The sequence below is a fragment of the Burkholderia guangdongensis genome, from assembly GCF_013403875.1.
GTDB classification, from domain to species: Bacteria; Pseudomonadota; Gammaproteobacteria; order Burkholderiales; family Burkholderiaceae; genus Burkholderia; species Burkholderia guangdongensis.
In genome coordinates this window covers 1-56,075 of sequence record NZ_JACBNX010000008.1, presented here as the reverse complement: position 1 = coordinate 56,075, position 56,075 = coordinate 1, and the positions used below count along the sequence as shown (strand labels likewise).

The 56,075-nt window shown below is 66.9% G+C and carries 53 protein-coding genes, 1 tRNA gene and 1 pseudogene (1 of these 55 running past the window's edge); 39 read left to right on the top strand and 16 right to left on the bottom strand.

Annotated elements, in window-relative coordinates; genetic code table 11:
• Positions 1–1,668 carry the 5' portion of a single-stranded-DNA-specific exonuclease RecJ gene (recJ, locus tag HZI36_RS09575; RefSeq protein ID WP_179402414.1) on the bottom strand. 33 nt of this gene lie to the left of the window's left edge, so only the first 1,668 of its 1,701 coding nucleotides appear in the window; its start codon is at positions 1,666–1,668; its stop codon lies beyond the left edge, outside the window.
• Positions 1,669–1,678: 10 nt separating this feature from the next.
• Complete coding sequence (locus tag HZI36_RS09570; protein WP_179402413.1) at positions 1,679–2,758, bottom strand: regulator; 1,080 nt, start codon at positions 2,756–2,758, stop codon at positions 1,679–1,681.
• Positions 2,759–2,919: 161 nt separating this feature from the next.
• On the opposite strand from HZI36_RS09570, the gene HZI36_RS09565 reads away from it, so the two are divergent.
• The 9 genes from HZI36_RS09565 to ftsB all read left to right on the top strand — a co-directional run bounded on the left by HZI36_RS09565 (position 2,920) and on the right by ftsB (position 13,765).
• Positions 2,920–4,173, top strand: coding sequence for a lipoprotein-releasing ABC transporter permease subunit (locus HZI36_RS09565; protein WP_179402412.1), 1,254 nt, complete (start codon positions 2,920–2,922; stop codon positions 4,171–4,173).
• Positions 4,166–4,927 carry a lipoprotein-releasing ABC transporter ATP-binding protein LolD gene (gene lolD / locus HZI36_RS09560; RefSeq protein ID WP_425485214.1) on the top strand — a complete coding sequence of 254 codons (762 nt, stop codon included), beginning with the start codon at positions 4,166–4,168 and terminating at the stop codon, positions 4,925–4,927. The genes HZI36_RS09565 and lolD overlap by 8 nt, the downstream gene beginning before the upstream one ends.
• 29 nt (positions 4,928–4,956) lie before the next feature.
• On the top strand, positions 4,957–5,745 hold the full coding sequence (locus HZI36_RS09555; RefSeq protein WP_179402410.1) for a TatD family hydrolase: 789 nt from the start codon (positions 4,957–4,959) through the stop codon (positions 5,743–5,745).
• Between the two features lie 57 nt (positions 5,746–5,802).
• Positions 5,803–8,355: a DNA internalization-related competence protein ComEC/Rec2 gene (locus HZI36_RS09550; protein WP_179402409.1), complete on the top strand. Its 2,553-nt coding sequence runs from the start codon at positions 5,803–5,805 to the stop codon at positions 8,353–8,355.
• A gap of 32 nt (positions 8,356–8,387) precedes the next feature.
• Positions 8,388–9,185 (top strand): alpha/beta fold hydrolase, encoded by a 798-nt coding sequence (locus HZI36_RS09545; RefSeq protein WP_179402408.1) that lies wholly within the window; start codon positions 8,388–8,390, stop codon positions 9,183–9,185.
• Positions 9,186–9,380: 195 nt separating this feature from the next.
• Positions 9,381–11,042 carry a CTP synthase gene (pyrG, locus tag HZI36_RS09540; RefSeq protein ID WP_179402407.1) on the top strand — a complete coding sequence of 554 codons (1,662 nt, stop codon included), beginning with the start codon at positions 9,381–9,383 and terminating at the stop codon, positions 11,040–11,042.
• Positions 11,039–11,893, top strand: coding sequence for a 3-deoxy-8-phosphooctulonate synthase (kdsA, locus tag HZI36_RS09535; RefSeq protein WP_179402406.1), 855 nt, complete (start codon positions 11,039–11,041; stop codon positions 11,891–11,893). Before pyrG ends, kdsA begins: the two co-directional genes overlap by 4 nt.
• Before the next feature lie 100 nt (positions 11,894–11,993).
• Positions 11,994–13,277, top strand: coding sequence for a phosphopyruvate hydratase (gene eno / locus HZI36_RS09530; protein ID WP_179402405.1), 1,284 nt, complete (start codon positions 11,994–11,996; stop codon positions 13,275–13,277).
• 80 nt (positions 13,278–13,357) lie between these two features.
• Positions 13,358–13,765, top strand: a complete 408-nt coding sequence (gene ftsB, locus HZI36_RS09525) for a cell division protein FtsB (RefSeq protein WP_179402404.1) — start codon at positions 13,358–13,360, stop codon at positions 13,763–13,765.
• Between the two features lie 96 nt (positions 13,766–13,861).
• On the opposite strand, the gene HZI36_RS09520 is transcribed toward ftsB, so the two are convergent.
• The 3 genes from HZI36_RS09520 to HZI36_RS09510 all read right to left on the bottom strand — a co-directional run bounded on the left by HZI36_RS09520 (position 13,862) and on the right by HZI36_RS09510 (position 15,841).
• Entirely contained in the window at positions 13,862–14,236 is a 375-nt protein-coding gene (locus HZI36_RS09520) for a hypothetical protein (RefSeq protein ID WP_179402403.1), read from the bottom strand.
• A gap of 101 nt (positions 14,237–14,337) precedes the next feature.
• Positions 14,338–15,288, bottom strand: a complete 951-nt coding sequence (gene hslO / locus HZI36_RS09515) for an Hsp33 family molecular chaperone HslO (protein WP_179402402.1) — start codon at positions 15,286–15,288, stop codon at positions 14,338–14,340.
• Between the two features lie 28 nt (positions 15,289–15,316).
• Positions 15,317–15,841: a gamma carbonic anhydrase family protein gene (locus tag HZI36_RS09510; RefSeq protein ID WP_179402401.1), complete on the bottom strand. Its 525-nt coding sequence runs from the start codon at positions 15,839–15,841 to the stop codon at positions 15,317–15,319.
• A gap of 177 nt (positions 15,842–16,018) precedes the next feature.
• Between HZI36_RS09510 and HZI36_RS09505 the strand changes: the two genes are divergently transcribed.
• The 11 genes from HZI36_RS09505 (at position 16,019) to HZI36_RS27215 (ending at position 25,381) form a co-directional block, all read left to right on the top strand.
• Complete coding sequence (locus HZI36_RS09505) at positions 16,019–16,873, top strand: ferritin-like domain-containing protein (protein WP_179402400.1); 855 nt, start codon at positions 16,019–16,021, stop codon at positions 16,871–16,873.
• Positions 16,874–16,945: 72 nt separating this feature from the next.
• A complete protein-coding gene (locus HZI36_RS09500; RefSeq protein WP_179402399.1) occupies positions 16,946–17,833 on the top strand; it encodes an alpha/beta fold hydrolase in 888 nt (295 codons plus the stop codon).
• A gap of 83 nt (positions 17,834–17,916) precedes the next feature.
• Complete coding sequence (locus HZI36_RS09495) at positions 17,917–18,747, top strand: 3',5'-nucleoside bisphosphate phosphatase (RefSeq protein WP_179402398.1); 831 nt, start codon at positions 17,917–17,919, stop codon at positions 18,745–18,747.
• 69 nt (positions 18,748–18,816) lie between these two features.
• The gene (locus tag HZI36_RS09490; RefSeq protein ID WP_179402397.1) at positions 18,817–19,449 is read left to right on the top strand and encodes an L-threonylcarbamoyladenylate synthase; all 633 of its coding nucleotides are present in this window, start codon (positions 18,817–18,819) and stop codon (positions 19,447–19,449) included.
• Positions 19,450–19,521: 72 nt separating this feature from the next.
• Positions 19,522–20,184, top strand: a complete 663-nt coding sequence (locus HZI36_RS09485; RefSeq protein WP_179402396.1) for a site-2 protease family protein — start codon at positions 19,522–19,524, stop codon at positions 20,182–20,184.
• A gap of 8 nt (positions 20,185–20,192) precedes the next feature.
• A complete protein-coding gene (locus HZI36_RS09480) occupies positions 20,193–21,395 on the top strand; it encodes a tryptophan--tRNA ligase (protein ID WP_179402395.1) in 1,203 nt (400 codons plus the stop codon).
• Between the two features lie 66 nt (positions 21,396–21,461).
• Positions 21,462–22,097, top strand: coding sequence for a class I SAM-dependent methyltransferase (locus tag HZI36_RS09475; protein ID WP_179402394.1), 636 nt, complete (start codon positions 21,462–21,464; stop codon positions 22,095–22,097).
• A 44-nt stretch (positions 22,098–22,141) separates the two neighbouring features.
• Positions 22,142–23,044: a 4-hydroxy-tetrahydrodipicolinate synthase gene (gene dapA / locus HZI36_RS09470; protein ID WP_179402393.1), complete on the top strand. Its 903-nt coding sequence runs from the start codon at positions 22,142–22,144 to the stop codon at positions 23,042–23,044.
• A 119-nt stretch (positions 23,045–23,163) separates the two neighbouring features.
• On the top strand, positions 23,164–24,309 hold the full coding sequence (gene bamC, locus HZI36_RS09465) for an outer membrane protein assembly factor BamC (RefSeq protein ID WP_179402392.1): 1,146 nt from the start codon (positions 23,164–23,166) through the stop codon (positions 24,307–24,309).
• A 4-nt stretch (positions 24,310–24,313) separates the two neighbouring features.
• Positions 24,314–25,090, top strand: coding sequence for an MBL fold metallo-hydrolase (locus HZI36_RS09460; RefSeq protein WP_179402391.1), 777 nt, complete (start codon positions 24,314–24,316; stop codon positions 25,088–25,090).
• Positions 25,091–25,249: 159 nt separating this feature from the next.
• Positions 25,250–25,381, top strand: a complete 132-nt coding sequence (locus HZI36_RS27215; RefSeq protein ID WP_281376262.1) for a hypothetical protein — start codon at positions 25,250–25,252, stop codon at positions 25,379–25,381.
• Between the two features lie 322 nt (positions 25,382–25,703).
• Here HZI36_RS27215 and HZI36_RS09455 read toward each other — a convergent pair whose 3' ends face one another.
• Positions 25,704–26,924 carry a cupin domain-containing protein gene (locus HZI36_RS09455; protein WP_179402390.1) on the bottom strand — a complete coding sequence of 407 codons (1,221 nt, stop codon included), beginning with the start codon at positions 26,922–26,924 and terminating at the stop codon, positions 25,704–25,706.
• Between the two features lie 34 nt (positions 26,925–26,958).
• On the opposite strand from HZI36_RS09455, the gene HZI36_RS09450 reads away from it, so the two are divergent.
• Positions 26,959–27,504 carry an FKBP-type peptidyl-prolyl cis-trans isomerase gene (locus HZI36_RS09450; protein ID WP_179402389.1) on the top strand — a complete coding sequence of 182 codons (546 nt, stop codon included), beginning with the start codon at positions 26,959–26,961 and terminating at the stop codon, positions 27,502–27,504.
• Here HZI36_RS09450 and HZI36_RS09445 read toward each other — a convergent pair.
• Together HZI36_RS09445 and mutS are read right to left on the bottom strand one after the other, a co-directional pair.
• Positions 27,484–28,761 (bottom strand): hypothetical protein, encoded by a 1,278-nt coding sequence (locus HZI36_RS09445; RefSeq protein WP_179402388.1) that lies wholly within the window; start codon positions 28,759–28,761, stop codon positions 27,484–27,486. The two genes, HZI36_RS09450 and HZI36_RS09445, sit on opposite strands and share 21 nt — an antisense overlap.
• Complete coding sequence (gene mutS, locus HZI36_RS09440; protein ID WP_425485213.1) at positions 28,742–31,429, bottom strand: DNA mismatch repair protein MutS; 2,688 nt, start codon at positions 31,427–31,429, stop codon at positions 28,742–28,744. Before mutS ends, HZI36_RS09445 begins: the two co-directional genes overlap by 20 nt.
• Before the next feature lie 207 nt (positions 31,430–31,636).
• On the opposite strand from mutS, the gene HZI36_RS09435 reads away from it, so the two are divergent.
• The 5 genes from HZI36_RS09435 to HZI36_RS09415 all read left to right on the top strand — a co-directional run bounded on the left by HZI36_RS09435 (position 31,637) and on the right by HZI36_RS09415 (position 36,710).
• On the top strand, positions 31,637–32,011 hold the full coding sequence (locus tag HZI36_RS09435) for an integrase arm-type DNA-binding domain-containing protein (RefSeq protein ID WP_246327029.1): 375 nt from the start codon (positions 31,637–31,639) through the stop codon (positions 32,009–32,011).
• 307 nt (positions 32,012–32,318) lie between these two features.
• Positions 32,319–33,122: a M91 family zinc metallopeptidase gene (locus HZI36_RS09430; RefSeq protein WP_179402386.1), complete on the top strand. Its 804-nt coding sequence runs from the start codon at positions 32,319–32,321 to the stop codon at positions 33,120–33,122.
• 307 nt (positions 33,123–33,429) lie between these two features.
• Positions 33,430–34,263: a vWA domain-containing protein gene (locus tag HZI36_RS09425; RefSeq protein WP_179402385.1), complete on the top strand. Its 834-nt coding sequence runs from the start codon at positions 33,430–33,432 to the stop codon at positions 34,261–34,263.
• 7 nt (positions 34,264–34,270) lie between these two features.
• The gene (locus tag HZI36_RS09420; RefSeq protein WP_179402384.1) at positions 34,271–35,032 is read left to right on the top strand and encodes a hypothetical protein; all 762 of its coding nucleotides are present in this window, start codon (positions 34,271–34,273) and stop codon (positions 35,030–35,032) included.
• Positions 35,004–36,710, top strand: a complete 1,707-nt coding sequence (locus tag HZI36_RS09415; protein ID WP_179402383.1) for a protein kinase family protein — start codon at positions 35,004–35,006, stop codon at positions 36,708–36,710. The genes HZI36_RS09420 and HZI36_RS09415 overlap by 29 nt, the downstream gene beginning before the upstream one ends.
• Before the next feature lie 154 nt (positions 36,711–36,864).
• Here HZI36_RS09415 and aguB read toward each other — a convergent pair whose 3' ends face one another.
• Positions 36,865–37,746, bottom strand: coding sequence for an N-carbamoylputrescine amidase (gene aguB, locus HZI36_RS09410; RefSeq protein WP_179402382.1), 882 nt, complete (start codon positions 37,744–37,746; stop codon positions 36,865–36,867).
• Between the two features lie 145 nt (positions 37,747–37,891).
• Here aguB and HZI36_RS09405 point away from each other — a divergent pair, with 145 nt between their 5' ends.
• Positions 37,892–38,842 (top strand): LysR family transcriptional regulator, encoded by a 951-nt coding sequence (locus HZI36_RS09405; protein WP_179402381.1) that lies wholly within the window; start codon positions 37,892–37,894, stop codon positions 38,840–38,842.
• 93 nt (positions 38,843–38,935) lie between these two features.
• On the opposite strand, the gene HZI36_RS09400 is transcribed toward HZI36_RS09405, so the two are convergent.
• Positions 38,936–39,739, bottom strand: a complete 804-nt coding sequence (locus tag HZI36_RS09400) for an inositol monophosphatase family protein (RefSeq protein ID WP_179402380.1) — start codon at positions 39,737–39,739, stop codon at positions 38,936–38,938.
• Positions 39,740–39,999: 260 nt separating this feature from the next.
• Between HZI36_RS09400 and HZI36_RS09395 the strand changes: the two genes are divergently transcribed.
• The gene (locus tag HZI36_RS09395; protein ID WP_179402379.1) at positions 40,000–40,833 is read left to right on the top strand and encodes an RNA methyltransferase; all 834 of its coding nucleotides are present in this window, start codon (positions 40,000–40,002) and stop codon (positions 40,831–40,833) included.
• Positions 40,834–41,013: 180 nt separating this feature from the next.
• Entirely contained in the window at positions 41,014–41,787 is a 774-nt protein-coding gene (cysE, locus tag HZI36_RS09390) for a serine O-acetyltransferase (protein ID WP_179402378.1), read from the top strand.
• Positions 41,788–41,820: 33 nt separating this feature from the next.
• Here cysE and HZI36_RS09385 read toward each other — a convergent pair whose 3' ends face one another.
• The 4 genes from HZI36_RS09385 to HZI36_RS09370 all read right to left on the bottom strand — a co-directional run bounded on the left by HZI36_RS09385 (position 41,821) and on the right by HZI36_RS09370 (position 44,583).
• Positions 41,821–42,633, bottom strand: coding sequence for a UDP-2,3-diacylglucosamine diphosphatase (locus HZI36_RS09385; RefSeq protein WP_179402377.1), 813 nt, complete (start codon positions 42,631–42,633; stop codon positions 41,821–41,823).
• Between the two features lie 23 nt (positions 42,634–42,656).
• Entirely contained in the window at positions 42,657–43,148 is a 492-nt protein-coding gene (locus HZI36_RS09380) for a peptidylprolyl isomerase (RefSeq protein ID WP_179402376.1), read from the bottom strand.
• Positions 43,149–43,237: 89 nt separating this feature from the next.
• Positions 43,238–43,813, bottom strand: coding sequence for a peptidylprolyl isomerase (locus HZI36_RS09375; RefSeq protein ID WP_179402375.1), 576 nt, complete (start codon positions 43,811–43,813; stop codon positions 43,238–43,240).
• Between the two features lie 41 nt (positions 43,814–43,854).
• The gene (locus HZI36_RS09370; RefSeq protein WP_179402374.1) at positions 43,855–44,583 is read right to left on the bottom strand and encodes a tetratricopeptide repeat protein; all 729 of its coding nucleotides are present in this window, start codon (positions 44,581–44,583) and stop codon (positions 43,855–43,857) included.
• 239 nt (positions 44,584–44,822) lie between these two features.
• Between HZI36_RS09370 and cysS the strand changes: the two genes are divergently transcribed.
• The 4 genes from cysS to tilS all read left to right on the top strand — a co-directional run bounded on the left by cysS (position 44,823) and on the right by tilS (position 49,712).
• Positions 44,823–46,220, top strand: coding sequence for a cysteine--tRNA ligase (gene cysS, locus HZI36_RS09365; protein ID WP_179402373.1), 1,398 nt, complete (start codon positions 44,823–44,825; stop codon positions 46,218–46,220).
• A gap of 47 nt (positions 46,221–46,267) precedes the next feature.
• Complete coding sequence (locus HZI36_RS09360; protein ID WP_179402372.1) at positions 46,268–47,170, top strand: DNA-3-methyladenine glycosylase family protein; 903 nt, start codon at positions 46,268–46,270, stop codon at positions 47,168–47,170.
• A 102-nt stretch (positions 47,171–47,272) separates the two neighbouring features.
• Positions 47,273–48,244, top strand: coding sequence for an acetyl-CoA carboxylase carboxyltransferase subunit alpha (locus HZI36_RS09355; RefSeq protein ID WP_179402371.1), 972 nt, complete (start codon positions 47,273–47,275; stop codon positions 48,242–48,244).
• 46 nt (positions 48,245–48,290) lie between these two features.
• On the top strand, positions 48,291–49,712 hold the full coding sequence (gene tilS / locus HZI36_RS09350) for a tRNA lysidine(34) synthetase TilS (protein ID WP_179402370.1): 1,422 nt from the start codon (positions 48,291–48,293) through the stop codon (positions 49,710–49,712).
• A gap of 200 nt (positions 49,713–49,912) precedes the next feature.
• Here the strand turns inward: tilS and HZI36_RS27345 are convergent.
• Positions 49,913–50,149 (bottom strand): annotated as a pseudogene (locus HZI36_RS27345) (hypothetical protein); the annotation flags it as partial.
• On the opposite strand from HZI36_RS27345, the gene HZI36_RS09345 reads away from it, so the two are divergent.
• From HZI36_RS09345 to HZI36_RS09330, 4 genes are all read left to right on the top strand, one after another.
• A complete protein-coding gene (locus HZI36_RS09345) occupies positions 50,132–51,385 on the top strand; it encodes an aspartate kinase (protein WP_179402369.1) in 1,254 nt (417 codons plus the stop codon). The pseudogene HZI36_RS27345 and the gene HZI36_RS09345 sit on opposite strands and share 18 nt — an antisense overlap.
• 111 nt (positions 51,386–51,496) lie before the next feature.
• Positions 51,497–51,590, top strand: a tRNA-Ser gene (locus HZI36_RS09340).
• 281 nt (positions 51,591–51,871) lie between these two features.
• Complete coding sequence (locus HZI36_RS09335) at positions 51,872–52,339, top strand: helix-turn-helix domain-containing protein (protein ID WP_179402368.1); 468 nt, start codon at positions 51,872–51,874, stop codon at positions 52,337–52,339.
• Complete coding sequence (locus HZI36_RS09330; protein WP_179402367.1) at positions 52,336–52,941, top strand: VapC50 family PIN domain-containing toxin; 606 nt, start codon at positions 52,336–52,338, stop codon at positions 52,939–52,941. The genes HZI36_RS09335 and HZI36_RS09330 overlap by 4 nt, the downstream gene beginning before the upstream one ends.
• 51 nt (positions 52,942–52,992) lie before the next feature.
• Here HZI36_RS09330 and HZI36_RS09325 read toward each other — a convergent pair whose 3' ends face one another.
• Positions 52,993–54,000 (bottom strand): zinc-dependent alcohol dehydrogenase family protein, encoded by a 1,008-nt coding sequence (locus HZI36_RS09325; protein ID WP_179402366.1) that lies wholly within the window; start codon positions 53,998–54,000, stop codon positions 52,993–52,995.
• 224 nt (positions 54,001–54,224) lie between these two features.
• On the opposite strand from HZI36_RS09325, the gene HZI36_RS09320 reads away from it, so the two are divergent.
• Positions 54,225–55,283, top strand: coding sequence for a beta-keto acid cleavage family enzyme (locus HZI36_RS09320; protein ID WP_179402365.1), 1,059 nt, complete (start codon positions 54,225–54,227; stop codon positions 55,281–55,283).
• Between the two features lie 183 nt (positions 55,284–55,466).
• A partial coding sequence (locus tag HZI36_RS09315) for a porin (RefSeq protein ID WP_179402364.1) occupies positions 55,467–56,075 on the top strand: 609 nt, incomplete at its 3' end.

The window sequence follows — 56,075 nt, the reverse complement described above, 5'->3', positions numbered from 1 at the left end:
CACGCGCGCGACGCCGTTCCACGTATCGCTGACGAGCCGGTACGCGAGCGTCGTGCGCGGCGGCAGCGGCTCGGTGTGGTTGAACCAGATCGCGTTGTAGCGCTGGCGGCCGCGCGTGAGCTGCAGCTTCAGGTGCTTGTCCTTCACGAGCGCTTGCGACGCGACGTCGAATTCGCCTCGGAAAAGCGGGGCCGGAAAGCCTTGGCCCCAGACCGCCGCGTCGAGCAGCTCGACGAACTGCGGCGTGAAGTACGCGTCCTCGAGTTCGCCGTCGGTCTCGATCACGCGTGCGAGCGCATCGTCGGACAGCCATTCGCGCGCGACCGCCTCGAACGCGGCCGCGAAGCGCGGCACGTTCGCGGTGTCGAGCGTGACGCCGGCCGCCATCGCGTGGCCGCCGAACGCGACGAGCAGATCCGGCTCGCGCTTCGACACGAGATCGAGCGCGTCGCGCAGATGAAAACCGGGGATCGACCGCCCGGAGCCCTTCACGCGCGTGCCTTGCTCGTTCGCGTGCGCAAGCGTGAACGACGGCCGGTGGAATTTCTCCTTCAGCCGCCCGGCGACGATCCCGATCACGCCCTGATGCCACGCCGGATTGAACAGCGTGATCGAGCACGCGTCGGCCGGATCGACGTCGGCGAGATCGGCGAGCGCCTGCTGCTGCATCCCGGCCTCGATCTCGCGGCGCTCGCGGTTCATCGCGTCGAGCTGCTGCGCGAGCTCCCATGCGCGGCCGACGTCGTCGGTGATCAGGCACTCGATGCCGAGCGACATGTCCGACAGCCGCCCGGCCGCGTTCAGGCGCGGGCCGAGCCCGAAGCCGAGGTCGAAGCCCGACGCGGCGCGCGCGTCGCGGCCGGCCGCGCGAAACAGCGCGGCGACGCCCGGCTGCATCCGGCCGTTGCGGATCCGCTGCAGCCCCTGCGCGACCAGCACGCGGTTGTTGCCGTCGAGCCGTACGACGTCCGCGACGGTGCCGAGCGCGACGAGATCGAGCAGCCCGTCGAGGCGCGGCTCCGCGTCCTTGCTCGCGAACGCGCCGCGTTTGCGCAACTCCGCGCGCAGCGCGAGCAGCACGTAGAACATCACGCCGACGCCCGCGACGTGCTTGCTCGGGAACGCGCAGCCGGGCTGGTTCGGGTTCACGATCGCGCGCGCGGCGGGCAGCGCGTCGCCGGGCAGGTGATGGTCGGTCACGAGCACGTCGATGCCGCAGGCGTTCGCGGCGGCGACGCCGTCGACGCTCGCGATCCCGTTGTCGACGGTGATCAGCAGGTCCGGCTTGCGCGTGGCCGCGAGCGCGACGATCTCGGGCGTGAGGCCGTAGCCGTACTCGAAACGGTTCGGCACCAGATAGTCGATCTGCGCGCCGAACATCCGCAAGCCGCGCACCGCGACCGCGCAGGCCGTCGCGCCGTCGCAGTCGTAGTCGGCGACGACGAGCAGGCGGCGCTTTTCGGCGATCGCGTCGGCGAGCAGGGCGGCCGCGTCCGCGCAGCCTTTCAGGTCGGTCGGCGGAATCAGGCGCGCGAGCGCGGTCTCGACGTCGGCGGGCGACTGGACGCCGCGCGCCGCATAAAGGCGCGCGAGCACCGGATGCAGGCCGTGGCGCGCGAGCACCTCGGCATCGGCGGGTGCGACGGGGCGGGTAACGATACGGGTCATTCGGAGATGTTTATTCGAACAGGGACGCGAGCGCGCGGCGGCGCCAGAACTTGCGCAGGTCGCCGCGCGTCGCGCGCAGCGTCGCCGAGCTGGTGTCGCCGCACAGTGTGAGCTCGAGGCTCGCGAGCTCACCGCGCGACAGCGCCGCGAGCGCCGGCGCGAACCAGTCGCGCTCGAGCGTGCCGAGCGTCGCGTGCCAGCGCGTCCAGTCCTGCTCGATGAACGGTGCCGTCAGCGCGGGCAGTTCGACGAGCGTCGGGTTGCCGGAGTCCGCGGGCAGCGCGTCGAACGACGCGGGTGGCGCGCCGGCGTGCGCGCCGGCCGCGCGCGCGAGGCCGAGCGCCGCGGGCGAATCCGACAGCACGTGGTCGAACGCGCGCTCGACGGGCTTCAGCACGCCCTGCGCATGGAACCAGATCGAGTTCACGGCCGGCAGCCCGCGCGCCTCGCGCGCTTCGTTGACCGGATGCTGGAACCACGCCATCTGCACTTCGTTCTGCAGCTTCATCCAGACCCGCGAGCGCTCGCCGGTGTGCGCTTCGTGCGGCAGCCAGATCTCGATGTTGCGGCCGCTCGCGCGCAGCGGCGCGGCGCCCGCGAGCGAGCGGAACTGCTCGCTCGACAGATACCAGCGCGCCGGATTCGGCGCCTCGAGCCGCACGCCGAGCTCTTCGATCAGCGGCCGCGCGACCGCGAGCAGCGCGGCGGCGTCGCCGCCATCGAGCGCGAGCGCGGCCGGATCGACGAGCACCAGATGGTCGTGCGCGATCCGCACGTGCACCGGCTCGACGCACGCCCACGCGAGGTCGCCGGGGGTGCCGCCGTCGGCGAGCAGCATGTAGGGCGCGAGCGGCGCCTCGTCGGCCGCGTTGCCCGGCGCCGCGCCGAACCGGCGGGCGAGCCAGCGCTCGTGCGGCAGCGTGCGCTGGAAGTCCTCGCCGGCCACGCGCTCGACGACGCTCGCCCGCGCAAGCAACTTTTCGAGCGCGGGCGTGTCCAGCGTGTGCAGGGACGAGGCCGCGTCGCGCGCGGCGGGCAGCGCGAACGGGACGAGGAAATGGAGGCGTCGGTCATGCATGATGGTGCGCATTGTATGGCAAACTGCGCGCGTGATCGGGCCGGCGCGCGGGTTTGCCCCGGGGTTTGCCCCGGAGTTCGCCGGATCCGCGCGCGTCCGGCGGCCATTTTCCGGCCCGTCCGCGACGCATGGCGGGGCCTCGTGCCCGCCGCAACCAGCAAGAAAGGATTCGCTTGAAACTTCCGTACGAATGGCAGATCGGCTGGCGCTACACGCGCGCCGGCAAACGCACGACCGGCAACGGCTTCATTTCCTTCATCGCGCTCGTGTCGACGCTCGGGATCGCGCTCGGCGTCGCTGCGCTGATCGTCGTGCTGTCGGTGATGAACGGCTTCCAGAAAGAGGTGCGCGACCGGATGCTGTCGGTGCTCGCGCACGTCGAAATATTCTCGCCGACCGGCTCGATGCCCGACTGGCAGCTGACCGCGCGCGAGGCGCGGCAGAACCCGGCCGTGACCGGCGCGGCGCCGTACGTCGAGGCGCAGGCGCTGCTGACGCGCCAGGACGCGGTCAGCGGCGTGATGCTGCGCGGCGTCGATCCGGCGCTCGAGCCGCAGGTCTCCGACGTCGGCAAGGACATGAAGTCGGGCTCGCTCGCCGCGCTGCAGCCGGGCCAGTTCGGGATCGTGCTCGGCGATGCGCTCGCGGGCAATCTCGGCGTGTCGGTCGGCGATAAGGTCACGCTGGTCGCGCCCGAGGGCACGATCACGCCGGCCGGCATGATGCCGCGCCTGAAGCAGTTCACGGTCGTCGGCACGTTCGAGTCCGGCCATTACGAATACGACAGCAGCCTCGCGATGATCGACATCGCCGATGCGCAGACGCTGTTCCGTCTCACCGCGCCGACCGGCGTGCGGCTGCGGGTGAAGGACATGCAGCGCGCGCCGGAGATCGCGGTGCAGCTGTCGCATACGCTGTCCGGCCAGCTTTACATTCGCGACTGGACGCAGCAGAACAAGACCTGGTTCTCCGCGGTGAAGATCGAGAAGCGGATGATGTTCATCATCCTGACGCTGATCATCGCGGTCGCGGCGTTCAACCTCGTGTCGTCGCTCGTGATGACGGTCACGAACAAGCAGGCCGACATCGCGATCCTGCGCACGCTCGGCGCGCAGCCAAGCTCGATCATGAAGATCTTCGTCGTGCAGGGCGTGACGATCGGCTTCGTCGGCACCGCGGCCGGCGTCGGGCTCGGCTGCCTGATCGCGTGGAGCATCCCGTGGCTCGTGCCGATGATCGAGCATGCGTTCGGCGTGCAGTTCCTGCCGCCGTCGGTCTACTTCATCAGCGAGCTGCCGTCGGAACTCGTCGCGAGCGACGTGATCCGGATCGGCACGATCGCGTTCGTGCTGTCGGCGCTCGCGACGCTCTATCCGAGCTGGCGTGGCGCGAAGGTGCGGCCGGCGGAGGCGCTGCGCTATGAATGACCGCGTCGCCGCATTGGCCATTTCAGATCGACAACAACAGAACGAGGGTTCAGCCGGTATGCAGCCATACGTGCTCGAGGCGCGCGGCATCACGAAGGCGTTCGTCCAGGGCGGCTTCAACGTGCAGGTGCTCAACAACACCGAGCTTTCGGTGCGGCGCGGCGAGAAGCTCGCGGTCGTCGGCGCGTCGGGCTCCGGCAAGAGCACGCTGCTGCACGTGCTCGGCGGCCTCGACGAGCCGAGCGCCGGGCAGGTGTCGCTGCTTGGCAAGCCGTTCACGCAGCTCGGCGAGCGCGAGCGTAACGAGCTGCGCAATCGCGCGCTCGGCTTCGTGTATCAGTTCCACCATCTGCTGCCCGAGTTCAGCGCGCTCGACAATGTCGCGATGCCGTTGCGGATCCGCCGGATGACGACCGAGGACGCGCGCGGCGAAGCGCACGCGATGCTCGAGCGCGTCGGACTGGGCGCGCGCGCGAAGCATCGTCCGGGCGAGCTGTCGGGCGGCGAGCGGCAGCGCGTCGCGGTCGCCCGCGCGCTTGTCACGAAGCCCGCGTGCGTGCTCGCCGACGAGCCGACCGGCAACCTCGACGGCACGACCGCCGACAACGTGTTCAATCTGATGCTCGAGCTGTCCGAGACGATGAACACGAGCTTCGTGATCGTCACGCACGATCCGGATCTCGCCGCGCGCTGCGACCGCATCATGCGGCTGCGCGACGGCGTGCTGCACGAGGAGCCGGCGGTGCCGGTCTGAACGTTCGACGCGGCCCGGCGGGAACCGACATGTGGATCGACACGCACTGCCATCTCGACGCGGCCGAGTTCGACGACGACCGCGACGCGGTCGTGCTGGCCGCGCGCGACGCCGGCGTATCGCGGATCGTGATTCCGAGCATCGGGCGCGCGAATTTCTCGACGGTGCGCGAACTCGCGCATCGCACGCCGGGCGCGGTCTACGCGCTGGGCATCCATCCGATGTACACGCCGCATGCGCGCGAGGCCGATCTCGATCTGCTGCGGATGGAGATCGAAGCGAGCGTCGACGATCCGCGCTTCGTCGGCGTGGGCGAGATCGGGCTCGACTACTTCGTGCCGGGGCTCGACGAGGACCGGCAGCAGTTCTTCTATCAGGGGCAGCTGAAGCTCGCGCGCGAATTCGATCTGCCGGTGCTGTGCCACGTCCGCAAGTCGCAGGACCGCGTGCTCGCGGGGCTGCGCCGCTTCGGCGTGAAGCGCGGGATCGCGCACGCATTCAACGGCAGCTTCCAGCAGGCCGATGCGTATCTGGCTCAAGGGCTGCGCCTCGGTTTCGGCGGCAACGTCACGTTCTCGCGCGCGCTGCAGATCCGCCGGCTCGCCGCGCAGCTGCCGGTCGACGCGCTCGTGATCGAGACGGACGCGCCCGACATCGCGCCCGAATGGCGCTACAAGTCCCGCAACACGCCCGACCAGGTGCCGCGCATCGGCGACGTGCTCGCCGAGCTGCGTGGCGTCGACGCGCGCACGCTCGCGCTATCCACTTCGGCTAACGCGCTCGCCGCGCTGCCGCGCCTCGCGCTTTCGTCCGCATAATCGTCCGGGACGCCCGCTTCATACGCGAGCGCGGCGTCGTTCGGACGAGGAGGCGGGATGCGCGTGTGGTGGACGGCGTTTGCGCTCGGCGTGGTCGTGCTGCAGCGGCAGGCGGCGTTGCCGGGCGTCGCGGGGTGGCTGGGCGGCGCGTTCATGTGCGGTGTGCTGGCGGGTGCGTGGGCGTGGTGCATGCGGTGCATGCGGCGCGCTTCGAACGCCCGCGCGGCGATCGTGTGCGGCTGGGTGCTGTGCGCGGCGGTGGCCGGGCTCGCCGGGTTCGGCTATGCGGCCGCGCGCGCCGAATGGCGGCTGCGCGATGCGTTGCCCGTCGAGTGGGAAGGGCGCGACCTCGTCGTGACCGGCGCGATCGACGGGCTGCCAGCCGTCGACGCGGACGGCGCGCGGTTCCTGTTTCGCGTCGAGTCCAACGATGCCGGCCTCACGCGTTTTCCTCCGCTGATCCGGCTCGGGTGGATCGTTCGCGGTGCGCGCGACCGACCGCCGCCAGCATTGCATGCGGGCGAGCGCTGGCGCCTGACGGTGCGGTTGAAGCGGCCGCACGCGGAGGCGAACCCGGGCGTGCGCGACAGCGAAGCGGCGTGGCTCGCGGCCGGCGTGCGCGCGCTCGGCTACGTGACGAAGCCGCGGCGCGCCGAGCGGCTCGCCGCGCCCGCGCGCGGCCTGAGCGCGTCGGTCGACCGGTGCCGCGACGCGCTGCGTGCGCGCGTTGCCGAGGCGCTCGCGGGCGACGCGCGGCATCGCGGGATCGTGACCGCGCTCGCGATCGGCGAGCAGTCGGGCATCGGCGACGACGACCGGCGCGTGCTGCGCGACACCGGCACGAGCCATCTCGTTGCGATCTCGGGGCTGCACATCGGTCTGGTCGGCGGCCTCGCGGGCTGGCTCGCGGCGGCGTTCTGGCGGCGCGTGCGCTGGCGCGGCGGGGCCGCGGCGCTCGTCTTGCCGGCGCCGCAGGTAGCCGCGCTCGCGGCGCTGGCGGCGGCCGGCGGCTATGCGGCGCTCGCGGGCTTCAACGTGCCCGCGCAGCGCGCGTGGTGGATGATTGCGGTGGCGAGCGTCGCGTATCTGGCCGGGCGCAGCGTGCCGACGTCGGCGACGCTGTGCGTCGCGCTCGGCGGCGTGCTGCTCGCCGATCCGTGGGCGGTGCTGTCGGCCGGGTTCTGGCTGTCGTTCTGCGCGGTCGGCGCGATCCTGCTCGCGGCGTCGGGCGCACACGCCGCGTGGCGGCGCGATGCCGAAGCGGGCACTTTCGCGTCGGGCTTCACCGGCGTGGGCCAAGCAGGCCGCGACGCGCCGGATATCGAAGCGGATCACGCGCGCGACACCGGCCCGGTCGGGCGACTGCTTGCGTGGATCGTTCGCGCGGGGCACCGGGTCGCGGACGCCGCGCGCGTCCAGTACGCGGTCACGATCGGCCTTGCGCCGCTGACCGCCGCGTGGTTCGCGCAGATCTCGGTGAGCGGGCCGCTCGCGAACGCGTTCGCGATTCCATGGATCAGCTTCGTCGTGACGCCTATCGTGCTGGCCGGCGTCGTGCTGCCGGCGCCGGTCGACGCGGCCGCGTTCCGCCTTGCGCATGCGCTGCTCGGGCCGCTGATGGCGACGCTCGCGCGGTGCGCGGACTGGCCGCACGGCGTGCACTGGCTGCCGATGCCGGGCTGGCCGGTGCTCGTGCTCGCGTGCGTCGGCGTGGTCTGGGCGCTGATGCCGCGCGGCTGGCCGTTGCGCTGGGCGGCGCCGCTCACGTGGCTGCCGCTCGTCGCACCTGCGTCCGATGCGCCGCCGGCCGGCGGCCTCCGGCTGACCGCGCTCGACATCGGGCAGGGCTCGGCCGTGCTGGTCGAAACCGCGCGGCACGTGCTGCTGTTCGACGCCGGGCCCGGGCCGGAATCGACGCGCGCCGGCGAGCGGGTCGTCGTGCCGTTCCTGCGTGCACGCGGGATTCGCGCGCTCGATATGTTCGTGCTGAGCCATGCGGACGCGGATCACACGGGCGGCGCGGGCGCCGTTTATGCGGGCGTCGACGTGCGTCAGCTCGTCGCCGGGTTGCCGGCCGCGAGCCCGCTGTGGCGCGTGGCGCGCGACGCCGGCGTGACGGATCGCGTGCCGTGCGCGGCCGGGCAGCGCTGGACCTGGGACGGCGTCGCATTCACGATGCTGTGGCCGGCGGGCGGCCCGCGTGCCGGGCCGACGAACGCGCAGTCGTGCGTGCTGCGTGTCGATGCCGGCGCGACGTCCGCGCTGCTGACGGGCGACATCGACGCGCGCTCGGAACGGCAGCTCGTCGACACGAACCGCGCCGCGCTGGCCGCGCAGATCCTCGTCGTCCCGCATCACGGCAGCCGCACGTCGTCGACCGAGCCCTTTCTCGATGCGGTCGATCCGCGCATCGCGGTATTTCAGGTAGGCTATCGCAATCGTTTCGGGCATCCGCACCCGACGGTCGCCGCGCGCTACGCCATGCGTGGCATCGCGCTGCCGCGCAGCGACCGCGACGGCGCGGTGCGCATCGACGTCGCGCCGGCGGGCGGCGTGCCGGTGCCGGAACGCCACCGCGACGTGCATCGCCGCTACTGGATGGATCGCTGATCTGGTTCCGCTCGACACAGGAGACCCGGCAGTTGAAGGACATCATTCATTTCTCGCATGCGAACGGCTTCCCGGCGTCGACGTACCGGACGATCTTCGCGGAGCTCGCCGACGAGTACGAACTGCGCTACGTCGAACGGATCGGCCACGACCGGCGCTATCCGGTGACGCGCGACTGGCCGCACCTCGTCGACCAGCTGCTCGACGAGATCGGCCGCCGCTACGAGCGGCCCGTGTGGCTCGTCGGCCATTCGCTCGGCGGCTACCTGTCGCTGATGGCCGCGCTGAGGAAGCCGCAATGGGTGCGCGGCGTCGTGATGATGGATTCGCCGATCATCGCGGGCTGGCGCAGCAGCGCGCTGCGCGTCACGCAATGGACCGGGCTCGACGAGCGATTGTCCGCGGCCGCGGCGACGCGACATCGCCGCACGCGCTGGCCGAGCCGCGACGACGCGTGGCGGCACTTCCGCGACAAGCCGGCGTTCGCGCGCTGGGACGAACGGATGCTCGCCGACTACATCGATCACGGCATTCCGCAGGCGGGCGGCGACGGCGAGCGCGCGCTCGCGTTCGATCGCCGGATCGAATATCTGATCTACCGGACGCTGCCGCACACGCTGGGGCCGCGTCTCGCGCGCGGCGCGCCGGTGCCGCTCGGCTTCCTCGCGGGCTCGCGTTCGCGCGAGGTGCGCCAGATCGGCATCGAAGCGACGCGGCGCGCGGCGCAAGGGCGGGTCGAATGGCTCGACGGCACGCATCTGTTCCCGATGGAGCGGCCGCTGGAGACGGCCCGCGCATTGCAGCGGATGCTGAGCACGATGCGCGCGTAGGGACGGCATGGGCGCGCGTGTTCCGATGCGCGCGACGCGGCCGTTTCCGGCCGGCGGCAGACGTGTCGCCGACGTCCCGCGCCGCGGCCTGACCGGCTGGTCGGCGGAAGCGGGAAGGGGCGCGATCATCGCGTCAATTGCTCAGAGATGCGCGGGCTTTACGGTATAATCCGTTTTTCCCGCGAGCATTCAGCGATGACCAAATATGTTTTCGTCACCGGCGGCGTAGTATCTTCCCTCGGCAAGGGTATTGCCGCCGCCTCCCTCGCCGCGATCCTCGAATCGCGCGGTCTGAAAGTCACCCTCCTCAAGCTCGATCCCTACATCAACGTCGACCCCGGCACGATGAGCCCGTTTCAGCACGGCGAAGTGTTCGTGACGGAAGACGGCGCTGAGACGGATCTCGACCTCGGCCACTACGAGCGCTTCATCAGCACGAAGATGCGCAAGGCCAACAACTTCACGACGGGCCAGATCTACGAATCGGTGATCCGCAAGGAGCGCCGCGGCGATTATCTCGGCAAGACCGTCCAGGTGATTCCGCACATCACGAACGAGATCCAGGCATTCGTCGAGCGCGGCGCCGCGTCGGCGACGTGCGGCGAGCCGGACGTCGCGATCGTCGAGATCGGCGGCACGGTCGGCGACATCGAGTCGCTACCGTTCCTCGAGGCCGCTCGCCAGATGAGCCTGCGCCTCGGCCGCAACAGCGCGTGCTTCGTGCACCTGACGCTCGTGCCGTTCATCGCGACCGCGGGCGAGCTGAAGACGAAGCCGACCCAGCACAGCGTGCAGAAGCTGCGCGAGATCGGCATCCTGCCGCACGTGCTGCTGTGCCGCGCGGACCGCAAGATCCCGGACGAGGAGTGCAAGAAGATCTCGATGTTCTCGAACGTGCCGGAAGACGCGGTGATCTCGGTGTGGGACGCCGACACGATCTACAAGATTCCGCAGATGCTGCACGACCAGGGCCTCGACCGCCTGATCTGCGACGAGCTGAAGCTGTCGCCGAACGACGCCGATCTCGCGATGTGGGCGGACCTCGTCGAGAAGCTCGAGAACCCGCGTCACGCGGTGACGATCGGCATGGTCGGCAAGTACGTCGAGCTGACCGAGTCGTACAAGTCGCTGATCGAGGCGCTGCGCCACGCGGGGCTGCACACGTCGACGCAGGTCAACATCGAATACATCGACTCCGAAGAGATCGAGGCGGACGGCGTCGGCAGCCTCGCGCATCTCGACGCGGTGCTCGTGCCGGGCGGCTTCGGCCGTCGCGGCACCGAAGGCAAGATCGCGTCGATCCGCCATGCGCGCGAGTCGAAGGTGCCGTATCTCGGCATCTGCCTCGGCATGCAGCTCGCGGTGATCGAATTCGCGCGCGACGTCGTCGGCCTCAAGCGCGCGAACAGCACCGAGTTCGATCCGGACACGCCGGAGCGCGTCGTCGCGCTGATCAACGAGTGGTACGACCGCGAAGGCAAGGTCGAGAAGCGCAGCGAGGAGTCCGATCTCGGCGGCACGATGCGCCTCGGCTCGCAGCGCTGCCCGATCAAGCCGGGCACGCTCGCCGAGGAGATTTACGGCAAGGACGTGAACGAGCGCCATCGCCACCGTTATGAAGTCAATAACCGCTTCGTGCCCCAGCTCGAGGCGGGCGGCCTTATCATCAGCGCTCGTACCCCGAGCGAGGATCTGCCGGAAATGATGGAACTGCCGCGTTCGATGCACCCGTGGTTCGTCGGTGTCCAGTTCCACCCGGAATTCACGTCGACGCCGCGTGACGGGCATCCGCTCTTCAAGTCGTTCGTCGAAGCCGCGCTCGCGAATCAGCAGGCGCGCGCCGGAGTGAAAGCATGAAACTCGCCGATTTCGAGGTCGGTCTCGACAAGCCGTTCTTCCTGATCGCGGGCACCTGTGTCGTCGAGTCGGAGCAGATGACGATCGACACCGCCGGCCGCCTGAAGGAAATCTGCGCGAAGCTGAACGTTCCGTTCATCTACAAATCGTCCTACGACAAGGCGAACCGCAGCTCGGGCAAGTCGTTTCGCGGCCTCGGAATGGACGAGGGTCTGCGGATCCTGTCCGAGGTGAAACGCCAGCTCGGCCTGCCGGTGCTGACCGACGTGCACGCGATCGACGAGATCGAGTCGGTCGCGTCGGTCGTCGACGTGCTGCAGACGCCCGCGTTCCTGTGCCGTCAGACCGATTTCATCCACGCCTGCGCGCGCTCCGGCAAGCCGGTGAACATCAAGAAGGGGCAGTTCCTCGCGCCGCACGACATGAAGAACGTGATCGACAAGGCGCGCGACGCGGCGCGCGAGGCCGGGCTGTCGGAAGACCGCTTCCTCGCGTGCGAGCGCGGCGTGTCGTTCGGGTACAACAATCTCGTGTCCGACATGCGTTCGCTCGCGATCATGCGCGAGACCGGCGCGCCGGTCGTGTTCGACGCGACGCACTCGGTGCAGCTGCCGGGCGGGCAGGGCACGAGCTCGGGCGGCCAGCGCGAATTCGTGCCGGTGCTCGCGCGCGCGGCGGTTGCCACCGGCGTCGCGGGCCTGTTCATGGAGACGCACCCGAATCCGGCCGAGGCGAAGTCCGACGGCCCGAACGCGGTGCCGCTCGGCCGCATGGCGGCGCTCCTCGAGACGCTCGTCACGCTCGACCAGGCGGTGAAGCGCGCGCCGTTCCTGGAAAACGACTTCAACTAGCGATGAACCTCGCGGCGGCATCGCGCGCGCGTCGCGCAAGCCACCGGCGCGCGAGCGCCGCCGCGGACTGAAGAACCCATCGTCATCCTCAGAGGAAACCATGAGTGCAATCGTAGACATCATCGGCCGCGAAATTCTGGATTCGCGCGGCAACCCCACCGTCGAATGCGACGTGCTGCTCGAGTCGGGCACGATGGGCCGCGCCGCGGTGCCGTCGGGCGCGTCGACGGGCTCGCGCGAAGCGATCGAGCTGCGCGACGGCGAAGCCGGCCGCTACAACGGCAAGGGCGTGCTGAAGGCGGTCGAGCACATCAACACCGAGATCTCCGAAGCGATCATGGGCCTCGACGCGTCCGAGCAGGCGTTCCTCGACAAGACGCTGCTCGAGCTCGACGGCACCGACAACAAGTCGCGCCTCGGCGCGAACGCGATGCTGGCCGTGTCGATGGCGGTCGCGAAGGCGGCCGCGGAAGAAGCCGGCCTGCCGCTGTACCGCTACTTCGGCGGCTCGGGCGCGATGCAGCTGCCGGTGCCGATGATGAACATCGTGAACGGCGGCGCGCACGCGAACAACAGCCTCGACATCCAGGAATTCATGATCGTGCCGGTGAGCCAGCCGACGTTCCGTGAAGCCCTGCGCTGCGGCGCCGAAGTGTTCCACGCGCTGAAGAAGATCCTGTCGGATCGCGGGATGAGCACCGCGGTCGGCGACGAAGGCGGTTTCGCGCCGAACTTCGGCAGCAACGACGAGTGCCTGTCGACGATCCTGCAGGCGATCGAGAAGGCCGGCTATCGCGCCGGCGAGGATGTGCTGCTCGCGCTCGACTGCGCGGCGTCCGAGTTCTACCACGACGGCAAGTACCAGCTCGCGGGCGAAGGCCTGCAGCTGTCGTCGGCCGAGTTCACCGACTACCTCGCGACGCTCGCGGACAAGTTCCCGATCGTGTCGATCGAGGACGGCATGCACGAAAGCGACTGGGCCGGCTGGAAGCTGCTGACCGACCGCCTCGGCAAGAAGGTGCAGCTCGTCGGCGACGACCTGTTCGTCACGAACACGCGCATCCTGAAGGAAGGCATCGACAAGGGAATCGCGAACTCGATCCTGATCAAGATCAACCAGATCGGCACGCTGACCGAGACGTTCGCGGCGATCGAGATGGCCAAGCGCGCGGGCTACACGGCGGTGATCTCGCACCGCTCGGGCGAAACGGAAGATTCGACGATCGCGGATATCGCGGTCGGCCTGAACGCCGGCCAGATCAAGACGGGCTCGCTGTCGCGCAGCGACCGCATCTCGAAGTACAACCAGCTGCTGCGCATCGAGGAAGATCTCGGCGATATCGCGAGCTACCCGGGCAAGTCGGCTTTCTATAACCTGCGCTAACGCGTTACTATCGGGTTTGTCACTTCGACGCCGCTCCGCGTGATGCGTGGAGCGGCGCTTCTTATATCCGCGGTTCGTTCATGCGTCTTGTCACTGTTGTCCTGATTGCGTTGCTGGCGCTTGTTCAGTACCCCCTATGGTGGGGGCATGGCGGCTGGCTGCGGGTGCACGAACTGCGCCAGCAGTTGAGCGACCAGCTTCAGAAGAACGAAGACGAAAAGCAGCGCAACGAGCGGCTCGAAGGCGAGGTGCAGGATCTGCAGAGCGGCACCGCGGCCATCGAGGAGCGCGCGCGTTACGAGATGGGGATGATGAAGGACGGCGAAGTGTTCGTGCAGTTCGTGTCGCCGAACGCGCCGGCCGTGCCGGCCGTCAATGCGCCGTCGAACACGTCGACGCGCGGGCAGGTTTCCGCGGCGCCGGTGCGCGTCGTGCCGAACCCGGTGTCGCAGGCGAAGCAGAAGCATCACGGCAAGCCGCATCCATGATGGATGCGCGATGAGCGTCACGCACGGTTCATTGAAAAAGCGCGGGAAATACCGCGCTTTTTTATTTCCTGAGAATCGATAATCAGCGGCGCGTCATCACCAGCCCGGGTACCCGTAGCCGTAGCCACCTCCCCAGCCCGGCCCCCAGCCGCCGTTCCAGTAGCCGCCATAGAACGTGACGGGTGGCGGCGGCGCGTAATACCACGCGCGCATCGCTTCGTCGGCGGCTATCGCCGCGTTCTGCTCGCGCAGCACCTGCTTGTCGATCTCGTCGTAGCGCTTGCGCTCGGCGGGCGTCAGCGCGTGGGTCTGGCCGGGCCCGGACGCGCTCTGCTCCGGCAGGCGGCTCAGGATCGTGGACGTCGGCTGCACCGCGCAGCCGGCGAGTGTGAGCGCCGCGGCGGCGGCGCTCGCCGATGCGATCGCGCGAAGAAGCGGACGAAGAAACGGATGAAGAAGCGGGCGGTTCATGTTCTGCTCCTGCGATGTGCGACGACCGCAACGCGCGCGCCGGTGAAGCGGGGCGCGCGCATCCGGTACGCTCGCCATTATGCGCGCGCGGGACGCGGGGCTCAGTGCCGCTGCGCGGTGGCGGGCGTCACGCCGGCCGCCACCTCGGGCATCGCGAACAGTTGCGCGACGTCGACTGGATCGAATTCGTAGCGCTGATTGCAGAACTCGCAGTGAATCTCGACGTGCCCGCGCTCGACGATCACGCCGTCGACTTCCTCCTGCCCGAGCATCCGTAGCATCGCGCCGACCTTCTCGCGCGAGCACGAGCACTGAAAGCGCGTGACGGCGGGCTCGAAATGCTGAACGTTCTCTTGCCAGAACAGCCGGCGGAACACGGTTTCCGGCTCGACCTCGAGCAACTCCTGCGCGGACAGCGTGCCGCCGAGCGTGCAGACGCGCTCCCACGTGTCGGCGTCGGTTTCGGCGGCGCGCGGCACGATGCCGCCGTCGCCGGGCAACTTCTGCAGCAGCATGCCGACCGCGCGCTCCTGGTCGGCGGCGAGCCACAGACGCGTGTCGAGCTGCTCCGAATGGTGCATGTAGTGCTCGAGCACCTGCGAGACCGATTCGAGCGGGCCGTCCTCGCCGTTCAGCGGGACGATGCCCTGGTACGGCTGCTGACCGGGCTGCTTGTTGGCCGGATCGAGCGTGATCACGCAGCGGCCGTGGCCGCTCGCGTTCACGAGTTCGGCGAAACCGACGTCCGCGCCGATCGTCTGCGCAACGTCGCCGGAGAACTTCGCGGTCGCGCGCATCGACAGATCGGAGCTGCACTGCACGACCAGCATTTTCACCGGCCCGTCGCCGAAGATCTGCATGACGAGGGTGCCGTTGAACTTCAGGTTCGCGGACAGCAGCGCGCACGCGGCCATCATCTCGCCGAGCACCGTGCGCACGGGCGCCGGATAATCGCGGCGCGTCAGCACTTCCTGCCACGTGTTGCGCAGCGAAACGATCTCGCCGCGCACGGGCGCCGCGCTGAACATGAATTTCTGTAACTGGTCGCTCACTCTTCTTCCTTGAAAATCGGCGGCGGCGTTAGCCAATCCGCACGAGTTGCTCCTTGAATTCCGCGCGCCGCTTGATATACGAGTCGGTGCCCGCGCGCATCCGCGCGACGTCCTCGGCGGACAGCTCGCGCACGGCCTTGGCCGGGGCGCCGAGAATCAGCGAGTTGTCCGGAAACGTCTTGCCCTCGGTCACGATCGCGCCGGCGCCGACCAGACAGTTGCGGCCGATCACCGCGCCATTCAAGACCACCGCCTGAATGCCGATCAGCGAGCCTTCGCCGATCGTGCAGCCGTGCAGCATCACCTGATGGCCGATCGTCACGTTCTCGGCGATCGTCAGCGGGTAGCCGAGATCGGTGTGCAGCACCGCGCCTTCCTGCACGTTGCTGCCGGCGCCGACCGTGATCGTCTCGTTGTCGCCGCGAATCGTCGCGCCGAACCACACGCTCGAGTTCTCCTCGAGCACGACCTTGCCGATGATCGCCGCCGTATCGGCGACGAACACGCTTTCATGGATCGTCGGGGCCGTGTCGCCCAGCTTGTAGATCGTCACTGTGTCTCCTTGGATGTCGTTCCCGGGTTTCGTTCCCGGGTTTCGTTCGATCAGCGCCGGTACAATGGCGCGTTCCGCGCGGCCCGGGCCGCGTGGCGCAAACGCGTATTGTAAACCGTTGCGCGTTCGCGCTCCCGAGCGCGGACCACGGCATTTTCGCCACGGTGTCCCCATTTTATGACCTCTATTTCCGCCTCGCCCGACCGCGCGCCGTGCGTGCGCCGCGCGGCGCTCGCCGCGCTCGTCGAGCCCGATCCGGTCCGCAAGGCCGCGCAGGCGCGCGCGCTGCACGCGGCGCTGCTGGCCGGGCAGGCCACGGTCGATCCGTCGCTCGCGCTCGCCGAGCCGCCCGGCCTGCCGGGCCGGCCCGCGAAGCCGGCGCTCGTCGAGCCGCGCCAACTCGAGCGGCGCGGCATGCGCTCGCCGGAAGGCCGCGCGGTGCTACTGCACGCGCTCGCGCATATCGAGTTCAACGCGATCAATCTGGCCCTCGATGCGGTCTGGCGCTTCTCCGGGATGCCGGACGCGTTCTACGCGGACTGGCTGAAGGTCGCCGCGGAGGAGGCGTACCACTTTTCGCTACTCGCGGACCGGCTCGCCGGGTTCGGCCATGCGTACGGCGATTTTCCCGCGCACAACGGCCTGTGGGACATGTGCGCGCGTACCGCGGACGACGTGCTCGCGCGGATGGCGCTCGTGCCGCGCACGCTCGAGGCGCGGGGGCTCGACGCGTCGCCGCCGATCCGCGCACGGCTCGCACAGGCGGGCGATCATGCGTCGGCGGCGATCCTCGACGTGATCCTGCGCGACGAGATCGGCCACGTCGCGATCGGCAACCGCTGGTTCCGTCACGTGTGCGCGCTCGACGGCCGCGACCCGTTGCCGACGTACCGGACGCTGGCCGAACGCTACCGCGCACCGAGGCTGCGCGGGCCGTTCAATTTCGACGCGCGCCGCAGCGCGGGCTTCGACGATGCCGAGCTTGACGCGCTCGCGGCGCAGGACCATGGCGCGATGGACGAGGGCGCGTGATGCGACTCGCGTCGAGCCGGACGGCGCCGTCGCCGCTATAATCGAACGATCATTCTTTTTCGAGCGGTTGCGATGCACTCCACGAATGCTTTCTCCGATTTCGTCACGGTCCGCGGCGTGACGCTGCATGTGCGGCGCTGGGGCCGCCCGGACGCGCCGACGCTGTTCATGCTGCATGGCTGGATGGACGTGTCGGCGTCGTTCCAGTTCGTCGTCGATGCGCTCGCGGGCGACTGGCAGGTGATCGCGCCGGACGCGCGCGGCTTCGGCCTGTCCGACTGGCCGGTCGCGCAGCACGGCGGCCAATACTGGTTCTCCGACTACCTGGGCGACCTCGATGGCCTGCTCGATCATTACGCGCCGACCGGCGAAGTCAATCTGGTCGGGCACAGCATGGGCGCGAACGTCGTCTGCCTGTATGCGGGCGTGCGGCCCGAGCGGGTGCGGCGCGTGGTCGACCTGGAGGGCTTCGGGATGCCGGCGACGCGGCCCGAGCAGTCGCCGCGCCGGCTGCACGGCTGGCTCGACGAACTGCGCGAGCCGCCGACGCTGCGCAGCTACGCGTCGCTCGCCGACGTCGCGGCCCGGCTCACGAAGACCAATCCACGCCTCGCGCCGCACCGCGCGGCGTTCCTGGCCGAGCACTGGGCGAGGCGCGGCGACGACGGCCGCTACCACCTGCTCGCCGACCCGGCGCACAAGATGCGCGGCCCGCTGCTGTACCGGCTCGACGAGGTGATGGCGGTCTGGGCGCAGGTGCGCGCGAAGGTGCTGCACGTCGAGGCGGCCGATTCGGCGACGCTCGCGTCGCTCGCGGGCAAGGTGCCGATCGACGCATTCAAGGCACGCTTCGACGCATTCCCGGACTGGCGCGAGAAGCACGTCGAGGACGCGGGCCACATGGTGCATCACGATCAGCCGGAGCAGATCGCGGCGCTGATCGAGGCGTTCTGCGCGTAGGCGCGCCCGGCGCGACGCCCCCCGCCGGCGGCGGCGGGATTGCCGCGTTGCAGTAGAATGGGGGCTTACCTGCGATGCTGACAATGAACGCCGATCTCCACTGCCATTCGAATGTTTCCGACGGGCTGCTTGCGCCTGCCGACGTCGCGCGCCGCGCGCATGCGGGCGGCGTGACGCTGTGGGCGCTGACCGATCACGACGAGGTCGGGGGCCAGGCGGACGCGCGCCGTGAAGCGGAAGCGCTCGGCATGCGCTATCTGACGGGCGTCGAGATCTCGGTGACGTGGGCGTCGCGCACGGTCCATATCGTCGGGCTGCACGTCGACACGGCCGACCCGGCGCTCGTCGACGGGCTGTACCGCACGCGCCACGGCCGTGCGGCCCGCGCGGAGGCGATCGGCGAGAAGCTCGCGTCGATCGGCATTCCGGGCGCGTATGAAGGCGCGCTGAAATACGTGTCGAATCCCGATCTGGTGTCGCGCACGCATTTCGCGCGCTTTCTGGTCGAGAGCGGCCACGCGCAATCGACGTCCGACGTGTTCGACCGCCTGCTCGGCGACGGCAAGCCCGGCTACGTGCCGCACCGCTGGGCGACGCTCGCAGACGCGGTGCGCTGGATCCGTGGCGCGGGCGGCGAGGCGATCGTCGCGCATCCGGGCCGCTATCGCTATACGCCGGTCGAATTCGACGCGTTCTTCGGCGAGTTCATCGATCTCGGCGGCCGCGCGATCGAGGTCGTGACCGGCAGCCATACGCCGGATCAGTATCGCGAATATGCGGACGTCGCGCGCCGCTTCGGCTTCGAGGCGTCGCGCGGTTCGGATTTCCACGCGCCGGGCGAGGGGCGAGTCGACCTCGGCAGCCTGCCGCCGCTGCCCGCCGACCTGACGCCGGTCTGGGAACGCTGGCTCTGACGTCGCCGCGTGCGCGGGCGGCGAGCGCCGCCTGGCATGCGCCCGTTCCCTCCATTACAACGTGCCCCCATGTCCCAATTTTTCAGGATCCATCCGGACAATCCGCAGCCGCGCCTGACCAAGCAAGCGGTAGAGATCGTCAACGATGGCGGCGTGATCGCGCTGCCGACCGATTCCAGCTACGCACTCGCGTGCCATCTCGACGACAAGGACGCGGTCGAGCGCGTGCGCCGGATTCGCGGCCTCGACGAGAAGCAGCATCTGTCGCTGCTCGTGCGCGACCTGTCGGAGCTCGCGAACTTCGCGATGGTCGACAACCGTCAATTCCGGCAGATCAAGTCGGTGACGCCGGGGCCGTACGTGTTCATCCTGCAGGCGACGAAGGAGGTGCCGCGGCGGCTGTCGCATCCGTCGCGCAAGACGATCGGGCTGCGCGTGCCCGACCACGCGATCACGCTCGCGCTGCTCGAGACGCTCGGGCAGCCGCTGCTCGGCACGACGTTGATCCTGCCGGGCGACGACGATCCGCTGAACGATCCGGACGAGATCCGCGGGCGGCTCGAGAAGCAGGTCGACCTCGTGATCGACGGCGGCGCGTGCCCGCGCGAGCCGTCGACCGTGATCGACCTTTCCGGCGACGCGCCGCAACTCGTGCGCGCCGGGCGCGGGCCGCTCGCGCCGTTCGGGCTCGACGCCGCGTGAGCGGCCCGGGCGGTTCCGTCGCCTTCCGTCACCTTCCGTCACCATGCAGCGCGCTTGTTACAATAGTCCGTTATGGATGCTTCCCTGATACAGACCATCGTCGTCTACGCGCTGCCGGTGATCTTCGCGATCACGCTGCACGAGGCCGCGCACGGCTACGCCGCGCGCCTGCTCGGCGACAACACCGCTTACATGATGGGGCGCGTGTCGTTCAATCCGATGCGCCACATCGATCCGATCGGCACGATCGCGATTCCGCTCGTGATGTATTTCCTGACCGGCGGCGCGTTCCTGTTCGGCTACGCGAAGCCGGTTCCCGTGACGTTCCGCAACCTTCGCGATCCGCGCTGGGGCAGCCTGTGGGTGTCGCTCGCCGGGCCGGCGTGCAACTTCGTGCAGGCGTTCGTCTGGGGTGTGGTGGCGATCGCGCTGCACGCGGCGGCGATCGACGAACCGTTCTTCACCGGCATGGCGCGCGCGGGCGTCAGCGCGAACCTCGTGCTCGGCGTGCTGAACCTGTTTCCGCTGCCGCCGCTCGACGGCGGCCGCATTCTGGCGGCGCTGTTGCCGCCGAAGCAATCGATCGCGCTGTCGCGCATCGAGCCGTACGGCTTCCTCGTCGTGCTCGTGCTCGTCGGGACGGGCGTGCTGACGAATTTCTGGCTGCGTCCGCTCGTCAACATCGGCTACGACGTGCTGAACGCGATCCTGACTCCTCTCGCTTCGCTTTTCTAACGACAATCATGTTCCCAGACCGTATTTTTTCCGGCATGCGTCCCACCGGGTCGCTGCATCTCGGCCACTACCACGGCGTGCTGAAAAACTGGGTGAAGCTGCAGTCCGAGTACCCGTGCTTCTTCTGCGTCGTCGACTGGCACGCGCTGACCACGCACTACGAGACGCCCGAGGTGATCGAGAAGAACGTGTGGGAAGTGCTGATCGACTGGCTCGCATCGGGCATCGATCCCGCGCAGGCGACGCTGTTCATCCAGAGCAAGGTGCCCGAGCACGCGGAGCTCGCGCTGCTGCTCGGCATGAGCACGCCGCTCGGCTGGCTCGAGCGCGTGCCGACGTACAAGGAGCAGATCGAGAAGCTGAAGGACAAGGATCTGTCGACGTACGGCTTCCTCGGCTATCCGGTGCTGATGGCGGCGGACATCCTGCTGTATCGCGGCTCGCTCGTGCCGGTCGGCGAGGATCAGGTGCCGCACGTCGAGATGACGCGCGAGATCGCGCGCCGTTTCAACTATCTGTACGGCCGCGAGGCGGACTTCGAGGAGAAGGCGAACGACGCCGCGAAGAAGCTCGGCGGCAAGCGCGCGAAGCTCTATCACGAACTGCGCAACGCGTATCAGCAGGAAGGCGACGACGAGGCGCTCGAGCAGGCGCGCGCGATGCTGCAGGAATCGCAGAGCCTGTCGATGAGCGACCGCGAGCGGCTGTTCGGCTATCTCGAAGGCGCGCGCAAGATCATCCTCGTCGAGCCGCAGGCGCTGTTGACCGCCGCGTCGCGGATGCCGGGCCTCGACGGCCAGAAGATGTCGAAGTCGTACGGCAACACGATCGGGCTGCGCGAGGACGCGGAGACGATCACGAAGAAGGTCCGCACGATGCCGACCGATCCGGCGCGCGTGCGCCGCAGCGATCCGGGCGATCCGGACAAGTGCCCGGTCTGGCAGCTGCATCAGGTCTACACGGACGACGCGACGCACGAATGGGTGCAGCAGGGCTGCCGCTCGGCGGGCATCGGCTGCCTCGACTGCAAGCAGCCGGTGATCGAAGGGATCCTGCGCGAGCAGCAGCCGATGCTCGAGCGCGCGCAGAAGTACATGGACGATCCGTCGCTGCTGCGCGCGATCGTCGCCGACGGCTGCGACAAGGCGCGCAAGTACGCGACGGAAACGATGCGCGACGTGCGCGAGGCGATGGGGCTGTCGTACAGCTGACGTGAAACGGCTCCCACGCTCACTTCGTTCGCTGTCCCCCGAGGGGGCGGTCCGGCGAAGCCCGACATGACGCACGAACCGGCCATCGCCAGTGCCGCCGCCGCGCACGGCGCACTCGCCGAGCCGTCGCGCTGGGTCGCCCGCTGGGCGCATCTGGTCGCGCCGGGCGGCGCGGTGCTCGACGTCGCCGCGGGCGGCGGGCGCCATGCGCGCTGGTTCGCCGCGCGCGGCCATCCGGTCGTCGCGCTCGATCGCGATCCGGGCGCGCTCGCGTCGCTGCGCGCGATCCCGGGCGTCGACGCGCGCGAGGCCGACCTCGAAGGCGCGCCGTGGCCGCTGCCGGCCGACGCGCAGGGCGTGCAGGGCGTGCAGGACGCGCGGTTCGCGGCCGTGATCGTCACCCATTATCTGCATCGCCCGCTCTGGCCCCATCTGATCGACGCGCTCGCGCCGGGCGGCGTGCTGATCTACGAAACGTTCGCGCGCGGAAACGAAACGGTCGGAAAGCCGTCCAATCCGGCATTCCTGCTCGCGCCGGGCGAGCTGCTGGACGCGGTGCGGGGCCGGTTGCGCGTCGTCGCGTTCGAGGACGGTTTCCTCGCGGCGCCGCGCGACGCGTTCGTCCAGCGGATCTGCGCGGTGCGCGCGCCGGCGGACGTTGCGGCGGGGGCGGGATTTCCGCGTTACGTACTGACTGGCTAATCCGCTACAATCGACATTTACCGGTTCTAAATCAATCGCTTTTCATGGCTAACGGCACCCAAGACGGCATTCAATTCCGCGGCAGCATGCCCGCGATCGTCACCCCGATGCTCGAAGACGGCAGTCTCGATCTGCCGGCATTCCGCAAACTGATCGACTGGCACATCGAAGAGGGCACCGATGCGCTCGTCGTGGTCGGCACCAGCGGCGAATCGGCGACACTTTCGGTCGAGGAACACGTTCTGATGATCGAGACCGCGGTCGAGCACGCGGCGAAACGAATCCCGATCATCGCGGGCGCGGGCGGCAACTCGACCACCGAGGCGATCGAGCTGACCAGGCGCGCGAAGGCGGTCGGCGCGGACGCGACGCTGCAGGTCGTGCCGTACTACAACAAGCCGACGCAGGAAGGGATATATCGCCACTTCAAGGCGATCGCCGAGGCGGTCGACCTGCCGGTGATCCTGTACAACGTGCCGGGTCGCACGGTCGCGGACATGTCGATCGACACGATGCTGCGCCTCGCGCAGGTGCCGGGCATCGTCGGCGTGAAGGAGGCGACGGGCAACATCGATCGCGCCGCGTGGCTGATCAAGGGCGCGCCGAAACATTTCGCGATCTACAGCGGCGACGATCCGACCGCGATCGCGCTGATGCTGCTCGGCGGCCACGGGAACATCTCGGTCACCGCGAACGTCGCGCCGCGCGCGATGAGCGAACTGTGCCGCGCGGCGCTTGCGGGCGACGCGAAGACCGCGCGCGAGCTGCACTTGAAGCTGCTGTCGCTGCACAAGAATCTGTTCATCGAGGCGAACCCGATCCCGGTGAAGTGGGCGCTGCAGGCGATGGGCAAGATGCAGGGCGGCATTCGCCTGCCGCTCACGCCGCTCGACGCGGGCTGCCACGAAGCGGTGCGCTCGGCGCTCGCCGAGGCTGGCATTCTTTGACCGATATCCGCGGCGGCCACGCCCGGCCGCCGTTCACCCCGCACGATCAACCCGCACCGCACCGGCCGGCTCTGTCCGGCGCCGCTCGTGACGAGCGTTCTAGCAAGACGAAGGACTCCATGAAACGTTTCGCCTTTTCCTCTCGCGCCATCCAGATTTCGACGGTGGCGCTTGCGCTGGGCGCGCTCGCCGGCTGTGACACGCTGAACGATTATCTGGCCCCGGACAAGGTCAACTACAAGGCGACCGGCTCCGCGCCGCCGCTCGCGGTGCCGAACGATCTGACCGCCGTGCCGCTCAAGCCGCAGTACGCGGCGCCGCCGACCGGCGCGGGGCTCGGCACGCTGCCGCAGCGCACGATGACGGCGGCCGGCAACGCGACGGAAGGCGCGCCGAGCGTGCAGGATCCGCTCGGCATGCACATCGAGCGCGACGGCGACCGGCGCTGGCTCGTCGTCGACGGCCGCACGCCCGACCAACTGTGGCCGCAGCTGAAGGAATTCTGGCAGGACAACGGCTTCACGCTGAAGACCGATGCGCCGGCGACCGGCATCCTGGTCACCGACTGGGCCGAGAACCGCGCGAACGTTCCCGACGACTGGTTCCGCCGCACGATCGGCAAGGTCGTCGACTTCGTCTACGATTCGGGCACGCGCGACAGCTTCCGCACGCTCGTGAGCCGCACGGCGGACGGCAACACCGACATCTCGATCACGCACAGCGCGATGGAGGAAATGATGGTCGGCCCGCAGGGCGGCACGACGTCGCGCTGGGAGGAGCGTCCGCGCAATCCGGTGCTCGAGGCCGTGTTCCTGACGAAGCTGACGCAAAAGCTCGGCCTGACCGAAGCGCAGGCGAAGCAACTGCTGACCGACGCGCGGCCCGCGACGACGCCGGCCCAGGTTGCCGACACGAGCGCCGGCGTGGCGACGCTGCAACTCGCCGAATCGTTCGATCGCGCGTGGCTGCGCGTGGGCATCGCGCTCGACCGCACGAATTTCACGGTCGACAACCGCGACCGCGAGAAAGGGCTCTATTACGTCCGCTATGCGGATTCGATGCAGGAACTCAAGCGCGACGGCCTGTTCGGCAAGCTGTTCTATAGCGGCCCGAAGGCCGCGAAGCCGGGCAAGGAGTTCATCGTCAACGTGCGCGGGGAGAACGGCGGCGGCACGCAGATCGCCGTCGTCGACGCGAACGGCCAGGTCGACAACTCGTCGGACGCCCAGCGGATCATTTCGCTGCTCCACGCGCAGTTGAACTGAGCGCGTGCGGTTCGCGAGCCTCGGCAGCGGCAGCGAGGGCAACGCGCTCGTAGTCGTTGCGTCGAGCGGCACGACCACGACGCGCGTGCTGCTCGACTGCGGCTTTTCCGCGAAGGAGGTCGAGCGCAGGCTCGGCCGTCTCCATCTTTGCGTCGACGATCTCGATGCGATCCTGATCACGCATGAACACAGCGACCACGTCGGCAGCGCGCTGACGCTCGCCCGGCGCGCGTCGCTGCCGGTCTACACGAGCTGGGGCACCGCGCGCGCGGTCGGCGCCGACGACGCGGGCGTCGATCTGCACGTGCTATGGGGCGACGAGACGGTCCGGATTCGTGATCTCGAGGTGCTGCCCTATACCGTCCCTCACGACGCCCGTGAGCCGCTGCAATTCGTCTTCATGGATGGCCGACACCGTCTCGGCGTGCTGACCGACGTCGGCACGTCGACGCCGCATATCGCCGAGGTGCTGAGCGGCTGCGACGCGCTCGTGCTCGAATCCAACCACGACGTCGCGATGCTGGCCGCGAGCCGCTATCCGAAGTCGCTGAAAGCGCGGATCGGCGGGAACCACGGGCATCTGAGCAACGACGCGGCGGCGGGCATTCTCGCGTCGCTCGACCGTAGCCGTCTTCGGCATCTGGTTGCCGCGCATCTGAGCCAGCAGAACAATCGTCCGGAACTGGCGTCGCAGGCCTTTGCGGCCGTGCTCGGCACGGACGGCAGCGACGTGATCGTGGCGTCGCAGGACGCGGGCTTCGACTGGCTGAGCCTCGGGTGAGGGGGCGCCACGGGCACTACGGGCCGCGCGACGGCCCGTAGCGCGCTTCGGACGGGTGTCGAAGCGCAGGACGTAAAAAAAACCGGCCCCTCGGGCCGGTTTTTTTTCAGCTTGATGCTGAGACTTACTGGCTCGCGCCCGAAGCCGGAGCAGCAGCCGATGCACCAGCATCGCTCGCAGCAGCAGCCGGCGCTTCGCTTGCAGCAGCCGACGAAGCAGCAGCCGTCGCGTCGCTCGCAGCAGCAGCAACCGACGAAGCAGCCGACGATGCGGCAGCCGATGCGTCGCTAGCAGCCGACGAAGCAGCTTGATCGGCGCTCTTGTTGCAAGCAGCCAGAGCAACAGCAGCCAACAGGGAAGCTACGAGGAGGGATTTCTTCATGATCACGTCCTTTTATGGTTAAAGGTAAGCAACAGCGCGAAACAATACCGGTAATGTGCTCCAACACCGACCTGGGCCGCTGGTGGAGACGCACTTCTAGAGCGTGAATCTTCCCTACGGCTTGGGCGGAAATTATATGCACTTTCCTATCGACCGTCGACCAATGCGGGGTCAATACGTTGTCTTTCCCATACAAATGTTGACTTGTATGGGCATACGGACCAAGTCACACTAATCCCGGTCACCGACCCGTATCCAGCCCGCACAATACCACTCGTGCAGCAAGGCTGTCACCGACGGAGCCCCGGATAGTGTTACAAAGCGTTTCGCCTCCATGCGGCGCCGATTGGCCAGATCGGGCAGCCAATCGGCCGTCCGGTCGAGCACATTCTCCTCGCCGTTGATGAAGTACGAGCGCGCGTTATACAACAATGCGGCGCGTCTGTCGAGCCGCAGGCCTCGCTTTGCCGCCTGCGCCGCGAATGCCTGGGCCGACAGCGCACGCGCCGGCGGCTCGAACACGACGTTCGGCTTCGGCTCGCTCAGGTAGCAGCCGAGGAACGCGGCGACGTCGCGCTTGCGCCACGCGATCTCGCCGACGATCGCCGCGACGCGCTCGACCATCGCCGGCGGCAGCTCGGCGGGCGCGGCGACGGCGGGCTGCTTCGGGTCGCGATACAGGTCGTCACCGAGCGCGCCGTCGCGCAGGTTGCCGCGCTCGGCGAGATGGTAGAGGAACTGCGCGCCCAATTCCCCGGCGGCCGGAGCCCTGAAGCCGATCGAGCACGTCATGCATTCGCCGTCGGCGATGCCGTCGTGCGCGATGTGCGGCGGCAGGTACAGCATGTCGCCCGGCTCGAGCACCCATTCGTCGGTCGGCTCGAAATGCTCGAGGATCTTCAGCGGCACGCCGGGCTTCAGCGACAGGTCGCGCTGCGCGCCGATGCGCCAGCGGCGCTTGCCGTGCACCTGAAGCAGGAACACGTCGTACGAATCGAAGTGCGGACCGACGCCGCCGCCGTCGGTCGCATACGAGATCATCAGGTCGTCGAGGCGCGCGTCGGGCACGAAACGGAACCTGTCGAGCAGCGCGCGCGCCGCGTCGTCGTGCAGGTCGAGGCCCTGTACGAGCAGCGTCCACGCGCGGCGCGTGACGGGCGGCAGCGCACCGTCGTCGAACGGTCCGTGCGCCAGTTGCCACTTGTTACGAAAATGCGTAATCAGACGCGATTCGGTGTCGAAATCGGCCGCGAGCGCGAACAGCGCATCGCGCGAGATCGGCGGCACGACGTCCGGAATCGCCTGGCGGATCAGCAGCGGCTTCTTTTGCCAGTAGCGGCGCATGAACTGGGCCGGGGTGAGGCCGCCGAGCAGCGGAGTCGGCATATCGGGCGGCGGCGCGCCGCACGCGGCGGATGCATCGGCCGACGGTTCGGCTTGGGACTTGCGCATCGTATAATGTGCTTTGTATTCGGGAGAGAATTGGATGAAGATCGCAAAAAACACCGTCGTTTCGGTCGCTTACAAGCTGTCGGATGCGCAAGGCAATCTGATCGAGGAAAGCGACGAGCCGATGGTCTATCTGCACGGCGGCTATGATGGCACGTTCCCCAAGATCGAGGAACAGCTCGACGGTCACGAGCCTGGCTATGAGGCGCAGATTCAGCTCGAACCGCAGGACGCGTTCGGCGACTACGATCCCGAACTCGTGAAGATCGAACCGCGCGATCGTTTCCCCGAGCCGCTCGAGGTGGGCATGCAGTTCGAAGGCACGCCCGAGGACGGCGACGAAGAAGTCGATGCGCTGATCTACACGGTGACCGACGTCGCCGAAGACAAGGTCGTGCTCGATGGCAACCATCCGCTCGCGGGGATGGCGCTGCGTTTCTCGCTGACCGTCAAGGACGTGCGCGAAGCGACCGAGGACGAGATCGAGCATGAGCACGCGCACGGCGCGGAAGGGCTCGAAATCGTCGACGAGGACGACGAAGACGAGGACGACGACAAGCCGTCAGGGCCCACGCTGCACTGAACTCGCCGGCACGCCCGGCGTCGGGGCGGACAGCGGTGCCGGCCCCGGCGCGGACGAGCCGCTGCTCGCTGCCGCGCCGTCGCCCGGCAGCGGCGGCGCGACCGACGACGAATCCGGCAGCGCGGGCAGCGCCGGGATTTCCGGCATCTGCGGCAGCGGTGTCTCGTCGCGCGGAACCGTCGGCAGGGTGGGCGGCACCGGCAGATTCCTCGGCACTTCCTGCAGGCTCACGTTGAACGGCGTTCGCAGCACCGGGTTCACCGCGATGCGTATCCACTGATTCGCGGGCTGACGCGGGCCGATCGCGATGCGCGTCACGTTGCCGACGAGTTCCCCGTTGTCGGCATGCAGCGGGCGGTCGATCGCGAAGCCGTACGGCAGCGTTTCGTTGTCCGCATGAATGATGACGATCGGGCCGCGGAAAATCGACGCGGCCTTCACCAGGCTCCGTTTCAATTCATGAAAGCCGTCGCGCCCTCGCGGCCGGCTGAAACGCAGCCATGCGAAGCGCTCCGCGCGCTCGTAGCGGTCGAACTGCGGATTCCCTTCGAAGAACATCACGAGTGCACGCGCGCCGCGCCGCTTCGCATATTCAGCCGAATGCTCGATCCAGAAGCCGTTCGCGATCACGCGATCCTCGAACTCGCCGTTGCGTCCGCCGGCGGTCAGGTAATGGTTGTTCGGCGCCGGCACGTTGAGCGCGACGAACACCGTGTCGTCGTGCATCCAGCGTGCATTCTCCCTATACGGATGGAAGCGGGGGACTTCGCTTTCCCGCGTGATTGGCGGCGCATTCGGATCCGGTGACGACGGATCGGTCAGCAGCGTCTGCCGCAGGAAATCGAGGCGCTCGACCGGATCGTACGAGCCGCCGGCGGCCGTGCCGCACGTGATCCAGTCGTCGTGGCCGGGAACGAACACGATCGGCACGCGCGATACCGCGAGGATCGCGCCGCGCTGCAGATACAGCGAATCGCGGCACGCTTCGTTCGGCCCTTTCAGATTCCCCGTGTAGACGACGAATGCGACGTTGCGATCGCGCGCGATCGCTTCGAACATCCGTTGCGCGGACGCTTCGTCGCCGGGCGATTCGATCGCGCCCGACACGACCGCGAACGAATAGCGCGTGTCGCTGCCGCGTGCGGGCGCGGCTTGCGCGCCCGACTGCGCGAGCGCGAACGACGCGGCCGCGATCAGCGCGGCCGCGAGCCGCGCCTGCAGGCCGACTGCCCCGCGCTCACGCGTGTTCGTCGGCATCGTGCGACTGGACGAGCGTGCGCAGTTGGTAGAGCAGGTCGAGCGCGTCGCGCGGCTTCAGATCGTCGGGATCGATCGCGCGCAGTTTTTCGAGCGCGGGATGCGGTGCGCTCGCGCGCGGCACGTCGTCCGCGCATTCGAGATCGTCGAGCACGGGCGGTGCGCTGAACAGGTCGAGCTGCGGCGTGTGCTGCGCGGCGGACTGCTGCTCGAGATGCGCGAGATGCTTGCGCGCCGCGCGAATCACCGGCGCCGGCACGCCGGCGAGCTGCGCGACCTGCAGGCCGTAGCTCTGGTTCGCGGGGCCTTCGTTGACCGCGTGCAGAAACACGATCCCATGCCCGTGCTCGACCGCGGACAGATGCACGTTTGCCGCGTGCGGGAATTCGCTCGGCAGTTGCGTGAGCTCGAAGTAGTGCGTCGCGAACAGCGTGTAGCAGCCATTGTGCGAGAGCAGATGACGCGCGATCGCCCACGCGAGCGCGAGGCCGTCGAACGTCGACGTGCCGCGGCCGATCTCGTCCATCAGCACGAGGCTCTGCGGCGTCGCATCGTTCAGGATCGCGGCCGCTTCGGTCATCTCGACCATGAATGTCGAGCGTCCGCCCGCGAGATCGTCAGCCGCACCGATTCGCGTGAAGATCCGGTCGATCGGGCCGAAGCGCGCGGACCGCGCGGGCACGTAGCTGCCGACGTAGGCCATCAGCGCGATCAGCGCGGTCTGCCGCATGAACGTCGATTTACCGCCCATGTTCGGGCCGGTGATCAGCAGCAGCTTGCGATCGGCGGTCAACTGGCAGTCGTTCGCGATGAACTGCTCGACCTGCGCCTCGACGACCGGATGGCGGCCCTGCTCGATCTCGATGCCGATGTCGTCGCTGAAGCTCGGCGCGACCCAGTCGAGCGCACGGGCGCGCTCCGCGAATGCGGCGAGCAGGTCGAGCTCCGCGAGCGCGGACGCGACGCGCTGGCATTCGGGGATGAACGGCAGCAGCGCCTGCAGCACGCCGTCGTACAGCGAGCGTTCGCGCGCGAGCGCGCGCTCCTGCGCGGACAGCGCCTTGTCCTCGAACGTCTTCAGCTCGGGCGTGATGTAGCGCTCCGCGTTCTTCAGCGTCTGACGGCGGCGGTAGTCGTCGGGGACCTTGTCGGTCTGGCCGCGCGTGACCTCGATGTAGAAGCCGTGCACCTTGTTGTATTCGACGCGCAGGTTCGCGATGCCGGTGCGCGCGCGCTCGCGCGCCTCGAGGTCGATCAGGAACTGGCCGCAGTTTTCCGAGATGTCGCGCAGCTCGTCGAGTTCCGCGTCGTAGCCGCACGCGATCACGCCGCCGTCGCGCACCATCGCGGCCGGCTCGGTGGCGATCGCGCTCGTCAGCAGATCGAGGCACTCGCCGGGCGGCACGAGCGCGCCATCGAGTCGCGCGAGCGAATCCGCATCGCCGACGATCGGCGCGATGCGCTCGCGCAGCGCCGGCAGCGCGGCGAACGTGTCGCGCAGGCTCGACAGATCGCGCGGCCGCGCGGAGAGCAGCGCGAGGCGGCCGGTGATCCGCTCGACGTCGGCGATCTGCCGCAGCGCGCTGCGCAGCGTGTCGACGCTCGCGTGCGCGGGCGCGTCGAGCAGCGCGCCGATCGCCTGCTGGCGCGCCTGCGCGGCGACCGACGCGCGCGGCGGATGATGCAGCCAGTGGCGCAGGAGCCGGCTGCCCATCGTCGTGCAGCAGGTGTCGAGCAGCGAGTACAGCGTCGGCGATTCAGTGCCGCGCAGCGTCTCGGTCAACTCGAGATTGCGGCGCGTGGCCGGGTCGAGTCCGATGTATTCGGTTTCGTTCTCGACCTTGAGGCTGCGCACGTGCCGCAACTGCTGGCCCTGCGTCGCCGCCGCGTACAGCAGCAGCGCGCCTGCAGCGCCGCACGCGCTCGTCAGCGAATGCGCGCCGAAGCCTTCGAGGCTCGCGACGTCGAGCTGATCGCACAGGCGCTGCGTGCCCGACGCGACGTCGAAGTGCCAGTCCGGCACGCGCCGGATCGTGCCGGTGCCCGGTGCAATCGCGTCGGCCGATGCGTCGGGCGTCAGGATCTCGGCCGGGCGGATGCGTTCGAGCGCGGCACCGAGCTGGTCGGGCGCGATCTCGGCGAGCCGCAGCGCGCCGCTCGCGAGATTCAGCCACGCGAGGCCGATGTTGACCGCGACGCCGCGCTTGTTGTGCCCGCTGCAGGTCGCGAGCAGGTAGACGTCGTTCTTGTCGGACAGCAGCGCCGCGTCGGTCAGCGTGCCCGGCGTGACGACGCGCACGACCTTGCGCTCGACCGGGCCTTTCGACGTTGCCGGATCGCCGATCTGCTCGCAGATCGCGACCGATTCACCCATCTTCACGAGCTTCGCGAGGTACTGCTCGACCGCGTGATGCGGGACGCCGGCCATCTTGATCGGATTACCCGCCGACGCGCCGCGCTGCGTGAGGGTCAGGTCGAGCAGGCGCGCGGCCTTTTCCGCGTCGTCGAAGAACAACTCGTAGAAATCGCCCATCCGGTAGAAGACGAGCGTGTCGGGGTGGTCGGCCTTGATGCGCAGGTATTGCTGCATCATCGGCGTGTGATTGCTGACAGCAGCTTCTGTCAGCTGCTGTTTTGATTTTGTGATTTCCTGCACGTCCTTATCCATCAACGCTTTCCGTCCATTCGAGGGCCTTCGCGATCGAACTCCCCCGCGTCGCGACATCTTGCTAAATTTCGTTCGTAAGCATAACTCTTCATATTTGTAAGACAAAAAAAGTTACGCCGGCATGCTACTGGCGTTAGCAGAAAGTTACGCCGAGGGCCGATGAGATTCGACGCACGCAGGGCAAAGCAGCTTTTGCCGGGTACATACATGAGCATCGACGGCTGTCCCGGGCTGCGCCTGAAAGCAACCCAGACTCGTTGGGCCTGGGTCTATCGCTTCAAGTCGCCCGTCGACGAACGGATGCGTCAAATCAAAATCGGCGAGTGGCCCGCGCTGTCGTTGGCTGCGGCCGTCGTTGCGTGGGAACACCTGAAAGATGATCGCAAATCCGGCAACGATCCGGTACTAGCCAGACGGCTAAGCAAAAGCACTGTCGGCGATATGGTACAGCAGGCGCATTCGCCGACACTGCGGCAAGTTTGTCGGGGCTATCTCGAGGGGCACGTCGAGCGGCACAGGAAGGCGAAAAACCGAGGAAACCTCAGACCTCTTGGAAGGCGAAATTTCTGGGGAAGCTCATAAGAGACGGGCGCGCGTCGCCAAGCCGCCCAAGCGTCGCGACGGTATTATGGGTCCGGGGTCGGTCAGTGTTGAACATTCGATTGTCAGGGCTGCAGCATTGGCGGATGTGCTGTATTCCATGCGTCGCCTCATAGAGACGCGCGGGGCCGCACGCATTTCGTTCAGGTCAAATGTGGTTTCCCATATCGGTCGAGCATGCTGCAGACTACTGCTAAGATATGGCGGCGTCTGGTTTGCGGCTGCGTGCCATGTGCCATCGGCCACGCGGAGAATCGTGCGGAGAGAATTGGTTGAATGAGGTTCGCCTATGCCCTACTACTGGCAACAGCTCTCGGGTCAATTCGATTTCATTGCCGTGCGAAAGTGGCGGCTCGGCAACGGCGACAAGCAATCGTCAATCGATGTCCAAATGGACTATTGGAACCTCGAAGTCAAGTGCTCGCTTGAGTATATTCATGCCATGGAGGTCGGCAAGAAGCTACTCGATGCCATTGCCAAGTCGGATCCTTCATCCCGCTTTCCAATCGAGACGGGAAACAATGTATTGGCGGCGGTTAAAGTGATGATCGAGCCTCGATATGGGGAAGGTGATCGGATCGACGGTGCAGATATGTTGCCGCCCGGCACGAGGCGTTGGTGCGGCGATGTCGAGCCACTTCCGAATGGAAAAGACCGCTACGATGCCTGGATGAAGGGTATGCAATCGATAAGCACAGACGAAAAATCGGCGGCGATTCGCTCGATGCGAAATGTGAATTCGTCGGAAGTCAGCAGCTCAAGCAGCGACTCCGCGTTTTATGCCGACGATGGTAAGGCCGGAGGAGGCGCGACAGCCATTATTTGTTGGCAGCCATCATTGGCTGCATTCGGGCCGAGTGGTGGGTATATACCGCCGCACGTAGGATTGGCTCACGAACTCATTCATGCACTGCACTATCTGACGGGAACCGCGATACGGACCAGGCAAGAAGAAGAAAACCTGACGGTTGGCTGTGGAAAAGTGGGAAATAAATCGTTCGATACGACGAACGTGGGCGATTTACCGGAGATTTGCGAAAACCGATTCAGGGCCGAATTAAAGCTTCCGCTCACCACCGAGTACAAGCTATAAAAATGTCGTTCGAGTGTTGGAGGGAGTGCCCCTTGAAGTTGACCCCTTTCCGTGAACGGTTGGGTAGTTAAATTTTAAGCATGTGGAGTGATGCACCGGGCCGGCTGTCGACTTGAATCAATTCGCATAATTGAAGGCCAAACGCGATCGATTGTTCAAACGATCGAGCGGCGGCCGATCCGCTTGGGGTATCGGTTCGCCGCCGCCAAAACGGCCCTAAAAAGCGATGTTGGCTATTTCATAGCAAAGCTGTTTGAGACAAAACAATCCGGCTGGTATGATTTGGCGACCCTATGGGAGACAAACAATGACATACGAAGCGCAAATCAGCCGCAACGGCCCGACCGCATTTTTGTTTGTCGTCGATCAGTCTGGCTCGATGTCGGACAAAATGTCCTCAGGCAAGAGCAAGGCGGAGTTTGTCGCCGACGCGCTCAATCGCACGCTGATGAATTTGGTGACGCGCTGCACAAAATCCGAAGGGGTTCGAGACTACTTCGACGTCGGCGTTATCGGATACAACGGCAACGGCGTGTCGAACGGATTGTCGGGCGCGCTCGGATCACAAATCCTGCATCCTATCTCGGCATTCGAGCAAAATCCGTCGAGAATCGAAGATCGCAAGCGCAAGCAGGATGACGGAGCGGGTGGCATCGTCGAAACGACGGTCAAGTTTCCAGTTTGGTTTGATCCGGTCGCCACGGGCGGAACGCCGATGCGTGCAGCGCTGACTCGGGCCGCCGAGGAGCTCGTCGCTTGGTGCGACGCTCACCCCGACAGCTACCCGCCGACGATCCTCCACGTGACCGACGGCGAATCCACGGACGGTGATCCCGAGGAGCTTGCCAGCCACGTTCGGCAAATCCGCACGAATGACGGCGAAGTGCTTCTTTTCAATCTCCACGCGAGCACGCTTGGGCACAACCCGATCAGCTTCCCGTCGGCTGAATCGGGGTTGCCGGACAGCTTCGCGAAACTGCTGTTCCGGATGTCGAGCCCGTTGCCCGACCACCTGATTCGCTTCGCGCAAAACGACGGCGCCGCAATCGCCATGGAGGCGCGAGGGTTTACTTTCAACGCCGAAGCTGCGGAGATTGTCCAGTTCTTCGACATCGGAACCCGCGCCGCGCAATTGCGTTGATATCACGATGAGACAGGAGTTCGCCGGCAGCGTTCCGAAGGAGCTCGGTAGCCCGGAAGCCAACGAAGACGCGCTCGCGATTCCGGTTGGCTCGAACCGCTTCGCGCTCTCGGATGGCGCGAGCGACTCGTTCGATTCGAAGTTGTGGGCCAAATTGTTGGCAAATCGCTTTGTCGATGATCCAGGCGTGAACCCGGCGTGGGTCGACGACGCTCTCGCGAACTACGAGGCAGCGCATGACTTTTCGTCGATGTCCTGGTCGAAGCAGGCGGCCTTCGAGCGCGGCAGCTTCGCCACCCTGTTGGGTGGCGAGTATCTCGCCGATCACCACGCCGTGGAGCTGCTGGCCGTCGGAGACAGCATCGCGCTGTTGATCGACGAAGATCGGCTGGTTTGCGCTTGGCCGTTCGACGACCCCGAGCGGTTTCAAGAGCGTCCGTCGTTGCTGTCGACCATCCGTCGCCACAACGGCTTTCTCGACGCGGGCGATTTCTGGACGCGGCATGGCACGACGCTCCACCTCGACAAATTGAACGTTCCTCGGCTCTTGTGCATGACAGACGCATTGGGCGAGTGGGCGCTTCGCTCGGCGCGCGAGAACTGCGACGGGCTTCTCGAACTGGCATCGCTGAGACGCGAGGAGCAACTGGCTGAATTGGTGTTGAGGGAGCGCGCAACGAGGCGCATGCGAGTCGACGACTCGACGTTGCTCGTTCTCTCGTTTGAACGCGAAGCGCGCGATGGCCTATCCGTCTCTCGAGCAATATAACAACGCCTTCAACAACCACTCGATGTGGCTGACCGACCCTGAGCTTAAAGGCGGGAGGGTGGGGACTACAGGCATGGGGCTTCCCCTTGCCATTAGCGGCGGATTCGCGCTGACCTACACCATCACGGCGGGGTCAAAAAAATACGCCGTGCGCTGCTTCCATCGAGAGTCGAAGGCGTTGGAACGGCGATACACAGCCATCTCCAAGCGTCTAGTTGCCATGCGTTCGCCGTATTTTCTCGACTTCCAATTCCAGCAAAAAGGAATCCGCGTCGAGGGCGGAGAATATCCGATCGTCAAAATGGCATGGGCGAAAGGCGAGACGCTCGGTGAGTTCCTCGAGGACAATCACGGGTCCCCGCAAGCCCTCGGAGCGCTTGCTTCTTCGCTTGAATCATTGTCCGTGTTTCTCGAAAAGGAGTGCATCGCTCACGGAGACATCCAGACGGGCAACCTAATGGTGTCCAGCGGGGGCATGAGCGTCCAACTGATCGACTACGACGGCATGTGGATTGACGAGATAAAGGATCTCGGCAGCGCGGAGCTCGGACACGTCAATTTTCAACACCCAGGCCGCAAAGACGCCAACCCGTTCGACTCGACGCTCGATCGCTTCTCGCTAATTTCCTTATGGCTGTCGATTGAGGCCCTCCGAACCGATCCGTCGATTTGGGGAAAGACGAACTCGGAAATCGACGCAATCGTATTTCGTGCGAGCGATTTCATTGATCCCAGTTCGTCGCCGGGGTTTGCGCTTCTCGCGTCAAAGGCGGGGTTGGCGCAAAAAGCCAAGGCGTTTGCTGCAATCTGCGCGTCGCCGATGCAGAAGGCCCCGACTTTGGCCGACTTCATCGCGGGCAGAAACATGCCGCCACTCCCGGCGAGCGTTGTACTCACCGGCAAGATGGCCGAAGGCAAGTCGAGGGTAGGATACATTGGGGCGTATGAAGTTCTCTCCGCGACCGAATACGAGGCTTGCTTGCTGCGGGTGGGCAACAAGGTCGAAGTGATTGGCAAGATCGTTGAAGTGAAGAATGATGTGGCGAGGAATCGCAAGCCCTACATCTTCGTAAATTTCGGACCATGGCGGGGCCGTATTTTCAAGATCGCAATATGGAGCGACGGCCTTGACACGCTGCGCACAAAGCCAGACGATTCTTGGGTTGGCAAATGGGTTAGCGTCATCGGCTTGATGGAGCCACCGTTCGAGAGTAAAAAATATCGCTATTCGCACGTATCCATCAACGTCACCGCAGTTGGCCAAATGACACTCCTTTCGGAAGCCGACGCGCGCTGGCGTCTGGCCGGACCGAAGGCCGGCGCGCCGGCCTCGCGAGACATTGCTGCCAATCGCGAGATCCTTGGCAAGGTCCAAGGCAGCTCGCGCTCGAAAGACGCAATGCAGGCGGCGCGGCCCTCGCTGCCGTCCTCATCGCGACCGACACCGCCGCGACCAGCTTCGCCGCCGGCGCGCGTTTCGCCTAACCAGAGCGTATTGAATGCCATCCGCGCATCTTCGGCTCCTCCGCCTACGACGCGCCCAACACCGCCGCCCGCATCGCCCGGCTCGCGATCGAAAGCGCCGACCAGCTCGACGGCTGGCAGATCCATCGGCGCCGGGCAGCGCCCGTCGCAGCGAGGGCTGCTTCAAAGGTTGTTTAGCTGGTTGTTCCGTTGAAAGTCCGCCACGGGTGATTGCGAAAATGCATTTGATTGGCGACGGCCGCACGCAGAATCTCGACGGATAGTTGCCGGCCTCACACGGATTCGCCATCGGACGGCATATGCGCAACGAGAGCTCTGTGAGGCTGGGCGCGGATTTCGGATGCCAATCAACGACGCGACACACTGTCGTCCGCATACCGCGCGAGCGCGCCGTAGCATTCCGGCCGCCGGTCGCGGAATACGCCCCAGCTCCGGCGCTTCAGCGCGAGCGCGTCCAGATCGAATTCCGCGGTCAGCACGGCGGATTCCGTCCGGTTCGCCTCGGCGATCTTCTCGCCGTCCGGCCCCGCGATGAACGAGCTGCCGTAGAACGTGATCGCGCCCGTTTCGCCATGCTCGGTGCCGATCCGGTTGCTCGCGACGAGCGGCATCACGTTCGCGGCCGCGTGGCCGCGCTGCACGTTCTGCCAGTGCTTGCTCGAGTCGATCGTCGCGTCGTGCGGCTCGCTGCCGATCGCGGTCGGATAGAGCAGGATCTCCGCGCCCATCAGCGCCATTGTGCGCGCGCACTCGGGGAACCACTGGTCCCAGCAGATGCCGACGCCGATCCGCCCGTACTTCGTGTCCCACACCTTGAAGCCGGTGTCGCCCGGCGAAAAATAATACTTCTCCGTATAGCCGGGCCCGTCCGGAATGTGGGTTTTACGGTACACGCCGAGCGCGCTGCCGTCGGCGTCGAAGATCGCGATCGAATTGAATTGCGTATTGCCCGCGCGCTCGAAGAAGCTCACCGGCAGCACGACGTCGAGCTCGCGCGCGAGCGCCGCGAAGCGGCCGAGCCACGGATGCCCGTCGTACGGGTGCGCGAGGTCGTTGTACGCGGCATTCTGGTCGATGCAGAAATACGGGCCGGCGAACAGCTCCTGCAACAGCACGATCTGCGCGCCCGCGCGCGCGGCTTCGCGCACGGTCCGTTCGGCGAGCGCGAGGTTCGCTTCGGTATCCCGGCTGATTGCCATCTGCGTGGCGGCGACGACGATTTTTCTCATCACGGCTCCTTCACCCTGTGTGGTCGACCGGAACGGCCCGGTCGATCGTCCGTATTGGTCCGGACAGCTTGTCTGTGATAATAAGTGAATAAATTCGACCCGAATTGTGCTTGTTTCGCACACCATTTGTGCGTGAAAGGAAAATATGAGGCGAATCGACATGCTCGCCGCGATCGAAACGTTCGTGTGCGCGGTCGAGGAGGGCAGCCTGAGCGGTGCCGCTCGCCGGCTCGCGAAAACGCCGTCGGCGGTCACGAAGGCGATCGCGGGCCTCGAGGCGTCGCTCGGCGTGCGGCTCTTCGAGCGCACGACGCGCACGCTCGTGTTGACCGAGAGCGGGCGGCTCTATCTGGCGACTGCGACCGACGTGCTGCAGCGCCTCGCCGACGGTTCGCGGCAACTGGTCGAGCACGACGACGAGCCGCGCGGGCTGCTGCGGGTGACGGCCGCGCATTCGTTCGGGCAGTCGGTGCTGGCGTCGCTCTGCGCGCCGTTCAGCCAGGCGTTTCCGCGGGTGCAGCTCGAGCTGTCGCTGTCGGACCGGTACGTCGACATCGTCGGCGAGGGCTTTGACCTCGCGCTGCGGATGGGCAATTACGAGCTGCCGAACCAGATCGTGAAGACGATCGGGGCGAACCGCAGCTTGCTGTGCGCGAGCCCCGGCTATCTCGCGCGGCGCGGCGTGCCGGCGGCGCCCGACGCGCTCGCGCACCACGACTGCATCGTGTATCGGCACCCGGCGCTGAGCAGCGTCTGGCATTTCGACCGCGCGTTCGGCGCAGCGGCGACGGTCGAGCCGCGCGGGCCGATCGTCACCGACAGCTACAACCTCGCGCGCGCGGCGGCCGTCGGCGGCGCCGGGTTCCTGCCTTGTCTGTACTGGAGCGTGGTGCCGGAGCTCGAAAGCGGCAGCCTCGTGCCGGTGCTGACCGACTGGCGGCTCAGTAGCGCGAGCTTCGGCGAGGATCTCATTTGCGCGGTGTATCCGGTCAGCCGGCGTGGCTCCGCGAAGATCCAGAAGCTACTCGAACTCGTGCAGGCGCGGCTCGCGGACGACGAGGCGCGCATCGCGGCGGTGACGTCGGCCATGCGCTGAGCGTGGCGGTTCAAAAGACGACGGCCCGACCCACTCGATGCGGGTCGGGCCGTTGGTGCGTCGGTCCGTCGGTCCGGATGAGCGGACGGGAATTTATTCCGCGGCCGGATGCAGGCGGCTGTAGCGGTTCAGGATCGGGATCATTTGCGCGTAGATCTTCGGGTTCGCGGCGACGATCTCGTTGCGATGGAGGAAATCGGCGTCGCCGGTGTAGTTGCCGACGAGACCGCCCGCTTCGGTGATCAGCAGGCTGCCCGCGGCCATGTCCCACGCGTTGATGCCCTGCTCGAAGAAGCCGTCGAGGCGGCCGGCTGCGACGTTCGCGAGGTCGAGCGCGGCCGCGCCCGGCCGGCGCAGGCCCGTGCACGCCTGCGTCATCTCGATGAACAGGCGCGAGTACGCTTCGAGGCCGTCCTTCTCGCGGAACGGGAAGCCGGTGCCGACGAGCGCGTCCGCGAGGCGGTCACGGCGGCCGACGCGGATCCGGCGGTCGTTCAGGTACGCGCCGCGGCCGCGCGTCGCGGTGAACAGGTCGTTGTTGTTCGGATCGTAGACGACCGCCTGCGTGACGACGCCCTTGTGCGCGAGCGCGATCGATACGCAGTAGTACGGGAAGCCGTGGATGAAGTTGGTCGTGCCGTCGAGCGGATCGATGATCCACTGGAATTCGGATTCGTTCTCCGACTCGCCTGATTCCTCGGCGAGGATCGCGTGGTCGGGGTAGGCGGTCTTCAGCGTCTCGATGATCGCACCTTCGGCGGCCTTGTCGATTTCGGTGACGAAATCGTTGTGCTGCTTCTTGCGGATCTCGATCAGGTCGAGATCGAGCGACGCGCGGTTGATGATCTGTCCGGCGCGGCGCGCAGCCTTGACAGCGATGTTGAGCATGGGATGCATGAGCTGGATCCTGTTGCTGGCGGCAAGAGCCCGCCACGAAAGTGAACGAACCGCACGAAGCACGCTTCGGCGACAGAGACGCGAATTGACAAAGAACGGGGCGCGCCGCAGCGGGCGGAGCGCGTTAAGGGCATGATTTTACCCGACTTTCGGCATTTTTTCGATGTGCCGATGCGGGGAAACCCCGATAGGCCATCCGGATAGGTGGGGCGTGCGCCGCGTTGGCGATACCATAGCGCCATTCAGACGAATCGAGTCGTATGGTGTTCGAAACCTTGCAAACCTCCGCCGCGCCGCAGCCCGCGGGCGCGGCCCGCGCGGCGGGCCCGCTGCGCGGCGGCTTCACGTCGACGCGCTTCGTGCTCGTCGAGCCGAGCCATCCCGGCAACGTCGGCGCGGCCGCGCGCGCGCTGAAGACGATGGGCTTCTCGCGGCTCGTGCTCGTCGCGCCGCGTGTGCCGCACGTGCAGAGCGATCCCGACGCGATCGCGATGGCGAGTGGCGCGGACGACGTGCTCGCGTCCGCGCACGTCGTGCCGACGCTCGGCGACGCGCTCACCGGCGTGCACTGGTCGATCGCGCTGACCGCGCGCACGCGCGAATACGGCCCGCCTCGGCTCGCGCCGCGCGAGGCGGCCGAGCATGCGTGCCGGCAGGTCGGCGCGGGCGACATCGCGCTCGTGTTCGGCAACGAGCGCACCGGGCTGGCGAACGAGCACGTCGAGCAGTGCAGCGCGCTTGCGCACATTCCGGCGAATCCGGCGTACAGCTCGCTGAACCTCGCGCAGGCGGTGCAGGTGCTCGCATACGAATTGCGGATCGCGTTCCTCGAGCACGCGAACGCGTCGGCGCCGGCCGTCGGCCACGACGCGGGCACGCTCGCGCAGAGCGACGAGATCGAGCGGATGTACGTGCATCTCGAGAACGCGCTGATCGCGCTCGATTTTCTCGATCCGCGCAACCCGAAGAAGCTGATGCCGCGGCTGCGGCGCCTGTTCGCGCGCACCGGGCTCGAGCGCGAGGAAGTCAATATCCTGCGCGGGATCGCGAAGCACATGCTGATGAAATCGCGCACGCCCGACGGCGACGCGTGACGGCGCACACCGCACACTGCGCGAATACCCTTGGTGCGAGCGGGGTGAACGGCGCGTGCCGTGCGGGCGCGTTCGAGTCGCCCTACAATCGCCGGACGTCATATGCAAATTCGCTGGCGCGATAAGGGCCAGCCAGCGCCGGCGATGTGCGCCGGCCATTCCTGATCCCCGGACCCGATCATGTTCACGAGACTGCGCGAAGACGTTGCCACCATTCGCGAGCGCGATCCCGCCGCTCGCAGCGCCTGGGAAGTGCTGACCTGCTATCCGGGCCTTCACGCGCTCGTGCTGCATCGTGTCGCGCATGCGTGCTGGCGCGCGCGCTGGCACTGGCTCGGACGCTTCGTGTCGCAGATCGCGCGCTTCATGACCGGCATCGAGATCCATCCGGGCGCGACGATCGGCCGGCGCGTGTTCATCGATCACGGGATGGGCGTCGTGATCGGCGAGACCGCGATCGTCGGCGACGACTGCACGATCTATCAGGGCGTGACGCTCGGCGGCACGTCGCTGACGCGCGGCGCGAAGCGGCATCCGACGCTCGAGGCGGGCGTGATCGTCGGCGCCGGCGCGAAGGTGCTCGGCAGCTTCACGGTCGGCACCGGCGCGAAGATCGGCTCGAATGCGGTCGTCGTGAAGCCGGTGCCGGCGGGCGGCACCGCGGTCGGCAACCCGGCGCGTGTCGTGATGCCCGCGCAGCCTAAACCGCAGGCCGCGCGTGCCGCGTTCAGCGCGTACGGGATCACACCGAACGCCGACGATCCGATGTCGCTCGCGATTCATGGGCTGATCGATCATGCGTCGAAGGAGAGCGAGCGGATCGACGAGATCGTCGCGGCGCTCGAACGGCTCGGCACGCATCTCGAATCGCTACCGGGCGCCGACGCAGTGCGGCTCGATCTGCGCCGGCTGTCGGCGGTGCTGGACGGCAGGGCGGTCGAACGCGAGTCTTGAACTGCGAGCCGCAGGCGTGCCAGGCGGCGGGGATCAGGCGAGCGGCGAGTCGAGCGGCAACGCGCGGATGCCTTCCGCGTCGACGCACAGATAGCCACCGCGCGGCTGCCCGTGGTCGAGATCCCAGTCCGGCAGCACCCAGCGCACGCCGCCCGGTTCGAGATGGCGCGCGGGGCGGTGCGTATGCCCGTGAATCATCACGCTCGCGCGGCTCAGCTTGAAGAGCGCGGCGATGCCTTCGCGTGTAACGTCGTAGCGCGGCGATGCCGGGCGCATCCGGCCCGCCTCGCTGTTCGCGCGCATGCGTTCCGCGAGCCGGCGGCGCCAGCGCAGCGGCCACGCGAGAAAAAGCCATTGCGCGATGCGGTTGCGCGCGAAGCGCCGGAAGCGCTGGTAGCCGTGGTCGGCCGTGCATTGCGCGTCGCCGTGCGCGAGCACGATGCGCTGGCCGAACGCGACGATCAGCGACGGGTCGGCCAAATGCCGCGCGCCGGCCGCCTTCATGAAGCGCCGGCCGAGCAGGAAGTCGCGGTTGCCGTGCATCACGTACAGCGCGATGCCGCGCTCGGAGAACGTGTGCAGCAGCGCGGCCATTCGCGCGGCGAACGGATCGACGTCGAGCATCCCGTCGCCGATCCAGTATTCGAACAGATCGCCGAGGATGAACACCGAATCGGCGCTGTCGGCGGTGTAGGTCACGAAATGCTCGAACGCGGCGACCGTCTTCGGAATCGCTTCGCTCAGGTGCAGATCGGACAGAAACAGGAACGGGCGTGCCGCGTGCGCGTACCCGCGCTCGCCCGGCACGCCCGCGGAGACGCTTCGCGGCGGTGTTTCCTGCAGCATCGAAGGGCCTCCGGCGCGTTTCGTCAGATGGCGACGGCCTTCTCGATCACGACGTCGTCGGTCGGCACGTCCTGATGGAAGCCCGCGTTGCCGGTCTTCACGCCCTTGATCTTGTCGACGACGTCCTGGCCTTCGACGACCTTGCCGAACACTGCATAGCCCCAGCCCTGCGGCGTCGGCGACGAGTGGTTCAGGAAGTCGTTGTCGTTCACGTTGATGAAGAACTGGGCGGTCGCCGAGTGCGGATCGTTCGTGCGGGCCATCGCGATCGTGTACTTGTCGTTCTTCAGGCCGTTGTTCGCCTCGTTCTGGATCGGCGCGTCGGTCGGCTTCTGCGTGAGGCCCGGCTCGAAGCCGCCGCCCTGGATCATGAAGCCGTTGATCACGCGATGGAACACGGTGCCGTCGTAGTGGCCCTTCTTCACGTAGTTCAGGAAGTTTTCCACCGTCTTCGGCGCTTTCGCGGCGTCGAGCTCGAGCTTGATGACGCCGTGGTTCGTGTGCAGTTCAACCATGATGATTCCTTCGATGAGGTGGGTTCAAATGGCACGCGGCCGGTCGGGCGACGCGGCCGCGTGATGTGCCGGAGCTCCGGCCAGGTTGCTTACTTCGAGACGATGCTCGCCGATTCGATCACGACCGGCTGCGCGGGCACGTCCTGCATCGGGCCGCGCGACGTGGTCGGCACCGCTTCGATCTTCTTCACGACGTCCATGCCCGACACGACCTTGCCGAACACCGCGTAGCCGTTGCCGTCCGGGTTCGGATAGTCGAGCCCCGCGTTGTCGACGGTGTTGATGAAGAACTGCGCGGTCGCCGAGTTCGGGTCGCTCGTGCGCGCCATCGCGATCGTGCCGGTCAGGTTCTTCAGGCCGCTCTTGCTCTCGAGCGGAATCGGCGCGCGGGTCGGCTTCTCGTCGAAGTTGGTCTTGTAGCCGCCGCCCTGGATCATGAAGCCCTTGATCACGCGATGGAAGATCGTGCCGCTGTACTGGCCGGCCTTCACGTAGTCGAGGAAGTTCGCGACCGTCTTCGGCGCCTTCTCCGGATAGAGCTCGACGCGGATGTCGCCGAGCGAGGTCTTCATCTGCACGACGGGATGCGCGGCGGCCGTTTGCGCGAAGGACGGCGCGTTCGCGACGAGGGCGGCGCAGCCAAGCGCCAGCAACAGACGTTTCATTGACGATCCTCAGGTTGGATGTATGACGGGGCGCGCGCCGCTCACTGCGACGGTGCGACGTACGGCGCGGCCATCGTGCCGGACGGCCCGCCGAACTGGAAGGTCGGCGAAAGCGGCAGCGTCGTCGTGGTGACGTTCTCGGCCGCGTGATCGGCATACGCGTTCGTGCGCGACACCGCGGCGCCCGCCGTGCCGCCCGCGGGCTTCGGCGGCGGCGACACGATCTTCTGCAGATCGGCGAGGCGCTGCGCGGTCGCGCCGCTCGTGTGGCCGAGCGCCTGCGCGCGCTTGTACGATTCGGCTGCGAGCCGCAGGTACAGGTCGCCGAGATTCTCGTACGCGAGCGTGTAGCCCGGATTCGCCTGCGTCGCGGTGACGAGCGCGGCGCGCGCGTCGTCGTAGCGGCCGTGCTTCGCGTACAGCGCGGCGAGGTTGTTGTACGGCTCGGGCAGTTCGGGATACGCCTGCGTCAGCGCGACGAACTGCCGGATCGCGTCGTCGTCGCGGTTCAGGCGCGCGAGCACGGTGCCGCGCTTGAACTGCGCCTGCACGTCGTGCGGATTCGCGGCGATGCGCGCGTCGAGCTGTGCAAGCGCCTGCTTCCACTGCTTGCCGGCGATCGATGCGTCGACGTCGGGCGTGCCGTCGGTGGTCTGCGTGCTCCGCTGCGCGTGGGCGGAAACGGCCGGCAGAAGCGCCAGCGCGGCGCCCAGGGCCGCCGTCGCAACGAGGGTCGCAGCGCTCGGCGCGCGGCCGCGGGGAGATTTCATAGGCGTAAATCGGAATGTTATACTCCGAGCCATTCTAACAAAACGTCTGCGCGTTCCGGCGAGCCGCAGACAGTCTTTTGCCTGACGTGGCCGTCACCGCCGTGCTTGTCGCCTGACTGCCGCATGCGATTGATGACGAGGATGTGCGCGCGGCACGATGCCGTGGCGCGTGGTCCGACGATTCGCGTGCAGGGCGAGCATCGCCAGGGCGGTTTCCTTTCGGCTCACGTTTCATCTCTATGGAATCACTGCGCATCTACAACACGCTCGCGCGTGACAAGCAAGTTTTCGTCCCGCGCCGCTCCGGCGAAGTGCGGATGTACGTATGCGGGATCACCGTCTACGACTATTGTCACGTCGGTCACGCGCGCATGATGGTCGTGTTCGACCTCGTGCAGCGCTGGCTGCGCGCGCTCGGGTTCAAGCTCACGTATGTGCGCAACATCACCGACATCGACGACAAGATCATCCGCCGCGCGGTCGAGAACGGCGAGACGATCCGCTCGCTGACCGACCGCTTCATCGCCGCGATGCACGACGATTGCGACGCGCTCGGCGTCGAGCGGCCGGACATCGAGCCGCGCGCGACCGCGTTCATTCCTCAGATGCTCGGGATGATCGAGACGCTCGAGGCGAACGGCTACGCGTATCAGGCGAAGGACGGCGACGTCAATTACTCGGTGCGCAAGTTCGCCGGTTACGGGAAGCTGTCGGGCAAGTCGCTCGAGGATCTGCGCGCGGGCGAGCGCGTCGCCGCGAACGATGCGAAGGAGGATCCGCTCGATTTCGTGCTGTGGAAGCGCGCGAAGCCCGAGGAGCCGGAAGGCACCGCGTGGGAATCGAAGTACGGCGCGGGGCGTCCGGGCTGGCACATCGAATGCTCGGCGATGGGTTGCACGCTGCTCGGCGATCATTTCGACATCCACGGCGGCGGCCAGGATCTGCAGTTCCCGCACCACGAGAACGAGATCGCGCAGAGCGAGGGCGCGACTGGCGAGACGTTCGTCAACTACTGGATGCACAACGGCTTCGTGCAGGTCGACAGCGAGAAGATGTCGAAATCGCTCGGCAACTTCTTCACGATTCGCGAAGTGCTCGAGAAGTATGACGCGGAAGTGATGCGCTTCTTCATCGTGCGCACGCACTACCGTTCGCCGCTCAATTACAGCGACGTGCATCTGGACGATGCGCGCGCGTCGCTGACGCGGCTTTATACGGCGTTGAAGGACGTCGCGCCGGATGCGGGCGAGCTCGACTGGAACGAGCCGCACGCGCAGCGTTTCGCCGCCGCGATGAACGACGATTTCAACACGCCGGTCGCGGTGGCCGTGCTGTTCGAGCTCGCGGGCGAGGTCAACCGCACGCGGGACGCGGTGCTTGCGCGGCAGTTCAAGCGCCTTGCGGGGTTGCTCGGGCTGCTTGGTCGCGAGCCGCGCGCGTTCCTGCAGCAGGCGGCGGGCGCCGCGCAGGCGAGTGGCCTCGCGGCCGACGAGATCGACGCGAGGATCGCCGCGCGCGGCGCGGCGAAGAAAGCGAAGGACTATGCCGAGGCGGACCGGATCCGGGCGGAACTGCTCGAAGCCGGGATCGCGCTTGAAGACAAACCGGGCGGGTCGACCGAATGGCGTCGCGTATGAACGCGGCGCGTGCGTTCCACTGATCGACTCGTCGGGCAGGAGGCAAGATGGCAACGGCCAGAAAAGCGCCGGTGAAGCGCGAGCCGGCAGCCGGTCGCGCGCCGGCGGCGAAGACGGGCGCGAAGACGGGTGCAACGCGCGCCGCGCCGAACGGCGCGTTGAACGGGCAGGCACAGGCGCCGGCGGCGAAGCCCGCGCGCGCGAAGGGTGTCGACGGTGCCGCGTACGACGGCGCGGCCGCGCCCGCTCGTCGCGCGCGCGCATCGGACGCCGCGGTGGAAGCGGCGGCGGAGGCCGCGGTGCCGGTGCAGGTGGGCGATGCCGACGTCGTCGTGCGGCCGCCGTACTGGGACAAGGCCTGCGCCGATCTCGTGAAGCGCGACCGCATCCTGAAGAAGCTGATCCCGAAATTCGGTCCCGCGCATCTGGTGAAGCGCGGCGATCCGTTCGTCACGCTCGCGCGCTCGGTGGTCGGGCAGCAGATCTCGGTCGCGTCCGCGCAGGCGACCTGGGAGCGGATCGAGACCGCGTGCCCGAAGCTCGCGCCGCAGCCGGTGATCAAGCTCGGCCCGGACAAGCTGATCGGCTGCGGGCTGTCGAAGCGCAAGACGGAATACATCCTCGATCTCGCGCAGCATTTCGCGTCGGGCGCGCTGCACGTCGACAAGTGGACGTCGATGGACGACGAGGACGTGATCGCGGAGCTCACGCAGATCCGCGGGATCGGCCGCTGGACGGCCGAGATGTTCCTGATCTTCAACCTGTCGCGGCCGGACGTGCTGCCGCTCGACGATCTCGGGCTGATCCGCGCGATCAGCGTCAATTACTTCAGCGGAGAGCCGGTCACGCGCAGCGAGGCGCGCGAGGTCGCGGCCAACTGGGAACCGTGGCGCACGGTCGCGACCTGGTACATGTGGCGCAGCCTCGACTCGCTCGGCGCCGGCGGCTGAGCGCCACTATCGAATTTTGATCACTCATAGTTGAGGGCGGGCTTCGACCGCCGCTCGCGCGGGTAGAATACGCGCTGCCGCAAGACCCAAGGATTCGAACACATGAAAACCACCTTTCTGGATTTCGAGCAGCCGATCGCCGAACTCGAGGCCAAGATCGAGGAGCTTCGATTCGTGCAGGACGAATCGGCTGTCGATATTTCGGAAGAAATCGAGCGGCTGTCGAAGAAGAGTCAGCAACTGACGAAGGACCTGTACGCGAACCTGTCGCCGTGGCAGGTGTCGCAGATCGCGCGGCATCCGCAGCGTCCTTACACGCTCGACTACATCGCCGAGCTGTTCACCGATTTCCACGAGCTGCACGGCGACCGCGCGTTCGCGGACGACCTGTCGATCATCGGCGGCCTGGCGCGCTTCGGCGGCCATCCGTGCATGGTGATCGGCCATCAGAAGGGCCGCGACACGAAGGAGCGCGCGGCGCGCAATTTCGGGATGCCGCGCCCGGAAGGCTATCGGAAGGCCGAACGGCTGATGCGTCTCGCGGAGAAGTTCGGGCTGCCGATCTTCACGTTCGTCGATACGCCCGGCGCGTATCCCGGTATCGGCGCGGAGGAGCGCGGCCAGTCCGAGGCGATCGGCCGCAATCTGTACGTGATGGCCGAGCTGAAGACGCCGATCATCACGACGGTGATCGGCGAGGGCGGCTCGGGCGGCGCGCTCGCGATCGCGGTCGCCGACACGGTGATGATGCTGCAGTTCTCGACCTACTCGGTGATCTCGCCGGAAGGCTGCGCGTCGATCCTGTGGAAGAGCGCCGCGAAGGCGCCCGAGGCGGCCGAAGCGCTCGGCCTCACCGCGCATCGCCTGAAGGCGCTCGGCCTGATCGACAAGATCATCAACGAGCCGCTCGGCGGCGCGCACCGCGATCCGAAGGGCATGGCCGCGCTGCTGCGCCGCGCGCTCGCCGATTCGCTGCGCCAGTTCCAGGGCATGAGCATCGACGCGCTGCGCGAGCGCCGCTTCGAGCGCTTGCTGGCCTACGGCAAGTTCAAGGAAACGACGCCCGGCGCATGACCGGCCGCATGATGCGCGCGCGGTTCGCCGCGCGTTCCCTCCGATCGTGATTCCCCCGAACACCTACTCCGCCGACCGCGTCGTGCTCGATGCGCTCGGCGTTGCGCTTTCCGGCGTCCCGCATGACGCGCGGATCGCGATCGCGTACAGCGGCGGGCTCGACTCGTCGGTGCTGCTCGACGCGGCCGTGCGCGTCGCGGGCGCCGCGCGCTGTGTTGCGCTGCACGTGCACCACGGGCTGAGCGCGAACGCGGATGCGTGGGCCGAGCATGCGGCGGCGCGCGCCGCGTCGCTCGGCGTCGCGTTCGATGCGATGCGCGTCGACGTGCCGCGCTCGAGCGGCACGGGTATCGAGGCGAGCGCGCGCGAGCGCCGCTACGACGCGCTCGAGACCCTGTGCGCGCGGCATGGCGCGACCATGCTGTGGCTCGCGCAGCACGCGGACGATCAGGCCGAGACGGTGCTGCTGCAACTCTTGCGCGGCTCGGGCATTGCCGGTCTCGCGGCGATGGCGCCGCGACATCGTCCGGCCGCGTCGTCCGTCGAGCGCGTGCGGCCGCTGCTGCATCTGCTGCGTGCGCAGCTCGAGCGCTACGCGGCCGAGCGCGGGCTCGCGTGGATCGACGATGAATCGAACGCGGACACGCGCTATGCACGCAACGCGCTGCGCGTCGACGTGCTGCCGGCGCTCGCCGTGCATTTTCCCGGATTTCGCGACGCGCTCGGCCGCGCCGCGCAGCATGCGGCCGCCGCGCAGCGTCTGCTCGACGACCTCGCGGCGCTCGATCTCGGCGCGGCCGCGCGCGACGACGGCCGCGCGCTGTCTCGCGCGGCGCTCGTCGCGCTCGACGACGCACGCGGCGCGAACCTGCTGCGCTACTGGATGCGCTCGCTCGGCCTGCCCGGCGCGTCGGCCGCGCGGCTCGCGAACATGATGCGCCAATTGCGCGACGCGCAAGACGCGCATGCGCTGCGCGTCGATCATGCGGGGCAGCGCCTGCGGCTCTATCGCGACGCCGTGTGCTGGGAGGCCGGCGACAGCGCGGATCCGCGCGACGACGACGTCGTGGCCGCGCGTGGGGTCGCGACGTGCGCATGGGACGGGCAGGAGGTCTGGCATCTGCCCGCGTGGCGCGGCACGTACGTGTTCGCGCTCGCGGCGCCGGGCGGCGCGGATGCGCTGCCGGAGGCCGCGTTGCGCGGCGCGCCGCTCGCGGTGCGCGCGAGAGAGGGCGGCGAGCGGATGCGCACGTCGCCGGGCGGCTCGGGGCGCACGCTGAAAAATCTGTTCCAGGAGCAGGGCGTGCCGGCCTGGCAGCGCGACGTGCCGCTGCTGTACGCGGGCGACCGGTTGCTCTACGTGCCGCGGCTCGGCGTGAATCGCGACGGCGCCGCGACGGGCGGCGATGCGCCGGTCGGCGCGCGGTGGCGCCGGATCGAATGGCGGCCCGATCTGCTGATCGCGTGACCGGCGTTCCGCTTCCGCGAACGGCCGCCGCGGGGATGGTTGCGTCACGAACGGCCGCTCCGCCAACAGTCGCCCCGCGAAGGGCCGCCCCGCGAACGGCCGCCCCACGGATGGCCGCCCCACGAATTTTCACGATTCGGGAAACGGGGAGGGAGTAGCGGGCGGCTTGTCAAGCGGACGTCGATCGGGTACGCTCGGACGTTTGCTCGGCTCGATTTTTGAGCGTCCTGTGCAGGTTTTCCGCGTGACGTACCCGGTTTGCGCGGCCCGATCCGCCTTCCGGGCAAATCCGCCACGCCCGTGCGCTGCGTCCCAGCCGTTCCTCTCGTCGTCCGTCCACAGCCACAAGCCGCGTGACTGAACGGCAACGCGGTCTGCCCAGCGCGCCCGTGCGGTCTTCCCTTCAGTTCAGAACGACAATGGCACTCATCGTACACAAATACGGCGGCACTTCGATGGGCTCGGTCGAGCGCATCAAGAACGTCGCGAAACGCGTCGCTAAATGGCATCAGGCCGGCCACCAGATGGTGGTCGTGCCGTCGGCGATGTCCGGCGAAACCAACCGTCTGCTCGGTCTCGCGAAAGAGATTTCGAGCCAGCCGAGCCCGCGCGAGCTCGACATGATCGCGTCGACCGGCGAGCAGGTCAGCGTCGGCCTGCTGTCGATCGCGCTGCAGGAGATCGGCGTCGAAGCCGTGAGCTATGCCGGCTGGCAAGTGCCGATCAAGACCGACAGCGCGTTCACGAAGGCGCGCATCCATTCGATCGACGACGAGCGCGTGAAGGCCGATCTCGACGCACGCAAGGTCGTGATCATCACGGGCTTCCAGGGCGTCGACCCGGACGGCCACATCACGACGCTGGGCCGCGGCGGTTCGGACACGTCGGCGGTCGCGGTCGCGGCCGCGCTCGGCGCGGAAGAGTGCCTGATCTACACGGACGTCGACGGCGTGTACACGACCGATCCGCGCGTCGTCGACGACGCGCGCCGCCTCGAGCGCGTGACGTTCGAGGAGATGCTGGAGATGGCGAGCCTCGGCTCGAAGGTCCTGCAGATCCGTTCGGTGGAATTCGCCGGTAAATACCAGGTGAAGACGCGCGTGCTGTCGAGCCTGACCGATCCGCTGATTGCGCTCGAAGACGAAATGCACTCGGGCACCCTGATTACTTTTGAAGAAGACGAGACCATGGAAAAGGCAGTCATTTCCGGCATCGCGTTCCAGCGCGACGAAGCACGCATTGCTGTGATGGGTGTGCCCGACAAGCCGGGCATCGCGTACCAGATCCTCGGCCCGGTCGCCGACGCGAACATCGACGTCGACATGATCATCCAGAACCAGAGCGTCGAAGGGAAGACGGACTTCACGTTCACGGTCGGCCGTGGCGACTATCAGCGCGCGATGGACATCCTGACGAACCAGGTGAAGGGCCACGTGAGCGCCGAGCAGGTGCAGGGCGACCCGAAGGTGTCGAAGGTGTCGGTGGTCGGCGTGGGGATGCGTTCGCACGTCGGCGTTGCGAGCAAGATGTTCCGCACGCTGTCGGAAGAGGGCATCAACATCCAGATGATCTCGACGTCCGAAATCAAGATTTCGGTGCTGATCGACGAGAAGTACATGGAGCTCGCGGTCCGCGCGCTGCACAAGGCATTCGAACTCGAACAGGCGTCGTGAAATTTTTCGTGACGCATCCGAGAAAATGCGTCGCGGAAATTGACCTTCGTCCCTAAACTCTATATCATCTTGGTTTCGTCGCGCTGCCTCCCTGGCGCGAGCGAAGGTTCGGGAGACGTGGCCGAGAGGTCGAAGGCACTCCCCTGCTAAGGGAGCATCTGGGCCAAAACCTGGATCGAGGGTTCGAATCCCTCCGTCTCCGCCAGTACGTCAGTATATGGCGGTGGAAACCCCGCAGAGTCTAGGCTCTGCGGGGTTTTTGTTTTGCGCCCAGCATTGGCGAGCGGGCAGCAATGTCCCATCGAGCATTGTTCGATAGCTCCGCTGACAGACACCCGTGAGGCGCGACAGATTGTGCTTGGACTGGTTGCCGGGCGCGGTATGCGCGATTCCGTCTATTCTGGAGTTTAGTTCATTGCGTTTGTTTCGTTAATTGCGTTTATGATGTGGCCGGCGTATTATGAGGTCCGTTACGAGGAACCTGTCATGAGCACCGCTACTCCTGATCGCATAGAGCTGACCGATGACCAGGCCGCGCTGCTTGCGAGCGCCAGTCGCCTGATGAGCGAAGCGCTGGATCACGCCCGCGCCGCGCGGGTGGCACTCGTGGAAGAGGGCGAGCATGGCGATGTCACGCGTATCGAGGTACCGCCTGCGACTCTACGCGTGCTCTCCAGAATACTGGCGATGATGGCCAGCCAACAGACCTTCCTGCTCTATCCGGCAGGCACCGAACTGACAACGGGGCAGGCCGCCGACATGCTTGGGGTGTCGCGTCCCTATCTGATTGCGCGGCTTGAGGCGGGCGATTTACCCTTTCGCAAGGTCGGACGGCATCGCCGAATCCGCATGGACGACGTTCTCGCTTACAAGGCGACCATGCAGGTGAAACGCAAAGCGGCACTCGATGAGATGGTGGCGCAAAGCGAAGCACTCGGCGGCTACGATCTGTGAGGTTGGAATTTGACCGTTTCACCGTGGTGCTCGACGCGTGTGTGCTATTCCCGATGTTCACGCGTGATGTGCTGCTGACGTTGGCCGATCACGGCTTCTACAATCCCAAATGGTCCGACAGGATCCACGCGGAGTGGACGGTGAACCTGATCTCTCGCCTTCAAGCGAGCGGCGTGGCAGTCAACCCGAGCGCGCAGATCGACGCTGTACGACGCACGATGGATCGGGCATTTCCCGATGCCTTGATTCGGAACGTGCCACCCGATTCCGGGGCAGTGCTGCCGGTGGACCCGAAGGACCGTCATGTCGTGATGGCGGCGGTCGCTGTTCGCGCTGACGCGATCGTGACCTTCAACCTGAAGGACTTCGCTGTCGATCACTTGCACGCGGAACTCTCGATCGAGGTCATTCATCCAGATTCGTTCGTACGTGATCTGATCGACTTGAACGAAACGCGTGCGGCCGGCGCGTTTCGCGAACTGCGTGCCCGCAAGCGACACCCCCCTTGGGAGGTCGGCGAACTGATCGAGCGAGCCCGGCGCTCGGGCCTGCAACAGACAGCGGCCTGGCTGGAAGGCGAAGACATCCGCCGGTTGTTGTGACGCCGTCAATCAATACGCCACCGTGCACTGGCGCTCGCGCCGCCCACCCGGTCAAACCGACAGACAAACCTTGCCGAAATGCTTGCCGGCCGCCTGGTGGCGGAACGCGTCCGCAATGTCGTCAAGCGGGAAAGTGCGGTCGATCACGGGCTTGATGCCGTTCGCGTCGATCGCGCGGATCATGTCGACCTGATGCTTGCGGCTGCCGACGATCAGCCCCTGCAGTCTCAGCTGACGGCGCATCAGGTCACGCGTCGGCACCGGCCCCGCACCGCCGGTCAATGCGCCGATCAGCGCAATGTGGCCACCGATCCGGCAGCATTGGATCGACTGGGCGAGCGTGCCCGGACCACCGACTTCGACCACGTGATCCACGCCGCGACCGTTCGTGACCTCGAGTACCTTCGCATCCCATTCGGCATCGCGCCGGTAGTTGATCAAGTGATCGGCGCCGAGCGCGTGGGCCTTCTCCAGCTTGTCGTCGGACGACGACGTCGCAATCACCGTCGCCCCCATCCGCTTCGCGAACTGCAGCGCGAAGATCGAGACGCCGCCGGTGCCTTGAACGAGCACGGTGTCGCCGGCCTTCAGCGCGCCGTCGACCGCCAGTGCGCGCCACGCGGTCAGGCCGGCCGTGGTCAACGTCGCCGCCTCCGCGTGGCTGAAGCCGCGCGGCGCGTGCGTGAACCCATGCGCGGGTCGCACGACGCGCTCGCACGCGTACCCATCGACACCGTCGCCCGGCGTCGTCGAAAAATCGGCGAGCGTCGGGCCACCGTCGAGCCAGCACGGAAAGAACGTCGAGACGACCGCGTCGCCAACCGCGAATTCGGTCACGCCGTCGCCGACCGCTTCGACGACGCCCGCGCCATCCGACATCGGAATGCGACCGTCATCGGTCGGCAGGCGTCCCATGACGACACCCAGGTCATGGAAGTTGAGCGAGCTCGCGTGGACGCGCACGCGGATTTCGCCCGGCGCCGGCACACCGGGATCGGCGAGATCCGCGCGTTCGAGGTGTTCCAGTCCGGCGGGACGGCGCAAGGTAATGGCTTTCATCGAAGCAACTCCAGAGGGTCGATTGACGGGCGCACGCATGCACGATGCGGCAGTGGCGTCGAAGTGTACCGAATGGCCATGCGCGTGGAGGGGGGTGTCATGAAAAGCCAAGTTCGAGACATCCCATGTAAAGCGGGAACCGACTCCAGGCCAGATGATTGAATCGTCGCGTCGGCATCGTATGCGGCGCTCAACATCACATTTCCACCTGGAGACCCATCGCCATGAACTTCCTCGACGGCCATCTGTATCCCGAGAACCAGCAGCCTCTGATCATCACGGCCGCGCCCTACGCACCGGGCTGGATTCCGTCGGACTTTCCGGAAGATATCCCCGTCACGATGGAGGAGCAGATTCAGAAGGCGGTGGATTGCTACGAAGCCGGTGCGACGGTGCTGCATCTGCATGTGCGCGAACCCGATGGCAAAGGCAGCAAGCGCCTGTCGATGTTCAATGAACTGATTGCCGGGGTGCGTGCCCGCGTGCCGGAAATGATCATTCAAGTGGGCGGTTCCATCAGCTTCGCACCTGAATCCGAAGGCGCGGCGGCCAAATGGCTCTCCGACGACACGCGGCACATGCTGGCCGAACTCGATCCGAGGCCGGACCAGGTGACGGTAACCGTCAACACCACGCAGATGAACGTGACGGAGCACGCGGGCGTCGATGACTTCAGGGGCGTGTCGCGCGGATTTCCGCACCTCTACGACACCTACAAGGACATGATCGTGCCCTCGAACCCAAGCTTTATCGAGGAGCACATCCGGCGCCTGACAGCCGCCGGCGTCCAGAGCGAGTTCCAGGTCTACAACATCAACAGCTTCGAAACGATCGAGCGCCTGATTCGCCGCGGTGTCTACAAGGGGCCGCTGGTGATGAACTGGGTGGCCATCAGCGGCGGCATGGATCAGGCGAACATCTTCAACCTGGCCAACATGCTGCGTGCCGTGCCCGATGGGGCGGTGGTCACGGTGGAAAGTTCGGTGCTCAATGTGCTGCCCATCAACATGATTGGTATCGCCCTGGGCCTGCATGTGCGGTGCGGCATCGAGGATGTGCTGTGGAACCAGCGCCGCACGGGGAAGATGAGCTCGGTGGAGCAGATCAAGCAATTGGTGCGTATCGCCGATGAATTCGGTCGCCCCATCGCGACGGCGAAACAGGCACGGGAAATCATGAAAATCGGGGTCTTCTACGACACCGCGGAAGAGACGCTTCACGCCAATGGTTTCGCGCCCAATCGGAACGGCGGCAACCAGGGATTCCTGCGCAAGCCGGACTAAGCAACGTTCATCATCCCCGCTTTACCTTGCGTGCCTCGCACTTGGCTTTTCATGACAGCGAGCCGTCAAGTCGACTCGGTATAAGTATTAATGTCGACATAAAAAATTTTGGCGGATGATGCGTGTAGTCGATGTTCGGTCAACAACCCAGGCATGCAGCATAAAAGAACGGAGGAGACGGCAATGAAGCTGAAGTGGAGCGGTGGAGCGGTTCTCGCAGTATTCGCATGCGCGGCGCACGCGCAGTCGTCGGTCACGCTGTACGGCGCGATCGATTCGGGGCTCGTCTATCAGAGCACGGTGGCCGCGTCGTTCGCGCCGAACGCGAAGAACCTCGGCCACGTGTTCGGCTACAAGGATGCGGGCATCTATTCGAGCTTCTGGGGGCTGAAGGGCACCGAGGACATCGGCGGTGGTTACAAGGTGAACTTTCGGGTGCAGGGCGTGTTCAACAGCGGCACCGGCAAGCTCGGGCTCGCGGACACGACGGGCGGCACCGCGGTGTTCAACCAGCAGACGACGGTCGGCATCTCCGGGCCGTTCGGTACGTTCGACGCGGGCCGGCAGTTCACGCCGATGATCTATGCGATGGCCGATACCGACGTGCGCAACGCGCAGTATTTCGGCAGCATCCTGAGCGCGTGGCTCGGGGTGAACCAGGCCGCCGGCTGGCCCGGCACGAACTCGAACGTGCCGATCGGCGCGCTGTACGACAGCAACGCGCTCGTCTACCAGTCGCCGAAGTTCTACGGCGCGTCGCTCGGGCTCGAGTATGCGCCGGGCGGCGTGCCG

Bases quoted from the DNA above. Each gene is read 5' to 3' on its own strand.
- HZI36_RS09570 (WP_179402413.1), bottom strand. From the start codon at position 2,758: ATGCGCACCATCATGCATGACCGACGCCTCCATTTCCTCGTCCCGTTC.
- lolD (WP_425485214.1), top strand. From the start codon at position 4,166: ATGAATGACCGCGTCGCCGCATTGGCCATTTCAGATCGACAACAACAG.
- HZI36_RS09555 (WP_179402410.1), top strand. From the start codon at position 4,957: ATGTGGATCGACACGCACTGCCATCTCGACGCGGCCGAGTTCGACGAC.
- HZI36_RS09550 (WP_179402409.1), top strand. From the start codon at position 5,803: ATGCGCGTGTGGTGGACGGCGTTTGCGCTCGGCGTGGTCGTGCTGCAG.
- pyrG (WP_179402407.1), top strand. From the start codon at position 9,381: ATGACCAAATATGTTTTCGTCACCGGCGGCGTAGTATCTTCCCTCGGC.
- kdsA (WP_179402406.1), top strand. From the start codon at position 11,039: ATGAAACTCGCCGATTTCGAGGTCGGTCTCGACAAGCCGTTCTTCCTG.
- eno (WP_179402405.1), top strand. From the start codon at position 11,994: ATGAGTGCAATCGTAGACATCATCGGCCGCGAAATTCTGGATTCGCGC.
- ftsB (WP_179402404.1), top strand. From the start codon at position 13,358: ATGCGTCTTGTCACTGTTGTCCTGATTGCGTTGCTGGCGCTTGTTCAG.
- HZI36_RS09520 (WP_179402403.1), bottom strand. From the start codon at position 14,236: ATGAACCGCCCGCTTCTTCATCCGTTTCTTCGTCCGCTTCTTCGCGCG.
- HZI36_RS09505 (WP_179402400.1), top strand. From the start codon at position 16,019: ATGACCTCTATTTCCGCCTCGCCCGACCGCGCGCCGTGCGTGCGCCGC.
- HZI36_RS09500 (WP_179402399.1), top strand. From the start codon at position 16,946: ATGCACTCCACGAATGCTTTCTCCGATTTCGTCACGGTCCGCGGCGTG.
- HZI36_RS09495 (WP_179402398.1), top strand. From the start codon at position 17,917: ATGAACGCCGATCTCCACTGCCATTCGAATGTTTCCGACGGGCTGCTT.
- HZI36_RS09490 (WP_179402397.1), top strand. From the start codon at position 18,817: ATGTCCCAATTTTTCAGGATCCATCCGGACAATCCGCAGCCGCGCCTG.
- HZI36_RS09485 (WP_179402396.1), top strand. From the start codon at position 19,522: ATGGATGCTTCCCTGATACAGACCATCGTCGTCTACGCGCTGCCGGTG.
- HZI36_RS09480 (WP_179402395.1), top strand. From the start codon at position 20,193: ATGTTCCCAGACCGTATTTTTTCCGGCATGCGTCCCACCGGGTCGCTG.
- HZI36_RS09475 (WP_179402394.1), top strand. From the start codon at position 21,462: ATGACGCACGAACCGGCCATCGCCAGTGCCGCCGCCGCGCACGGCGCA.
- dapA (WP_179402393.1), top strand. From the start codon at position 22,142: ATGGCTAACGGCACCCAAGACGGCATTCAATTCCGCGGCAGCATGCCC.
- bamC (WP_179402392.1), top strand. From the start codon at position 23,164: ATGAAACGTTTCGCCTTTTCCTCTCGCGCCATCCAGATTTCGACGGTG.
- HZI36_RS27215 (WP_281376262.1), top strand. From the start codon at position 25,250: ATGCACCAGCATCGCTCGCAGCAGCAGCCGGCGCTTCGCTTGCAGCAG.
- HZI36_RS09455 (WP_179402390.1), bottom strand. From the start codon at position 26,924: ATGCGCAAGTCCCAAGCCGAACCGTCGGCCGATGCATCCGCCGCGTGC.
- HZI36_RS09450 (WP_179402389.1), top strand. From the start codon at position 26,959: ATGAAGATCGCAAAAAACACCGTCGTTTCGGTCGCTTACAAGCTGTCG.
- HZI36_RS09445 (WP_179402388.1), bottom strand. From the start codon at position 28,761: ATGCCGACGAACACGCGTGAGCGCGGGGCAGTCGGCCTGCAGGCGCGG.
- mutS (WP_425485213.1), bottom strand. From the start codon at position 31,429: ATGGATAAGGACGTGCAGGAAATCACAAAATCAAAACAGCAGCTGACA.
- HZI36_RS09435 (WP_246327029.1), top strand. From the start codon at position 31,637: ATGAGCATCGACGGCTGTCCCGGGCTGCGCCTGAAAGCAACCCAGACT.
- HZI36_RS09430 (WP_179402386.1), top strand. From the start codon at position 32,319: ATGCCCTACTACTGGCAACAGCTCTCGGGTCAATTCGATTTCATTGCC.
- HZI36_RS09425 (WP_179402385.1), top strand. From the start codon at position 33,430: ATGACATACGAAGCGCAAATCAGCCGCAACGGCCCGACCGCATTTTTG.
- HZI36_RS09420 (WP_179402384.1), top strand. From the start codon at position 34,271: ATGAGACAGGAGTTCGCCGGCAGCGTTCCGAAGGAGCTCGGTAGCCCG.
- HZI36_RS09415 (WP_179402383.1), top strand. From the start codon at position 35,004: ATGGCCTATCCGTCTCTCGAGCAATATAACAACGCCTTCAACAACCAC.
- aguB (WP_179402382.1), bottom strand. From the start codon at position 37,746: ATGAGAAAAATCGTCGTCGCCGCCACGCAGATGGCAATCAGCCGGGAT.
- HZI36_RS09405 (WP_179402381.1), top strand. From the start codon at position 37,892: ATGAGGCGAATCGACATGCTCGCCGCGATCGAAACGTTCGTGTGCGCG.
- HZI36_RS09400 (WP_179402380.1), bottom strand. From the start codon at position 39,739: ATGCATCCCATGCTCAACATCGCTGTCAAGGCTGCGCGCCGCGCCGGA.
- HZI36_RS09395 (WP_179402379.1), top strand. From the start codon at position 40,000: ATGGTGTTCGAAACCTTGCAAACCTCCGCCGCGCCGCAGCCCGCGGGC.
- cysE (WP_179402378.1), top strand. From the start codon at position 41,014: ATGTTCACGAGACTGCGCGAAGACGTTGCCACCATTCGCGAGCGCGAT.
- HZI36_RS09385 (WP_179402377.1), bottom strand. From the start codon at position 42,633: ATGCTGCAGGAAACACCGCCGCGAAGCGTCTCCGCGGGCGTGCCGGGC.
- HZI36_RS09380 (WP_179402376.1), bottom strand. From the start codon at position 43,148: ATGGTTGAACTGCACACGAACCACGGCGTCATCAAGCTCGAGCTCGAC.
- HZI36_RS09375 (WP_179402375.1), bottom strand. From the start codon at position 43,813: ATGAAACGTCTGTTGCTGGCGCTTGGCTGCGCCGCCCTCGTCGCGAAC.
- HZI36_RS09370 (WP_179402374.1), bottom strand. From the start codon at position 44,583: ATGAAATCTCCCCGCGGCCGCGCGCCGAGCGCTGCGACCCTCGTTGCG.
- cysS (WP_179402373.1), top strand. From the start codon at position 44,823: ATGGAATCACTGCGCATCTACAACACGCTCGCGCGTGACAAGCAAGTT.
- HZI36_RS09360 (WP_179402372.1), top strand. From the start codon at position 46,268: ATGGCAACGGCCAGAAAAGCGCCGGTGAAGCGCGAGCCGGCAGCCGGT.
- HZI36_RS09355 (WP_179402371.1), top strand. From the start codon at position 47,273: ATGAAAACCACCTTTCTGGATTTCGAGCAGCCGATCGCCGAACTCGAG.
- HZI36_RS09345 (WP_179402369.1), top strand. From the start codon at position 50,132: ATGGCACTCATCGTACACAAATACGGCGGCACTTCGATGGGCTCGGTC.
- HZI36_RS09335 (WP_179402368.1), top strand. From the start codon at position 51,872: ATGAGCACCGCTACTCCTGATCGCATAGAGCTGACCGATGACCAGGCC.
- HZI36_RS09325 (WP_179402366.1), bottom strand. From the start codon at position 54,000: ATGAAAGCCATTACCTTGCGCCGTCCCGCCGGACTGGAACACCTCGAA.
- HZI36_RS09320 (WP_179402365.1), top strand. From the start codon at position 54,225: ATGAACTTCCTCGACGGCCATCTGTATCCCGAGAACCAGCAGCCTCTG.